General features: G+C 42.4%; 42 protein-coding genes, 2 tRNA genes and 2 pseudogenes (1 of these 46 only partly in view). 23 read left to right on the top strand and 23 right to left on the bottom strand.

The genetic code is table 11. The features are described 5' to 3' along the window. Nucleotides 1-24 precede the first annotated feature (24 nt). Nucleotides 25-765: an SDR family oxidoreductase gene (locus tag DYH63_RS13660; protein WP_116789333.1), complete on the bottom strand. Its 741-nt coding sequence runs from the start codon at nucleotides 763-765 to the stop codon at nucleotides 25-27. Nucleotides 766-1064: 299 nt separating this feature from the next. Here DYH63_RS13660 and lpxD point away from each other — a divergent pair, with 299 nt between their 5' ends. Then, nucleotides 1065-2060, top strand: coding sequence for a UDP-3-O-(3-hydroxymyristoyl)glucosamine N-acyltransferase (gene lpxD / locus DYH63_RS13665; RefSeq protein ID WP_116790838.1), 996 nt, complete (start codon nucleotides 1065-1067; stop codon nucleotides 2058-2060). Nucleotides 2061-2308: 248 nt separating this feature from the next. Here the strand turns inward: lpxD and DYH63_RS13670 are convergent, their stop codons facing one another. The 3 genes from DYH63_RS13670 to DYH63_RS13680 form a co-directional block, all read right to left on the bottom strand. After that, nucleotides 2309-2854 carry an AidA/PixA family protein gene (locus DYH63_RS13670; RefSeq protein ID WP_116789334.1) on the bottom strand — a complete coding sequence of 182 codons (546 nt, stop codon included), beginning with the start codon at nucleotides 2852-2854 and terminating at the stop codon, nucleotides 2309-2311. Between the two features lie 168 nt (nucleotides 2855-3022). After that, nucleotides 3023-4483, bottom strand: coding sequence for a magnesium chelatase (locus DYH63_RS13675; protein ID WP_116789335.1), 1461 nt, complete (start codon nucleotides 4481-4483; stop codon nucleotides 3023-3025). Nucleotides 4484-4704: 221 nt separating this feature from the next. Beyond that, nucleotides 4705-5826, bottom strand: a complete 1122-nt coding sequence (locus tag DYH63_RS13680) for a vWA domain-containing protein (RefSeq protein WP_116790839.1) — start codon at nucleotides 5824-5826, stop codon at nucleotides 4705-4707. 189 nt (nucleotides 5827-6015) lie between these two features. On the opposite strand from DYH63_RS13680, the gene DYH63_RS13685 reads away from it, so the two are divergent. Both DYH63_RS13685 and DYH63_RS13690 read left to right on the top strand, forming a co-directional pair. Then, nucleotides 6016-6396 carry a hypothetical protein gene (locus DYH63_RS13685; RefSeq protein ID WP_162927031.1) on the top strand — a complete coding sequence of 127 codons (381 nt, stop codon included), beginning with the start codon at nucleotides 6016-6018 and terminating at the stop codon, nucleotides 6394-6396. 65 nt (nucleotides 6397-6461) lie between these two features. Continuing rightward, entirely contained in the window at nucleotides 6462-7418 is a 957-nt protein-coding gene (locus DYH63_RS13690; RefSeq protein ID WP_116789337.1) for an alpha/beta hydrolase, read from the top strand. Nucleotides 7419-7500: 82 nt separating this feature from the next. Here the strand turns inward: DYH63_RS13690 and DYH63_RS13695 are convergent, their stop codons facing one another. The 9 genes and pseudogenes from DYH63_RS13695 to proS all read right to left on the bottom strand — a co-directional run bounded on the left by DYH63_RS13695 (nucleotide 7501) and on the right by proS (nucleotide 13428). Further along, nucleotides 7501-8559: a hypothetical protein gene (locus tag DYH63_RS13695; RefSeq protein ID WP_116789338.1), complete on the bottom strand. Its 1059-nt coding sequence runs from the start codon at nucleotides 8557-8559 to the stop codon at nucleotides 7501-7503. Nucleotides 8560-8731: 172 nt separating this feature from the next. Further along, complete coding sequence (locus DYH63_RS13700) at nucleotides 8732-9679, bottom strand: aldo/keto reductase (protein ID WP_116789339.1); 948 nt, start codon at nucleotides 9677-9679, stop codon at nucleotides 8732-8734. A 352-nt stretch (nucleotides 9680-10031) separates the two neighbouring features. Next, nucleotides 10032-10331, bottom strand: coding sequence for a hypothetical protein (locus DYH63_RS13705; protein WP_116789340.1), 300 nt, complete (start codon nucleotides 10329-10331; stop codon nucleotides 10032-10034). After that, nucleotides 10331-10999, bottom strand: coding sequence for a hypothetical protein (locus DYH63_RS13710; RefSeq protein WP_240409000.1), 669 nt, complete (start codon nucleotides 10997-10999; stop codon nucleotides 10331-10333). The genes DYH63_RS13705 and DYH63_RS13710 overlap by 1 nt, the downstream gene beginning before the upstream one ends. A gap of 9 nt (nucleotides 11000-11008) precedes the next feature. After that, a pseudogene (locus DYH63_RS21645) lies at nucleotides 11009-11176 on the bottom strand (RHS repeat-associated core domain-containing protein); the annotation flags it as partial. A 97-nt stretch (nucleotides 11177-11273) separates the two neighbouring features. Next, nucleotides 11274-11528: a 30S ribosomal protein S20 gene (rpsT, locus tag DYH63_RS13715; RefSeq protein WP_116789342.1), complete on the bottom strand. Its 255-nt coding sequence runs from the start codon at nucleotides 11526-11528 to the stop codon at nucleotides 11274-11276. Nucleotides 11529-11678: 150 nt separating this feature from the next. Further along, nucleotides 11679-11750: transfer RNA gene (locus tag DYH63_RS13720), tRNA-Glu, on the bottom strand. A 44-nt stretch (nucleotides 11751-11794) separates the two neighbouring features. Next, a tRNA-Glu gene (locus DYH63_RS13725) sits at nucleotides 11795-11866 on the bottom strand. Between the two features lie 89 nt (nucleotides 11867-11955). Beyond that, entirely contained in the window at nucleotides 11956-13428 is a 1473-nt protein-coding gene (gene proS, locus DYH63_RS13730; protein ID WP_116789343.1) for a proline--tRNA ligase, read from the bottom strand. A 102-nt stretch (nucleotides 13429-13530) separates the two neighbouring features. On the opposite strand from proS, the gene DYH63_RS21495 reads away from it, so the two are divergent. The 4 genes from DYH63_RS21495 to DYH63_RS13750 all read left to right on the top strand — a co-directional run bounded on the left by DYH63_RS21495 (nucleotide 13531) and on the right by DYH63_RS13750 (nucleotide 18198). After that, nucleotides 13531-14673 (top strand): hypothetical protein, encoded by a 1143-nt coding sequence (locus tag DYH63_RS21495; RefSeq protein WP_205528251.1) that lies wholly within the window; start codon nucleotides 13531-13533, stop codon nucleotides 14671-14673. Nucleotides 14674-14748: 75 nt separating this feature from the next. After that, the gene (locus DYH63_RS13740) at nucleotides 14749-16239 is read left to right on the top strand and encodes an OmpP1/FadL family transporter (RefSeq protein ID WP_116789344.1); all 1491 of its coding nucleotides are present in this window, start codon (nucleotides 14749-14751) and stop codon (nucleotides 16237-16239) included. Between the two features lie 161 nt (nucleotides 16240-16400). Beyond that, complete coding sequence (gene rimO / locus DYH63_RS13745) at nucleotides 16401-17729, top strand: 30S ribosomal protein S12 methylthiotransferase RimO (RefSeq protein WP_116789345.1); 1329 nt, start codon at nucleotides 16401-16403, stop codon at nucleotides 17727-17729. A gap of 67 nt (nucleotides 17730-17796) precedes the next feature. Next, nucleotides 17797-18198 (top strand): hypothetical protein, encoded by a 402-nt coding sequence (locus tag DYH63_RS13750; RefSeq protein WP_116789346.1) that lies wholly within the window; start codon nucleotides 17797-17799, stop codon nucleotides 18196-18198. Between the two features lie 9 nt (nucleotides 18199-18207). On the opposite strand, the gene DYH63_RS13755 is transcribed toward DYH63_RS13750, so the two are convergent. After that, a complete protein-coding gene (locus tag DYH63_RS13755; RefSeq protein ID WP_116789347.1) occupies nucleotides 18208-20409 on the bottom strand; it encodes a B12-binding domain-containing radical SAM protein in 2202 nt (733 codons plus the stop codon). 100 nt (nucleotides 20410-20509) lie between these two features. On the opposite strand from DYH63_RS13755, the gene DYH63_RS13760 reads away from it, so the two are divergent. Next, nucleotides 20510-20698, top strand: coding sequence for a hypothetical protein (locus DYH63_RS13760; RefSeq protein WP_116789348.1), 189 nt, complete (start codon nucleotides 20510-20512; stop codon nucleotides 20696-20698). A 614-nt stretch (nucleotides 20699-21312) separates the two neighbouring features. Here the strand turns inward: DYH63_RS13760 and DYH63_RS21650 are convergent. After that, nucleotides 21313-22459: pseudogene (locus DYH63_RS21650) on the bottom strand (IS3 family transposase). 49 nt (nucleotides 22460-22508) lie between these two features. Here DYH63_RS21650 and DYH63_RS13780 point away from each other — a divergent pair. The 3 genes from DYH63_RS13780 (at nucleotide 22509) to DYH63_RS13790 (ending at nucleotide 25091) form a co-directional block, all read left to right on the top strand. Next, a complete protein-coding gene (locus tag DYH63_RS13780) occupies nucleotides 22509-22856 on the top strand; it encodes a hypothetical protein (protein WP_116789351.1) in 348 nt (115 codons plus the stop codon). A gap of 144 nt (nucleotides 22857-23000) precedes the next feature. Further along, entirely contained in the window at nucleotides 23001-24593 is a 1593-nt protein-coding gene (gene bshC, locus DYH63_RS13785; RefSeq protein ID WP_116789352.1) for a bacillithiol biosynthesis cysteine-adding enzyme BshC, read from the top strand. Nucleotides 24594-24671: 78 nt separating this feature from the next. Beyond that, a complete protein-coding gene (locus tag DYH63_RS13790) occupies nucleotides 24672-25091 on the top strand; it encodes a nucleoside-diphosphate kinase (RefSeq protein WP_116789353.1) in 420 nt (139 codons plus the stop codon). 371 nt (nucleotides 25092-25462) lie between these two features. Here DYH63_RS13790 and DYH63_RS13795 read toward each other — a convergent pair whose 3' ends face one another. The 4 genes from DYH63_RS13795 to DYH63_RS13810 form a co-directional block, all read right to left on the bottom strand. Further along, nucleotides 25463-32539: a T9SS type B sorting domain-containing protein gene (locus DYH63_RS13795; RefSeq protein ID WP_116789354.1), complete on the bottom strand. Its 7077-nt coding sequence runs from the start codon at nucleotides 32537-32539 to the stop codon at nucleotides 25463-25465. Nucleotides 32540-32763: 224 nt separating this feature from the next. Then, nucleotides 32764-38511 (bottom strand): RemA C-terminal-like gliding motility protein, encoded by a 5748-nt coding sequence (locus DYH63_RS13800; RefSeq protein WP_116789355.1) that lies wholly within the window; start codon nucleotides 38509-38511, stop codon nucleotides 32764-32766. 361 nt (nucleotides 38512-38872) lie between these two features. After that, nucleotides 38873-39361, bottom strand: a complete 489-nt coding sequence (ribH, locus tag DYH63_RS13805) for a 6,7-dimethyl-8-ribityllumazine synthase (protein WP_116789356.1) — start codon at nucleotides 39359-39361, stop codon at nucleotides 38873-38875. A gap of 4 nt (nucleotides 39362-39365) precedes the next feature. Further along, complete coding sequence (locus DYH63_RS13810; RefSeq protein ID WP_116789357.1) at nucleotides 39366-40154, bottom strand: YfgM family protein; 789 nt, start codon at nucleotides 40152-40154, stop codon at nucleotides 39366-39368. A gap of 142 nt (nucleotides 40155-40296) precedes the next feature. Here DYH63_RS13810 and recF point away from each other — a divergent pair, with 142 nt between their 5' ends. The 6 genes from recF (at nucleotide 40297) to DYH63_RS13840 (ending at nucleotide 46046) form a co-directional block, all read left to right on the top strand. Further along, nucleotides 40297-41376 (top strand): DNA replication/repair protein RecF, encoded by a 1080-nt coding sequence (gene recF, locus DYH63_RS13815; protein WP_116790840.1) that lies wholly within the window; start codon nucleotides 40297-40299, stop codon nucleotides 41374-41376. Nucleotides 41377-41490: 114 nt separating this feature from the next. Continuing rightward, the gene (locus DYH63_RS13820) at nucleotides 41491-42165 is read left to right on the top strand and encodes a DUF2461 domain-containing protein (protein ID WP_116789358.1); all 675 of its coding nucleotides are present in this window, start codon (nucleotides 41491-41493) and stop codon (nucleotides 42163-42165) included. Between the two features lie 39 nt (nucleotides 42166-42204). Then, nucleotides 42205-43218 carry a UDP-N-acetylmuramate dehydrogenase gene (gene murB / locus DYH63_RS13825; protein ID WP_116789359.1) on the top strand — a complete coding sequence of 338 codons (1014 nt, stop codon included), beginning with the start codon at nucleotides 42205-42207 and terminating at the stop codon, nucleotides 43216-43218. A 92-nt stretch (nucleotides 43219-43310) separates the two neighbouring features. Continuing rightward, nucleotides 43311-44417, top strand: a complete 1107-nt coding sequence (locus tag DYH63_RS13830; protein WP_116789360.1) for a glycosyltransferase — start codon at nucleotides 43311-43313, stop codon at nucleotides 44415-44417. Next, nucleotides 44408-44971 (top strand): RNA polymerase sigma factor, encoded by a 564-nt coding sequence (locus DYH63_RS13835; RefSeq protein ID WP_205528252.1) that lies wholly within the window; start codon nucleotides 44408-44410, stop codon nucleotides 44969-44971. Before DYH63_RS13830 ends, DYH63_RS13835 begins: the two co-directional genes overlap by 10 nt. Nucleotides 44972-45191: 220 nt before the next feature. After that, entirely contained in the window at nucleotides 45192-46046 is an 855-nt protein-coding gene (locus tag DYH63_RS13840) for an energy transducer TonB (RefSeq protein ID WP_116789361.1), read from the top strand. 432 nt (nucleotides 46047-46478) lie between these two features. Here DYH63_RS13840 and DYH63_RS13845 read toward each other — a convergent pair whose 3' ends face one another. After that, on the bottom strand, nucleotides 46479-47723 hold the full coding sequence (locus DYH63_RS13845; RefSeq protein WP_162927032.1) for an SGNH/GDSL hydrolase family protein: 1245 nt from the start codon (nucleotides 47721-47723) through the stop codon (nucleotides 46479-46481). A 273-nt stretch (nucleotides 47724-47996) separates the two neighbouring features. Between DYH63_RS13845 and lipA the strand changes: the two genes are divergently transcribed. The 6 genes from lipA (at nucleotide 47997) to DYH63_RS13875 (ending at nucleotide 52389) form a co-directional block, all read left to right on the top strand. Next, on the top strand, nucleotides 47997-48887 hold the full coding sequence (gene lipA / locus DYH63_RS13850) for a lipoyl synthase (protein WP_116789363.1): 891 nt from the start codon (nucleotides 47997-47999) through the stop codon (nucleotides 48885-48887). A 205-nt stretch (nucleotides 48888-49092) separates the two neighbouring features. Then, nucleotides 49093-49632, top strand: a complete 540-nt coding sequence (locus DYH63_RS13855; RefSeq protein ID WP_116789364.1) for a GNAT family N-acetyltransferase — start codon at nucleotides 49093-49095, stop codon at nucleotides 49630-49632. A gap of 24 nt (nucleotides 49633-49656) precedes the next feature. Beyond that, nucleotides 49657-50655, top strand: a complete 999-nt coding sequence (gene gap / locus DYH63_RS13860) for a type I glyceraldehyde-3-phosphate dehydrogenase (protein WP_116789365.1) — start codon at nucleotides 49657-49659, stop codon at nucleotides 50653-50655. A gap of 110 nt (nucleotides 50656-50765) precedes the next feature. Beyond that, entirely contained in the window at nucleotides 50766-51113 is a 348-nt protein-coding gene (locus tag DYH63_RS13865) for a nuclear transport factor 2 family protein (protein ID WP_116789366.1), read from the top strand. Nucleotides 51114-51168: 55 nt separating this feature from the next. Then, nucleotides 51169-51735, top strand: a complete 567-nt coding sequence (locus tag DYH63_RS13870) for a Crp/Fnr family transcriptional regulator (protein ID WP_116789367.1) — start codon at nucleotides 51169-51171, stop codon at nucleotides 51733-51735. A gap of 123 nt (nucleotides 51736-51858) precedes the next feature. Continuing rightward, entirely contained in the window at nucleotides 51859-52389 is a 531-nt protein-coding gene (locus tag DYH63_RS13875; protein WP_116789368.1) for an SRPBCC family protein, read from the top strand. Nucleotides 52390-52503: 114 nt separating this feature from the next. Here the strand turns inward: DYH63_RS13875 and DYH63_RS13880 are convergent, their stop codons facing one another. From DYH63_RS13880 to queA, 3 genes are all read right to left on the bottom strand, one after another. Continuing rightward, nucleotides 52504-55584 (bottom strand): BspA family leucine-rich repeat surface protein, encoded by a 3081-nt coding sequence (locus DYH63_RS13880; RefSeq protein WP_116789369.1) that lies wholly within the window; start codon nucleotides 55582-55584, stop codon nucleotides 52504-52506. 116 nt (nucleotides 55585-55700) lie between these two features. Further along, complete coding sequence (gene kynU, locus DYH63_RS13885; RefSeq protein WP_116789370.1) at nucleotides 55701-56984, bottom strand: kynureninase; 1284 nt, start codon at nucleotides 56982-56984, stop codon at nucleotides 55701-55703. Between the two features lie 238 nt (nucleotides 56985-57222). Continuing rightward, a protein-coding gene (gene queA, locus DYH63_RS13890) for a tRNA preQ1(34) S-adenosylmethionine ribosyltransferase-isomerase QueA (protein WP_116789371.1) crosses the window boundary here: on the bottom strand, nucleotides 57223-57671 show its 3' end. 601 nt of this gene lie beyond the right edge of the window; only the last 449 of its 1050 coding nucleotides appear in the window; the start codon falls outside the window, past its right edge; it ends in the stop codon at nucleotides 57223-57225.

The following is a 57671-nucleotide window of genomic DNA, read 5'->3' on the forward strand; positions in this document are numbered from 1 at the left end:
AAATTTTAAGATAAGTCGATAATATTATGCAGGATTAAGCACTGAAAAAGCTTCATCCGGGGATTTGCGATACAAGTCGTAAATATACTGGGTGTTACCCACACGAATTTCGTAATCATTATTCTCAAAACCGGTTACAAACTCCTGGGCTACCTGTGCCGGAGGGATACCGTTAGACCCGCCTATGGGTGCAGAAAACTCGGTATCTACCAGTGGCGGCATTAATTCAAAAACTTTAACGCCACTGCCTGATTGTGCCAGCGCATGGCGGAAAGACTGTGTATAAGAATGTAATGCAGCCTTACTTGCCGAATATCCTACCAGGCTGCCCGGTACATATGCCACTACCGATGTTACATTTACTATTGCAGCATCTGCCTGTTTTTGAAGTTGCGGTAACAGCAACTCACTCAATCTTATTACCGAAAGATAGTTAGTAACAATTTCGGCCTCTGCTGCTTCGTAGCCATTTTTACCGTTTACATAATCGTGTAGTACAGCATTCGCACCATTATTGATCAACACATTAAGGTCAGGAAAATCTGTAGCCACTTGTTTTGCAAGCGCTTCAGCTCCTTCTTTTGTACTAAAGTCGTTTACAATGCCTGTAGCATTACCCAGTTGGGCTACTGCTTTATCCAGTCTTTGTTTATTACGGCCTGTAATTATTACATGGTTGCCCTTTGCAATTAACAGCTTAGCTATTTCAAGGCCAATACCTGCTGTACCGCCGCTTATTAAAACTGTGTTTCCTGTAGTTTTCATATTTTAAAAATAAATTATAACGATTGGTATTATTTACAAGACAAATGTAATCTTATAAATATAACGAATGGTATTATTTTTAATTTATTTTGTCTATACAAATATCAACAAGATTTATGACCATAAAATATTGCTAAAAAATTTAGACCAGAACTAATGTATTTACTTACTAAAGAAAAAATTAACCTTAAAAGATTAGTTATTAGAGAATATTTTTTTTTCTTTATCGTTTTATTAACATTTGCAAACATAAACAATCGCAGCAATCCGTGAGGTGGCCTGTATCATCTAAAATTATTATGAAAACATTTTCAGCACAACAAATCTGCGACCATCTTCAGGGTGAGTTACTTGGCACCACGAGCCATGAGATAAACTCGCCCGAACAAATAGAACGCGCCAACGATAATCAGATCACATTTATTGGCAACAAGAAATATGAAAAACTCTGGGCCGATTCTAAAGCAGCTGTAGCTGTAGTGAATAGCGACATATCTATAGAACCCGGAGATAACAGGGCTTTTATAAAAGTTAATAACGCTGACCTTGCCATGGCATTAGTCCTGGAACTATTTGCAGAACCGGGCCCTCAGTTTGATGAGGCTATACATCCTACTGCCGTTGTACACCCTACCGCTGTATTAGGCGAAGATGTGCGCATAGGTGCGGGCTGCTATGTAGGCGCACATGTAAAACTAGAAAATAACGTTACATTATATGCAAATGCCACGGTACTGGATAAAGTTACCATAGGCAAATTCAGTACCATTTGGTCAGGTGCTGTAATACGCGAAAACTGCCATCTTGGTGCATACTGCATCATTCACCCAAATGCTACAATAGGTGCCGATGGTTTTGGTTTCAGGCCATGCCCGCAAAAGGGACTGGTAAAAATTCCGCAGATAGGTAATGTTATCCTGGGTAATGGCGTAGAAATAGGTGCCGGCTCTTGTGTAGACCGTGGTAAATTTAGCTCTACCATACTGGGCGATGGCTGTAAAATTGATAACCTTGTACAAATAGGCCACAACAGTGTACTGGGTAAATTCTGCATTATGGCAGGCAGCAGCGGACTTGCAGGTTCTGTTACCCTTGGCGATGGCGTTATCATTGGCGGAAGCGCTTCTATAAAAGATCACTCTACAATAGGTTCAGGTGCTGTTATAGGTGCGGGGTCTGGCGTTATAGGAGATGTACCCGCAGGTAAAACCTACCTTGGCTATCCGGCGCTGGAAGCACGTACCACACTTAAGCAGTGGGCTACCCTGAAAAGGATTACCGAAGGTAAAGCATAAACGCTATAAATACATATAAATCGAAACCCGCTGTAAATGGCGGGTTTTGCTATTAGATATGTAATTGTAATTATATAGTTATGATGAATTTTACCACGGGGCACACAAAGTAAAAATACACAAAGGCCACAAAGGACGCTTCGCCTTAAAGAACACAAAACTTTATGGTAAATGCAGCGAAAAAGCTTTATGAACAGACTGTTATGCACTAACAAACAGTATAAACAGATATGATTGATTATTAGACTTTAGGCTACATCTAAAGCAGGATCCCAATAATAATAACCTACAAGTTCCTGGTTAAGATGTTTGCTATCCCAACGATATAGTGCAAAATAGACTAAAAACTTTTCAAGTCCTTTTTGACGCTCTACAGCATTACAGCTTGTAAAATTTATAAGCCTGTTTCTTGATGCCGCATTAGCATAATCGGGAGTTCCCGGTATAGCGCCCATATTGCCCGGTATAACTCCCGGCAGGAAATTATTATGTAAGTTACCCTCATCTAAATAAGAAACGCCATAAATAACAACATCCTCATTTGCATTACCATAAACAGTACCGGCTTTTAAAGATATACGATTGCCGGCATTACCCGAAAAATTTAAAGTGGGAATAAGCCCGTTTGATATCCCGGCATGGTATCCTGTACAAATCATGAACTGGCTGTTGTGACCTATACCCGTGGGCGCAACAGGATCTTTACTGGGTTGCGGATACATCTCTTTAACATATTCAGTATCAATCATGATTAATATCTCAACATCTGATGCTGTTTGAACCTGCGTATTCATAATCTTACATTTTTAATTGATTGCTTCTTACAAATGTTATCTAAACAGATGCAAAAAAAAAGAGTATAATTACCTGAATTTGTAAAACAGGTATTTATACTCTCAATTATTCGATATTTAATTTTTACATTCTAATAAAAACCAAATATTGCATTAGTTAATCAATATTTATAGCTTACTGATGTAGCTACCAAAAGGATCTTTAAACTGATAGCCCTCGCTAAAGCGGTCTTTACTCAGCTTTTTATATTCTGATAACCCCCAAAGAATGAATTCTTTCATAAAAAACAGGTCTTCTTTAGGCGTATCAGGTTGGTATTTTTGTATCAGCTGCTTTAACGGAATAATCTTATCCAGTTCTTTCTGATATACCCTGTCGGTAGCATCATCCGTTAGTTCGAGTCCACTTTCGTTAAAGAACCAGTCAACAATTTCCTGAAACGGTCCTTGTTCTTTATTTTTCTCCAGTTTTTCGATCTTAGGAAAGTATTCTCCAAACAATGTTTTTACTGCGCTGCCTAATAATATCTCAGCTACAGCAGCAGCACCTTCCTGCTCGCCTTCATATACAAGCTCTACCTTACCGGTAATTGCCGGGATAATCCCCATAAAATCACTCAGGCGAACTGTTGTTTTTTCCTGACCCGCCTTAAGCGCCCTACGCTCTGCAGTACTCAGTAGATTCTCGAAAGCTGTGATACTCATACGTGCACTCACACCACTCTTGTAATCAATAAACTCGCTATCGCGGGCTTCAAATCCTATTTGTTCTAACAGGTCTTTTGCTAACGATGGTACATGTATCTCCTCGCTTTGGCGGCCGTCAAGGCGTGCTTCCTGCTCTGTAATGGTACGGGCTATTTTTATAGTTTCCGGATAGTGCGTAAGGATCTGGCTGCCTATCCTGTCTTTTAGCGGCGTAACAATGCTGCCACGGTTGGTATAGTCTTCGGGGTTTGCGGTAAACACAAACTGAAGATCAAGATTCATACGCACTTTAAAGCCACGTATCTGTATGTCGCCTTCCTGCAATATATTAAACAGTGCTACCTGTATGCGTGCCTGTAAATCGGGCAACTCATTAATTACAAAGATACAGCGGTTAGCACGCGGAATCATCCCGAAGTGTATAACGCGGTCATCGGCATAAGACAGTTTAAGATTTGCGGCCTTTATCGGGTCGATATCGCCTATCAGGTCAGCCACGGTAACATCGGGCGTAGCCAGTTTTTCGTAAAAACGTTCGTCGCGGTGCAACCAGCTAATTGGCGTGTCATCACCCTTTTCGGCAAGTAACTCTTTTGCATAGCGCGAAATCGGGTTAAAAGGGTCGTCATTAATTTCAGACCCTTCCACTACGGGTATCCACTCATCCAGCAGGTTTACCATAAGGCGTGCAAGACGTGTCTTGGCCTGTCCGCGAAGCCCAAGCAGGTTAATATTGTGGCGGCTAAGTATCGCCCTTTCAAGTTCTGGTATTACGGTATTTTCAAACCCCCAGACACCTTCAAAAACGTTTTGCCCTTTGGCTATTTTTTTACGCAGGTTTTTGCGCAGTTCATCTTTTATTCCCTGGCTTACATAGCCCGAGGCTTTTAATTCGCCAAATGTTTTTATATTATTTGTCATAAAGTTTTTAAAGTCTTAATGTTTATAAAGTACAAGGTCGGAAGCTACTTAGGCGTTTCCATTTCGAGCGCAGTGAAACGAAGTCGAGAAATCTCAATCTACGTTATATTTAATTTTTATCAATCGAGATTTCTCCATTCCGCTGCGCTCCAGTCGAAATGGAAGAAAGGTCACGTCTATTATCTCTCATCTTAAGTCGAACAATCCAAAAATTCAATAATCTATTTCACCCTCTTCTTCCTGTTCGTTTCATAATCCTCAAAAATCATTTCACCCAGCCCTCTCAAACCGGTATAGAAAGCCTTGCCCTGGTTAGCCTCAGTAAATTCTTTTACAAAACGTTGCAGATAACTATCCTGCGCTATCATAAAAGTAGTTATGGGTATATGTAGCTTGCGTGCCTGTGCCGCCATAGTATAGCATTTCTCAGTAATATAATCATCCAGGCCGTTGCTGTTCATATAATAGGAACCATCGTTTTCGCGAATGCAGCTTGGCTTACCATCAGTAATCATAAAGATCTGCTTGTTGGTATTACGCTTGCGGCGCAGTAAATCCATAGCCAGCTGCAGGCCCGCAACTGTATTGGTATGGTAGGGCCCTACCTGAAGATACGGCAGGTCTTTAATCTCGATAGGCCAGGCATCGTTGCCAAACACCAGTATATCCAGCGTATCTTTAGGATAGCGCGTAGTAATAAGTTCTGCCAGTGCCATGGCGACCTTTTTAGCAGGTGTAATGCGGTCTTCGCCATAAAGTATCATGCTGTGGCTGATGTCTATCATTAACACCGTGCTCATTTGTGCCTTAAAATGGCTATCTTCTACCACCAGGTCGTTCTCGGTAAGGCTAAAAGTGTCTACACCATTATTAACCTGTGCATTTTTCAGGCTTTCGGTAAGCGATATCTTTTCCAGTCCGTCGCCAAAACGATATTCACGGTACTCCCCCGTATGCTCATCGCCAAGGCCGGAATGTTTGCTCCTGTGATTACCCGAGCCGCTTTTTTTAAGGTTGCCAAAAATTTGCTTAAGCGCCTGCTGACGGATGTTCTGCTCCAGTTTAGAACTAAGCGTAACGCCATTGCCGGAACCATCGGGTTTTATTTCCTCCCGGATGTAGCCTTTCTTTTTAAGGTCTTCGATAAAATCGTCTATGCTATATTCAGGAGTGGTAAGTTCGTACTCTTTATCCAGTTGGCGCAGCCAGTCGATGGCTTCGTCAAAATCGCCGGAAGTGTGGGTTATAAGCTCAGTAAATATCTCAAAAAGCTTATCAAACGGCGACACATTAGGGGCTTCGTATGTTTTAAATACAAACCCTTTTCTTCTGCTTGTTTCCATACCCATAAAATTACTACATAAACAAATGCACCCGAAACATGATAAGATTAATTTTCGTTAAAATTTTATCTGTCATGATTAACTAAAATTGTAAACTTGCAAGCCAGCCTTATTATCATAAAAATGGAACGAAAAGATTTTTTAAAGCAATTATGGGCGCGTATTTTTAGGGCCTTAATAGTTATCGCCATGGTTGCTATATTTTACATTGTTATAATACGCGATTATGACAGCAAGACCTTTTTAGAGGAAACTCTTCAAACAGCTTTTACAATAGGTACAATTGCAGGCCTACTTATTTTACTCGGGGCTTTATACCTGCTACGAAATTATATTGAAAAAATTGCCATGCGAATGTACTTACGCTTGCCCCATGCTACCCGACTTAGATTACGTGTAATAAAGCGCACTCTTGCTACAATATACACCCTTGCTACCGGTGCCTGTTTTTATATGCTGTTTACTAAAGAACCTATTATTGCTACTATATTTTTGATTATTGCGCTGATACAGATATCAATGGATATTTATACAGAAGAAAAACTGAAAGATAAAAACGGGCGCGCTTAATTTCCGGCAACGTCCTTCAGAATCAAGACCCAGCCCCTTTATACTTACAATTAAAAATTACAGTAATGAAACATACTACAAACCGCCGGTTCCTGAAACGTATATTATGGATAGGTGCCTTTATATTCATCCTTATGAACATCATTGCCATTTTTCACGGCTATAAGTTTACACATTTTGATACTACCGTAGGCGAACGCGTAAATGCTGATAAGCTAAATGCTTTGCAAAAAACAAAGATGCTGTTGTTCGGCACTTCGCTCCCACGCCCTAAAAACACAGATTTACCTGCCCAACCTTATGAAACCGTTACCATTCAAAGCAATGTAAAGCTGGAAGCATGGTATATTAAAGTAGCTAATCCAAAAGGAACGGTATTGCTGTTTCACGGTTATCAGGGAAATAAATCGGTACTTATCCAGGCATCAGATGAATTTTTGAAAATGGGCTACAACACCCTACTTGCCGATTTTATGGGATCGGGCGGCAGCGAAGGTAACAGCACTACCATAGGTGCTATTGAAGGTACAGAGGTTAAAGACTGTTTTGAATTTATAAAGAATAAAAGGGAGAAAAATATTGTACTTTATGGCAGCAGCATGGGATCTGCGGCAGTGATGAAAGCCATTGACGAATATAAAATAAGCCCAAAGGCGATTATTATAGGCTGCCCGTTTGGCACAATGTATGCAACCGTTTGCAGGCGTTTTGAGATACTTGGTGTACCAAGCTTTCCACTGGCAGGCATGCTTACGTTTTGGGGTGGTATAGAAAACGGCTTTTGGGCGTTTAGCCACAACCCGCAGGAGTATGCAAAATCAATAACCTGCCCTACCCTTTTGCTTTATGGCGAAAAGGACAATCGTGTAAGCCGTGCAGAAATTGATGCGATTTACACCAACCTTGCCGGGCATAAAACCCTACAAACATTTCCGGATACCGGACACGGACAATATGTAGATACCGACCATGATACCTGGGTAAATAATGTAAAAGGGTTTCTAAAAAGCACTGACCATTAGCTGCATTTTGGCTAAGAAGGTACACGCTTTGAAAATTCAGAATAATAAGATTCGTGAAAATTTGTGAAATTAATGGCAAATATTAAACAGGCCTGCGATAATTCTTCACTACAAAATTCACTCCTTCTTCTACAATCTCGCCCATGGTTTCGCAATACCTGAAACGGGAGTTATAAGTAAGCTTTTGCAACGCTGTGCGCAACGATTCTACATGAGATTTAGGGGCAATTTTATCAGATTTTAATATTGTTACCAAATCAAGATAGCGCTCGTGGCTGTTGAGCACGCGCTTTACCATAACAGAGCGTACCTCTTTGCGGTACTGCTCCACAGAACTGATTTGCAGCTTATCGATTACCAGCTGCACCATGCGGTAGTTCTCTTTAAAATATTGCGGCAGGTAAATTTTAATATTGCCTTCATAACACTGCTGGTCAAAGTCGATTGCACGGATACGGTACACCACCTGGTCATAATCGTGTACGGGTATAACCACATAGTTATAAGAACGCATATCGCCCAGCAAACCTACAAGACAACGCTCATTAAACTTTACAAACTCTTTAGCTATTTGTGCTTTTTCGGGTTCAGAACATGTATCAAGGTGCTGCTTTATAAACACATCGCCGGGTATACCCAGTATGTGTTCTTCGATAAGGGTATCCTTATACACCAGGTAATTTACACGATTGGGAGACAGGAGGTCCTCCATTTCCAGCCCGTAGATACGCGAGGCATCGGCTGTTTTAATATAGAAGTTGGTATAGTTGTCGTTCAGGATATTACGTACCCTAATACGGAAAGGGCGTGAATTACCAAAGGTGCAAAACTCAATAGAATCTACTGCCAGATATAGCAACGTAGCCTCATCGCCATCAGAATGTAATAGCGTATAGATCTTGCACAAACTTGCTTCTATCTCTGTTTGTTCCCATTCGCTGTAAAACACACGAAGCCAAAGCGTATCAGTACCCTGCTTGTCAAAAACCGAAATACTACCCGAAAACCGAAGCAGGTCATCATACAGCAACGGCGATCGTGTAGTACGGTTGTATTGCTCCAGATAGCCCATAAGCTCTGGCGTTACCGGATAGGCGGGTTTTCTAAAGGCAATCTTTACATCTTTTTTGGCTTCTTTCATTTATATGAAATCTTTGTCTTAAAGGTAAACAAATCTTTTAGTACTCCCGCTAAGACAAATCTTCTACAGTAAGTATCTCTCGCAAAGTCGCGAAGCCGCAAAGTTTTCTGTAATCTAAAAAACACAAAAGCAGGAACTTCCGTTCCTGCTTTTGTCTATAATTAAAACAAACTTATTTACTTACTTCGTCCAGCAATTGCAGGTCCTCAGCATCAAGTTGCAATTTCGGGGCAGCAAACAGCGTATCAAGCTGACTCTGACTGGTAGCACTTACTATAGGTGCAGCAACAAGCGGCTGGGCCAGTAGCCACGCAAGCGATACTGTTGCCGGCTTTGTATTGTGTTTTTGTGCAACAGTATCTAATGCATTAAGCACACCAAGACCTTTATCATTAAGGTACTGTTTTACACCGCCACCGCGTACACTCTTGCTCAGGTCGGCATCGGTACGGTATTTACCGGTAAGAAAACCCGCTGCAAGCGACCAGTACGGCAACACAGCCAAGCCATATTTATCGGCAATTGGAGCATAGTCGTTCTCAAATGTAGTACGCTCTACCAGGTTGTAATGTGGCTGCAGCACTTTGTATGCAGGAATACCGTTAGCTTCAGAAAATTCTAAAGATTCGGTTAAGCGTTCCGGCGATACGTTACTGGCGCCTATGTAGCGCACCTTACCTGCCTTTACAATATCTTCGTAAGCACGCAATGTTTCTTCTATCGGGGTTTTATTATCGTCAAAATGGGTATAGTACAGGTCGATATGGTCTGTACCCAGGCGTTGCAGCGACTCATCAACTGACTTTAGTATATGTGCCCGGCTTATGTCTTCCTTATGCTCATTGGTTTGCGAACCCACTTTTGTTGCAACAACTATATCTGCACGGTTACTACGCGCTTTAAGCCATTTGCCAATGATAGCTTCGCTCTCGCCACCTTTATGACCCGGCACCCACCAGCTGTAGGTATCAGCCGTATCTATAAAATTAAAGCCTTCGCCCGCAAAAGCATCGAGTATATCAAAAGATTCTTTTTCACTGAGTGTCCATCCAAATACATTTCCGCCAAAATTAAGTGGTGCGATTTGCAGGTCGGTCTGTCCAAGATTTATTTTTTTCATGATAATAGTTTTTATTGAACTATAAAATTACGGACAAACAAACAGCTCATCTTGTAAAAAAGACACAGATAGTTGTAAAAAAGCGATAACAGGCTTATTATATAATGATTGTAAACATATTCAAGGGATAAAAAATCAGAAGCCATATTGAGATAAGTGGTGAAATATATCGGAGGTCAAATAAAGCAATAACAGTATAACGATTATGAAAATGTTGCAATCACTCCTGAGCATATAGCAGCTTTAAAAGCTATGATAAAACCATAAGTTTATAAACCAACAATGTCCCCGTGCCGGGGACATTGTCGGTTATTACCAGAATAAAATGTTCACAGCGAGTAATTGAGTTAACTTACTTGCATTTGTTTTTTTCTAACCATTTTTTCCATAATGCCATATCTTCTTTATAATCTTTTCTGTTTTTATAACCCAGTGTTGAACTATAGTCTGCATGAGTCATAATGTTAGTTTTATTTACAAGATATAAAAGTGCATGACGATAAGAATCTGATATAATAGGTTTGCCTTGTTGAAAAGCTTCAACTATTTTTAAATTATCATTGAACTCATTCACTAATTCGTTATTAATACTTGCACATTTCTCTGCTCTGCATGAACTTAAGAACAATAGAATCAAAACTATTTTTTTCATTAGTTTATAGTCATTTTAGTTACTTGCATATTTTTTGTAAATGATGTCGCTGTTTCACTTGTAACCGAACCATTAGCTTCTTTAAAGAATTTTGTATACGAATTACCACTATTAATATCTCTCCCTTTTAACCTTTCGTTTCCATTTACCGCATTTTCCACACCTATCGCGTGTTCATGCGAGGTATCCCATGTATTCATTTTTTGTATTTTGTTCATGGACTGATAGCCCTCCACTTTAGTGAATTGATGTTGTTCATCTGTTTCATGCGCTAGAAGTCCTTGTGCTGTAGAACCAGTGTGGCCTTTATCACTAATACTATTAAACTTGCTCATATCTCCTACATCTATTTTATTGCTAGCATAAGAACCCCAATCAACTGTATCATCATTTAATACTACATCCTGAGCAACTATACTACTATGGTCATTAGCAATATCATTGAAACTATCATAAAAACTTTTTTGTTCAGCAGATAGTTTTGATAAATCACCTCCACCTTCAGTCGCGCCGAGTGTAACTAAATATTTGCCATTTGCTGTCTGTTCAAATTTTGCTTCAAATTGTCCCGCCAATCCACTATTAATAATATTTGTATACTCGGCCTTCCCAACATCATTACCTTTATTATCTGTTTGAAAAGAAGCTACTATGTCATCTGCTTTCATTCCGTCAGGGTCAACAAACCTTAAAGGATTATTGTAACAATAACTATAAGGCGACCATCGTCTACTAACCTCAGCTTTCGGGTCAATATTCATCCACCTCCCCAGTGCAGGGTCATAATTACGTGCGCCGTAGTCGTAAACCCCAAGCCCCAACTCGTCTTGCAGTTCCTTGCCGTTGTACTTATAGCTATACTACACAACCCAAATATAAAACAAAAAAGCCCCCAATAATGGGAGCTTTTTGTATTCTTATAATCCGGTAACGTATCTAAGACTAGTTAAGAGCAGCTACGTGCCTTGTTAGTTTAGATTTAAGGTTTGAAGCCTTATTGTTGTGGATGATGTTTTTCTTAGCAAGTTTGTCGATCATAGAGATAACACCAGCAAGTTTTTCTGCAGCTTCACTCTTCACAGTAGCTAAACGTATAGCTTTAATAGCGTTACGTGTAGTTTTGTGCTGATACCTGTTCAACACCCTTTTCTTTTCGTTAGTTCTAATTCTCTTTAAAGCTGACTTATGATTTGCCATTGTAATTCTTTCTTAAAAATCCTTAATATTTTAATTGTTGTCCGTAGGGGAGGGAACCCCTGCTACCAGTAAAACCTGATATACTAACCCCTAAACGAACGAACCGTTTTTTAAGATGCTCTCTTTAAATCCGGAACCGTTTCAATTTTGTAGCCCGTGGGGGAATCGAACCCCCCTTACTAGAATGAAAATCTAGCGTCCTAACCGATAGACGAACGGGCCATTAAATGCATTAGAAGCTATAAACCGGCGAGCCGTTTTATTTGTAGCCCGTGGGGGAATCGAACCCCCCTTACTAGAATGAAAATCTAGCGTCCTAACCGATAGACGAACGGGCCATTAATTTTGTTCCTCTAATGCGGATGCAAAAGTACAACTAATTTTGACTTCTGCAATAGTGGAACAAAAAAAATTGAAAAAAATTTCATTAATATGCCTTAGCAAAAAGCACCCTGCCTATACTTGGGGCACCTGTAAGCACACAAACGCCTGCCTCTTCTACCCTATCAAGCGGAATACAGCGTATGGTAGCTTTTGTAAGCTCTTTTATCTTTTCTTCGGTCTCAGAGGTACCATCCCAATGTGCAGATATAAAGCCGGTCTTATTTTGAAGCACGTCTTTAAACTCTTCAAAAGAGTTAACCTCAGTAATATGCGTATTCCTGAACTCAAAAGCTTTATCAAAAAGGTTCTTCTGTATCTCCTCAAGCATATCGCTTATGTAGCTAACAATATCAGCACTTATTACTGTTTCTTTAGTAAGCGTATCGCGCCTTGCTACCTCAAAGGTACCGTTAGCAAGATCATTAGGACCTATAGCCACACGAAGCGGCACACCTTTAAGTTCGTACTCTGCAAATTTAAAGCCCGGCTTGTGCGTATCCCTGTCATCATACTTAACAGATATGCCCAGCTTGCGCAGGCGCGCCATAAGCTGTTTTGCCTCTGCACTAATAGCCTCAAACTGTTCATCGCCTTTATATATTGGCACAATAACCACCTGTATTGGCGCCAGGTTTGGCGGCAGCACAAGGCCGTTATCATCACTATGCGTCATTACCAGCGCACCCATAAGGCGTGTACTTACACCCCATGATGTAGCCCAAACGTGCTCCTGCTTACCTTCTTTGCTCGTAAATTTCACATCAAATGCCTTAGCAAAGTTCTGGCCTAAAAAGTGCGATGTACCTGCCTGCAGCGCTTTACCATCCTGCATAAGCGCTTCTATACAATAAGTCTCTATAGCACCCGCAAAACGCTCGTTTGCTGTCTTTGTGCCCCTTACAACCGGTATAGCCATAAAGTTTTGGGCAAAATCAGCATACACATTCATCATCTGTTCTGCTTCTGTTACAGCCTCAGCTTGTGTGGCGTGGGCGGTATGCCCTTCCTGCCATAAAAACTCAGCAGTCCTTAAGAACAGGCGTGTACGCATTTCCCAGCGCACTACGTTAGCCCACTGGTTTACCAGTATAGGCAGGTCGCGGTAGCTTTGTATCCAGCCGCGGTAGGTATCCCATATAATGGTTTCAGAGGTTGGCCTTACAATAAGCTCTTCTTCGAGCTTAGCATCAGGGTCTACCTCTATTTTTCCGTCTTCTCCGGTTCTAAGCCTGTAGTGGGTTACTACAGCACACTCTTTTGCAAACCCGTCTACGTGGCTGGCCTCTTTACTAAAGTAAGACTTGGGTATAAACAGCGGGAAGTACGCATTTTGGTGGCCGGTTTCTTTAAACATCCTGTCTAATTCTGCCTGCATCTTTTCCCATATTGCATAGCCGTATGGCTTGATAACCATACACCCTCTAACCGCCGAATTTTCAGCCAGGTCAGCTTTTACAACCAGTTCATTATACCATTTGGAATAATCTTCTGACCGCTTTGTTAAATTCTTACTCATCGTATTTAATTTGGCACAAATATTGTTTAACTTTATATGATAAAAATAGTTTAGCAAAACTAACTATTTTTGTAAGTTCAACAATGAAAAAAATGCACAGATATGAAAAGTGAATACTTTAATATGCACCGGATTTCCCTCTTTGCCTTAGTGGGTTTCCTGGGCTGGGCTGTATCCTCATGCAGCTCTTACCAAAATACCTCGAGTTATGACTCAGACGGTATTTATGGCTCGGTTCCCCGCGACGAGAACAATCAGCCGGTTTATAAATATAACGACGGCAATGTAAGCAATTACAGAAACGGCGAGGTTAGCGGACAAAATGCTAACGGGTATTCTACTTATTTCAACTCACTACAGGATGAATATGTGCCCGTAACTGATGCAGATAACTACACTTCTTACGACACCATACAAAACCCTAATGTACAGCGCACCTATGCCACCGGCTACAGCGGCTGGGGCGAAAGCACCGATAACGTAAATGTAAATATTTATGGTGGCGGTGGCTATGGCGGTTATGGCTGGGGCGGCTACCCATACTACGGAGGTGGTTATGGCGGCTGGGGTGGCTGGGGCTACCCTTACTACGGCGGCTGGGGCGGTTTTTACTCGCCTTACTACTCTGGCTGGGGCTGGGGTAGCGGTTGGGGCTTAGGCCTCGGATTTGGCTGGGGCTACGGCGGAGGCTGGGGTTATGGTGGTTACGGAGGATATGGAGGTTATTATGGCGGAGGCTACTACGGCAATTACCACCATTACAACAACTATAACCAGTACGGCAGGAGAAGCAACTATACCAACCCGGGGCCAGGTCGTAGCGCATACTATAACAACAACGGCAGATACGCACAAGGCAATAGCAGGCGCAACGCTTATAGCACAAACGGTGGCCGAGGCACAACAAACTTTAGCAACGGCAGGAGCAACTCTAATGTTTACAGCACCAGGGGCGGCTACTACAACAATACAAACGGCACACAATCTCGCAGTAACAGTTACAATAACGGCAGTAGCAGAGGCTATAACAACGCAACAGCACCATCAAGAAGCTACTCACCTTCTGCTCCATCAAGAAGTTACACCCCTTCATCAGTACCTTCACGCAGCAGTTCAAGCCCAAGCTATAGCGCACCATCACGCAGCAGTGGTGGAGGTGGCGGCTTTGGCGGCGGATCCCGCGGTGGCGGTGGTGGAGGTGGCTCTCGCGGCGGTGGCGGTGGTGGCGGTGGCCGAAGAGGTTAACACAATATACGGCCCCGTGTTTTTTGAAAGAGAAAAAACGCGGGGCTTCTTTTTACCACATCATTAAACATCAGCATGAAAAAAATATTATTTTCAGCAGCCATGATCATGGCCGCAGTGACAAGCTATGCACAGCAGGATCTTAATACAGCCGCAGATGCCGTGCGATACTCCTTAGACAACCTTACGGGCACCGCACGGTTTAGAGCCATGGGTGGCGCATTTGGCGCTGTAGGTGGCGACCCTTCTGCCATTAACGTTAACCCGGCCGGATCTGCAATATTTATGTACAATACCGGTACTGCTACTCTAAGCAGCTACAATATGAACAACCAGGCTAATTACTTTGGCACCAACCGCAAACAAAACGACAATACTTTTGACCTGAACCAGATAGGCGGATTTTTTGTTTTTAACAATGCCAAAGAAGATGCCTTTATGAATAAATTTACTTTAGGTTTCAATTACGAAAATACCCAGACGTTTGAAAATATCGTAGGCATATCTGGTGTAAACCCTACCGGTAGTATAGTTGATTACTTTCTTAACTACGCTAACAACAGCGGTGTTACACTTGGCACGCTGCAAAATGAATATTTTGAGAACCTGAGTTTTGCAGAGCAGCAGGCCTATCTGGGCTACAATGCTTATGCCATTAACCCTGTAAACAACAACGCCGGCAATACAGCCTACACCACTAACGACCCTGATAATGGCAACCGCTACCAGGACAGCTACATAGCTACTACCGGTTTTAACGGTAAAGTGGCACTTAACTTTGCAGCGCAGCTTGCTAAAAGATTTTATCTTGGCGCTAACCTAAATGTTCATTTCAGCGATTATATTAATAACACCAGTTTTTATGAAGACACAAATAACGGCACAAATGCAGGTCTACAGGAACTACAATTCAACACAAGGCGTTATACCTATGGTGGAGGTTTTTCTCTAAACGTAGGTGCCATTGCAAAAATCACCGAATCGTTCAGGTTAGGAGCAGCATATGAATCGCCTACCTGGATGAGGCTTCAGGATGAAATAAACCAAAACATTACAGGTGTTAGTAGCGGGGTTAGGTACTATACCAACCCTGGCGTTACCATGGTTGGTGATGATTACACTATAAAAACACCTGCAAAATATACCGGAAGCGCGGCTTTTATTATTGGCAAAAAAGGACTTATCAGCGTAGATTATGCCATGCGTAATTATGCCAACACAAAATACACAGGTAACCGCTACAGTGTACTTAACGACCAGTTGAGCCAAACCCTAGACTGGGCAGGCGAACTACGCGTGGGTACTGAGTGGCGCGTAAAACAACTAAGCCTGCGTGCAGGATACCGCTTTCAACAGAGTCCGTACAAAAACGGCACTACCGTGGGCGACCTTAGCAACATTAACGGCGGCCTTGGCTACAGCTTTGGCGGATCAAGAATTGACCTAACCTACTCCTGGGCACAACGCAAAAGTGATGTTTCTACCTTTACACCGGGCTTTACCGATGCTGCAAGGGTAAAAACCACTTACAACAACGTAGTATTATCTTACACTATCGACCTTTAATTTCATCTTGCTATATTTTTATTTAGTGAAAAAGCCATCTGTAATTACTCAGATGGCTTTTTTTAATCCATACCAGCAGCCTCATCAAAATTTTTAACTCCCACACTTCTTTGAGAACCAATAAAAAGCGTACTTTTGCACCCTATTTTTTTAAGTGATATATGAGAACGAGGTCTATAAAAAAGAACAAGATAAATGTAATAACGCTGGGATGTTCTAAGAACGTGTACGACAGCGAAGTGCTTATGGGTCAGCTGCGTGCCAGCGGTAAAGACGTTGCCCACGAAGCGCCGGCGCACGAAGAAGGCAACATTATCGTGATAAACACCTGTGGCTTTATAGACAATGCCAAAGAGGAATCGGTTAACATGATCATTAATTATGTAGACAAAAAAGAACAGGGCCTTGTAGACAAGGTGTTTGTAACAGGCTGCCTTAGCGAGCGCTACAAACCGGATCTTCAAAAAGAAATTCCTGATGTAGACCAGTACTTTGGTACAACAGAGCTGCCACAACTGCTTAAGGCACTAGGTGCTGATTATAAGCACGAACTGCTTGGTGAGCGTATTACTACTACCCCAAAAAACTACGCTTACCTTAAAATAGCCGAGGGCTGCGACCGCCCGTGCAGCTTCTGTGCCATTCCGCTAATGCGTGGCAAACACGTAAGCCAGCCTATAGAAAAACTGGTTAAAGAAACGGAAGGCCTTGCTAAAAACGGCGTTAAAGAACTAATACTTATTGCCCAGGATCTTACATATTACGGCCTGGATCTTTATAAAAAACGTAACCTGGCAGAACTGCTTGAAAACCTTGTAAAGGTAGAAGGTATAGAATGGATACGCCTGCACTACGCATTCCCTTCAGGCTTTCCTATGGATGTGCTTGAACTTATGAACCGTGAGCCTAAAATTTGTAATTACCTTGATATACCTCTACAGCACATTTCTGACAGCGTACTGAAATCTATGCGTCGTGGTACCACACAGGAAAAAACGACACGTTTGCTTAACGAATTCCGCAAGGCAGTACCGGACATGACCATACGCACCACGCTTATCGTGGGCTATCCGGGCGAAACAGAAGAGGATTTCCAGATACTGAAAGACTGGGTTAAAGAAATGCGTTTTGAGCGCCTTGGCTGTTTTACCTATAGTCATGAAGAAAACACCCATGCTTACCTGCTTGAAGACGACGTACCTGCCGATGTAAAACAACAACGCGCTAACGAGATCATGGAAATACAGTCGCAAATATCGTGGGAGCAAAACCAGGAAAAGATAGGCAAGACATTCCGTTGCATTATCGACCGTAAAGAAGGTGCCCACTTTATAGGCCGTACCGAATTTGATAGCCCTGATGTAGATAACGAGGTACTTATTGATGCCAGCATTGCTTACCTTAAAACAGGTGAGTTTGTAAACATTACTATTACCGATGCTACTGAATTTGACCTTTATGGCATACCGGCCACTACAGGACTAAACTAAAAATACCGAAAGCTAAAGCGCCTTGTTTTAGCTTTTTTTATTATGTTTGAATAAGATTTAAAGATTTATGAAAACGAAGACCAGTTATATACTTATACTTTTTGCTTTCTTATTTACAGCATCTGCCTTTGCTCAGGTAAACCGTAGTGTAGCACCGGGTCAATACAGGCGCACCACAGCAAAAGCAAAAGTTGAAAAAGGTAAAAAAATCGACTATATAGACCAGACAACAGAATTCTATGTAACAGAATTTACACTTGATGATTTTCAGGCCGCTGCAGTAAAACAGGTACTTGAAGCAGAACGCAGTAATCTTGATATGCTAAGATATTCTCAGGATATTACTACTGATGAGAAACGCGAGAAAGCAGTTGAAATAACAACACGCATAGACAACAAGATCATGCCGATGCTTAACCCTGATCAGTTAGAAAAATACAAGAAGTTTATAGAAAAACGCAAACAGTAAGTTTCTATATCACAATACTAAAAGCCCGTATTCGCGTAACGTGTTTACGGGTTTACTATACCAGAGCAACTCAAAATCTTCAAGATTTTCTGCACTTTCATAATCCTGCTTTACCTGCGCAAAAGTCATTGGCTTTTCAGAAGCCGCAATTTTAACCAGTAAACCGGCAAGCCACTCCCCCTGCTCTTTTGATGTTTGTATGCTAAAGCTTTCTTTTTTATCATGAAAAGTAAGCGAAGCCGTTTCAAACGTGCGTCCCTTTTTACTTTTGGTAAAATATTCAGCTATTGGCACACTTCCCGTCCATACAATCTTAGCGGTAGGCTTTACATTAAAGCTTTCATCTTCGTGCAATACGTTAGAAATATAGTCGTGCGGAATCTTAGTCCTTGGCACTTTAAACTCAAACCAGTCCTGTAACTGAAAATCAAAGCAAACACCATGCATAAAATTAAACAGCGACTTTTTTAAGCCAAAGCTAAATTTATCATGGTTGGTTCCGGTTTTATCGGTAAACATAATATCGTTATTGGCAAAGCTGCCTACAATATCACTATCCTTAACTACGCTAAATTTTTCGGGTTCAATACCCACGGGGCTGTGCGCCGTCATGGCAAACTGGTGCCAAAAACCGCTTTGCAGTATCCCGGTTTCAAACATCTGGCGCACCATTTCGAGAGAGTCAATTGTTTCCTGAGCTGTTTGTGTCGGGAAACCATACATCAGGTATGCGTGCACCATAATACCCGCCTGGGTAAAGTTACGTGTTACCCGAGCTACCTGTGCTACTGTAACACCTTTCTGGATCAGGTCTAAAAGCCTGTCGCTCGCCACTTCCAGCCCGCCTGAAACAGCAATACAACCCGAAAGTTTAAACAGGCGGCAAAGATCTGCCGTAAAGCTCTTTTCAAACCTGATGTTCGTCCACCAGGTTACAGCCAGGTTGCGACGCAAAATTTCGAGAGCCACTTCGCGCATAAGCGCAGGTGGGGCAGCTTCATCTACAAAGTGGAAACCATTTTGGCCTGTTTGCAAAATAAGGTCTTCCATACGGTCTACCAGCATTTTTGCAGCCACAGGTTCATATACCTTAATATAATCGAGTGATATATCGCAAAACGTACATTTACCCCAGTAGCAACCATGTGCCATGGTAAGCTTATTCCAGCGCCCATCGCTCCACATACGGTGCATTGGGTTTACAACTTCTATAACCGAAATATATTTATCGAGCAATAGTCCACCATAATCGGGCGTACCTACTTCACTTTGTTTATAATCACGGCAGGTGGCAGTATTTATGTACTGCACCTTATCGTCTAACAATACAAAAGTGCGCTTAAGCTGCCGAATATCTCGAATACCATCAATATGTTCAATAATGCACTCTAATGGCGCTTCACCATCATCAAGCATAATGTAATCAAAAAACTCCATTACCCGTACATCGCTAAGCGAGCGTAGTTCGGTGTTCGGGAAGCCCCCACCCATAGCCGTTTTAATCTCAGGAAAATTTTTCTTGATGTACTGCGCACTACGAAACGCTGCATACAAATTACCAGGAAAGGGCACCGAAAAGCCTGCAAGTTGCGGATTGGTTTCCCAAACGCGCTCGTGCAGCAGTTCTATTAATATCTTATCAATATACGTGTAAGGCTGCTGCAGTGCATCGTACAATTCATCAAATGAGTTTGCCGAACGCCCAAGCCTTTCTGCATAGCGGCTAAAGCCAAAGTGCGGGTCAATACACTCCACGATAAGATCTGATATATCTTCCAAATATAGAGTTGCCAAATGCTTCGCTTTATCCTGCGTACCCATGGTGCCGAATGCCCAGTCCAGTTCTTCAAGCTGTGCAAATCGCGAAGCCTCGGGAAGGAAATCTTCACTACATATCAGGTGGCTTAGCGTAGGGTTTTTACCCTGTAGGAACAGGATAACAGGGTCGATGGTTTTAAGGTAATCAGATTTAAGGGCAAGAATACGCTGGCAATTAGTTGACAGTTGCCGGTTGCCGGTTGCCTCAATATGGGTAAACATTTCGGTTAGCCCCTGTTTAGAAAACAGCCTCAATATCACTTCAATACCAAGGTCAGCCTGTACAGATGTGATGCCTTTAGTATTCAAAAAACCTTTAATATAAGCCGTTGCCGGATAGGGTGTATTCAGCTGGGTAAAAGGTGGCATTATCAAGAGGGCTTTGGTACTCAAAACTATAGGGGTTTAAGGGTGCAAAAGTAGTTATAATTTAGAAATTGTGGGTATTAATGTTGTGAGAGGGTTTTTGGTATATTTGGGGAAACCAACAATTATGAAACATTTATTCTCGCTATTTCTATTTACAACAATAAGTTGTTTTGCTCAAAAACCAATTAAAGATACTATTTATGGCCCGGTTAAAACGGTGTATGAAAAAATGATAATTACAGATACTGCCCCTAAAAATCCTGATGATATATACTATGATGATTATGGCGAATTTGGATTTATGGGTAGGTAGATTACACTCCGCTTAAAGAGCAAGGATTGGAACGAAACACGTTTTGCTTCGTATGTAAATTTTTATCAGGAGTATGACACCTTAAAAAGGGTTACACATGAAACCTGGTACTATAAAGATGGCAATATTGCAACAGATTATGAACTTAAATATGACAATTCGAATCATCTTATCGAACAAAGAGAAAAAGACTCTGAACATAATTTAAAAGGCATTAAAATATGGACATATGACAACAAAAATCGCCTTATCTCTAAAACAAATTTACACATAGGTGATTACAGTGGTTTTAAAAATGAAGGATTTCGATATGATGATAATGACAATCTTATAGAGGAAACTCATTTGACAGATGATGGAAGAAAATCAGTGCTTACACATGATTATAAAAACAAAAAACGAATATCCAGCTATTATTGCACTGATGATTTAATTCAAAACCAAAACAGATACAGTCCAAAGTTGCGTTACGTATATAAATATGATTTGAATGGAAATAAGATTGAAATTATAGATTTTTTTGACTATTCTACCCAACAAACACAAGAACTTTTGTGTAGGCTTCCCTTTTTTAGTACGATTTAAAAGTATAAAAAATACTGTTATTTCCAATCTTATGTTTCTAACAGTTGATGGGCTGAGTGTAGTGAAGGCGTAGCCGTAGCGGAACGAAGCCCATCAACTGTATTGTTTTTTATTCTATAGGCGCTCGGGCTGATTCCCCCCAGGGCATCATGAGGCCGGTGGTTGTTATAGTCCTCCACCCATTGGTGGCTGATATCCCTTACCTCATCGATACTCTCAAAAAGATGTGCATCCAGCACATGCTCCCTGTAGGTTTATTGAAGCGTTCTATAAGGGCGTTCTGTGTAGGTTTCCCAGGCTGGGTATACTTAAACTCAATATCCATTATAGCACTCCATTCCTGAGCCAATTTAGCAACAAATTCCGGCCCGTTGTCCATTCGTATCCGTTTTGGCTTGCCATGCCGGTTTGTGAGGTGTTTTAAAACCCATATTATGCGGCTGCTCTTCAAAGAATAATCTGTCTCAATAAACAAAACTTCCCTGTTATAGTCATCAATTACATTAAAGCTGCGGAACTTCCTGCCGCCCATCAGGCTGTCGCTCATAAAGTCGATGCTCCAGGTGTGGGTAAAGCTCTCAGGTATAACTATAGCTTCCTTAACCCTTGCAGGCAGGCGTTTCTTTACCTTCCTGCGTAACGGAAGCCCAAGTTGCTTATACACCCTGTGCAGGCGTTTATGGTTTACCTTATCACCACCATTGCGCAGGCGGTAATAGCACTTCCAAAAGCCTTCGCGGGGATGGTCTTTTGCAAAGCCTTCAAGGCGTTCAATAAGACCTGTATCATTTTTTACCGAGAGGTACGATAAACTGCTCCGGCTGGTCTGTAAGAGACGGCAAGCCTTGCTTTTGCCGTTAGGGTAAACACAAGCCAGGTCGGTTACAATGGTTCTTTTATGGCAAGGCTTTAAAGCTTTTTTTCGATGATATATTTTGCCATGTCCAGTTCAAGGGCAAGGTCGGCATACATACGCTTAAGCTTGGCATTTTCCTCTTCAAGGGCTTTTAACCGCTTAAGTTCGCTGGCTTCCATACCGCCATAACGCTGCCGCCATTTATAAAAAGTAGCTTTGCTGACTCCATGCTCACGGCTTATGGTATCAACATCTTTGCCCGATTCAAACTCTTTGAGGATCTTGGCGATCTGGGTGGGATTAAATTTACTAGTCTTCATAATTACAGTTTAAAGTTAATAAAAATTCTACTTTTAAACTGTACTATTTTTGGGGGAGCTTACAACACTTTCATTTAGTACGCTGCTAAAATATGATGAAAGGAATAATCTTACAAACAGTCACGCTGTTGGCGGGATGAACTTTGAAAGAGAATATGCCTACAACAAGTCAAATCAACTTATTTTATCTGTCCATAAAGCACAAGGTCAAATCACCGAAAGAACTGAGTATTTTTATGAGAACGACCATTTATCAAGACTAATCTCTAACGATAATGGAAAAAAACACAAGGTCACTTTTCTTTATAAATTTGACCATTATAATAATTGGGTAGAACAAGAAAAAATTATAAATGGTAAAATATTTATTAGGCGGAGAATAATAACTTATTATTAAGCCCTATTTAGCTTCATCAAACGGTAAATATTCACAACCAAGGTATAATACATCTTAACTTTAGATATATAACAACTGCACTTCTTTCCATAGAAAACCATCAATACATCAATTTTCCCTACCTTTGCACAAAACAAATAAACAATGCCGTCAGACTGCATCAGTTACCAAAACTCAGGATATTTCACACCGTTAATGGTCGATTACCTTAACCAAAAGGACACCCTGAAACCGCTGTATAACCGCTTCCCTACCCTTGAGAATTTTAAAAATCAGATAGCAGAGAAACAGCAAAACTATCCTGAACAGTCGCGTGCAATACTCGCTGATGCCTTAGTTGCGCAGTACAAGAACGTTGAAAAGTTTTACATAAGCACAGAGCATAACATAAACCTGTTACGGCAAAACAATACCTTTACCGTAACCACAGGCCACCAGCTCAACCTGTTTACAGGCCCGCTATATTTCCTCTATAAAATAGTATCGGCCATTAACCTGGCAAAGCAGCTTAAAGAAACGTATCCGGACTATAACTTTGTACCCATCTACTGGATGGCAACCGAAGACCACGATTTTGATGAGATTAATTACTTTAACTTCCGTGACAAAAAAATAAAGTGGAACCGTGAGAGCACCGGTCCCGTAGGCAGGCTATCTACCGATGGACTTGATGCCGTACTAAAAGCCTTTGCTGTAGAACTCGGCCCCGGCGATAATGCAAAATGGCTTACATCCCTTTTTGAAGATGCTTATCTTAAACACGACAACCTTACATCTGCTACCCGATTTTTAGCCAATAGGTTCTTTGGTAAACACGGCCTCGTAATTGTAGATGGTGATGATGCGGAACTAAAAAGCCTTTTCAAACCCTATGTTAAAGAAGAGCTGCTAAAGCAAACCAGCCATCATAAAGTGGCAGAGACTACTCCCCTGCTTTCTGACTATAACGTGCAGGTAAACCCACGCGAAATCAACCTGTTTTATATTGAAGACAACTTACGTGAACGTATTATCCTACAAGATAAAACCTACTTTGTAAACAATACAGATATTACCTTTAGCGAAAGCGAAATATTATCTGAACTTGAAAACCATCCCGAAAAGTTTAGCCCTAACGTTATCATGCGTCCGCTTTATGAGGAGGTAATATTGCCCAACCTTTGCTATATAGGTGGTGGTGGCGAACTGGCGTATTGGCTGGAACTAAAAAGCTTCTTCGAGTCGCAAAACGTTACATTCCCTATGCTGCTGTTGCGTAACTCAGCCTTGATTGCTACTCAGAAACAAGCCGATAAACTCGACAGGCTGCAACTTACCTGGGCAGATGCCTTTAGTAAACAACACGACCTGCTCAATAAAAAAGTGCAGGGCTTCTCTAAATTCCAACTTGATTTTACCGAACAGAAGGAATTCCTGAAGCAACAATTTGAAAAGCTTTCTGCCATAGCCCAAAAAACGGACATTACCTTTACAGGTGCCGTAAAAGCACAGGAGCTAAAACAAATCAAGGGCCTTGAAAATTTAGAAAAAAAACTACTTCGTGCAGAAAAGCGCCAACATCATGATGCACTGGAACGTATAGCTGCCGTGCAGAACGAACTGTTTCCGCACCACAGCCTGCAGGAACGCCGCAATAACTTCTCAGAATTTTATCTTGCTTACGACGGGAGGCTTGTCGACGAACTATTCAGGCAACTAAAGCCACTTGAGCAGGAGTTTAATGTAATTATTCTCTGATTAGTCTTAAAATCATCGATATAAAATCAAAAATAATAAATAGAAAACCGCTACTTTTGCGTAAAATTTAAAAACACTATGGCAACAAACAGAACCTTTACCATGATTAAGCCGGACGCCGTTGAAAAAGGGCACATCGGTGGTATCCTTAACATGATAACCGAAGCTGGTTTCAAAATCGTTTCTCTTAAACTTACACAACTTACTGTAGCAGATGCACAGGCGTTTTATGCTGTACACAGCGAAAGGCCTTTCTACGGCGAACTTGTAAGCTTTATGTCTCGCGGCCCTATCGTTGCAGCCATTCTTGAAAAAGAAAATGCTGTGGCTGATTTCCGTACGCTTATTGGCGCTACAAACCCTGCTGATGCTGCCGAAGGTACTATCCGTAAAAAATATGCTACATCAATGGGCGAAAATGCCGTTCACGGTTCAGACAGCGATGAGAATGCAGCTATCGAAGGCGCTTTCCATTTTTCAGGACGCGAGCAGTTTTAATTGCTTACCACATATACATTATAAACCACGTTTCGGCGTGGTTTTTTTATGCCCTAAATTATGATGAACCCAAAAAACATATACTTCAGATTTTAATTTACAGCCCATCGTTAGCGCATTGCATGCGTCCATGTTCCCGCCATTGCCTTTATCTTTCCGCTACGCTACAAGGATACCGGCGCTGTCAGGGCTAAGAACAATCTAAGCGCACCGCAGCAGCTTTTAGCAATAGTGTCCAGTTGTTCTAATAGAAACTTACCTATAAAAACAACCCGGGCAGCCATATGGCTGCCCGGGTTTTCTTTTTGTGGTTTGTATTCAGTTTAGTGAAGCTACTGCTTACTGCTACTGAACACTGCGCTAATTGTTGTTTATCGCTTCATCGCAAAGTGCGCCTTAAAGGTCCTTGCATGGCCGTTCTCGTTGAACTCAACCGTAAACCAGTAGTCGTCTGACGGTAACGGGTTACCGTTGTAGGTACCGTCCCACCCCTGGCCTTTGTCGGTCCTGCTGTCAGGGCTCAGCTGTTTGATCAGCTTGCCGTAACGGTCAAAGATAAAGATCCTTGCACCCGTGCCCTGAAGACCGATGATGTTCCAGTAGTCGTTGATGCCATCGCCGTTTGGTGTGAAGTATTTAGGGTAGTCCACTACGCTTACACCCGGGATCCTTAGCATGTCACATGGGTTGATCTCAAGGGTGTTCGCATCACGAACGTATACCGTAAAGAAGCCCAGCGGTACATTAGTAAATACATTCGAGTTCTGCCATGGGCCCAGTGGCGTGGCATTGCCGTCTGCATCTTCAGGGGCAAGGCTGTACTGGTAGTCGCCATAGCCCTGTACAAGTACCGTTACCGTCTGGTTGTCCCCAAAGGCGTTGCTTACCACATAACCTGTATTAATGATTTCCGCCGGCCCTGAAAGGAATACTTCAAACGGTGCCACTGCATCTGAGATACAGCTGTCTGCATTCCATACTTCTACCGTGTAAAGGCCTTCTTCGGTTGCTGTGTACCTTTCTGAGGTGCCGTTCGTGGTTACTGCCGTACCGTTAAGGTACCACTGGTAGGTGTTGCCTGCCGTGGTGTCGCCTGCATGCAGGTACACCGGTTTGTTTACGTTGCCACTGCTGTATTCCACACACAAGGTATCATCGTTGTCTTCACTGGTAATGTTTGGTGTTGGCAGCAAGCTTACCCTGATGTTAAAGCTTGTTACTGCATAGCATGGTGAGAACGTGCTGGTGTTGGTTACCCTTACCCAGATCGTCTGCCCAAGGTATACCGTATTGGTAAACGCTGCAGGCGTTGCTATATACTCCGCTGCCGTGATATCGCCTGCCTCGGCTGCTGCCTGGCTGGTGTAGTAGCCCAGTGTATATTGTGCAGGGTTCTGGGTGCCCAGTACTTCTGCTCCTGCTGGGGTAAGGTCAAAGGCCGTAAAGCCGTCGTTTGTACCGTCATAGTCACATTCCACCATTGGGCTGTTAGCCGGGCTTGTAACAGGGTTGGCTACAGCTGCCTGCTCTGCATAAAGCTCAAGTGTTGTCAGTATCTCACAACGGGTTGTGTTGTCTGTTACATGTACCAGGATCTGCTGGTGCCCTGCCGTTACGTTGGTATAGTTGTGCGGCAATGCCGTACCTGCCGTATAGGCAGCCATGTCTTTATAGAACCTGATTGCATAATCGGTAGGGTTTACACCTGCAGTGGTTAGCAGGTCGGTTATATGACCGATTAGGTTGAACGTCTCAAAGCCGGTCGTCGGGTCGTTACAGATCGCATACAATGGTACTACGCCGGTGCTGTCATATACCGGTGGCAGTGGGTTTACGATAAGCGGTAAGGCTACAACTTCTGCACAGCCCGGTGCGCCCGGCTGGGTATCGGTACGCGTTACACGTACATATACCGTATCGTTCCATGGGGTTACACTCGTATACGCTGTTGGGGTACCGATGTATTCTGCAGCGGTAATGTCGCCTGCTTCGGCGGCGGCTTCTGTGGTATAGTAGGCCACCTGGCTCTGGGTATCCCCGCCCAGTATGTTGCGTTTGGCAAGGTCAAGGTTAAACACCTCGATACCGTCGCCAAGGTTGGCATCATTCGTATCGCAAAGCTCCAGTGGTGTTGGCGCTATGTTTGGCGTTGGCCTTGGCACTACCCTTAGCGTTACGCTGCTGTAGCTCTCACAACCCTGTGGCGTGGTAACACGTACAAACACCGTTTGCGGGTTTGAGGTATTGGTATAAGCGCTTGCAGGGCTGATCAGGCTGGTATAGGCACTGTCTTCAAAGTATTCTACGATGTTACTTTCCCCGATGCCGGTTGGCGTCAGGATGTAGTCGTTCATTGCCGTAAGGTCAAAGGCGGTCTTGCCGTCGTTTGGAAGGGCCTCGTCACACAGCATCAGCACCGTTGGGGTGGCAAGCTCTTGTGGCGCATTGACATGCAGCTCAAAGCTGCTTACCTGGTAGCAGTCCGTGCCCGGTACACTTACCCTTACCCATACCTGCTCGCCGTCGGTGCCGCGGTAGCTCTGTGGTGTGGTGATGCGTGGTGCTCCGGCCTGGGCATTCACCTCACTGGTAAAATACTCGATCGTGTAGCTGCCCGGGGCAACTCCGGTCTGGGTGTATACTTCAGCATCTTTTTGAGTCAGGTCAAATACCCTCCTGTGGTCGGTATTGTCGCTGTCTTCATCATCACAGTCCGTCAGGTCGGTTAGCGTTACTGCTATCGGCGCACGGGTAATGATGATCGTGATCGGGTAGACTATAGAGCGGCATCCTGTTACCGTATTGGTAGCAACCACATAAAGTACCTGGCTGCCCGGTGTTACGTTCTCATAGTCGGATGTGTTCAATATAGGGTTGTTGCCCCTTTCTGCATCATCCTGTGTGCGGTAGAAGGCTACTGTTAAGCCTACACCATTGTTGACCATGTTCGCTACAAGCGCGTCCAGGTCAATATTACCATAGCCTGAGCCGTTGGTATCGCATATGGTCAGTTCATCCAGCGTTGGGCTTACCAGTACCGGAAGTGGCTCTACACGGATGTCCAATAGTACGATACGGTAGCAGCCCGTTACATTATCGGTTACCCTTACAAAGATGGGCTGTACCGCAGGGGAGCCGGTATTTTCATACGTCTCAGGGTTAGGGATTGCTCCGGTACCTGATTCTGCATCCGCAAGGTTCGTGTGGAACGTGGTGGTTAAACCGTTTACGCCTCCTGTGATCTCGTCTGTCTTAGCGGTAAGGTCAAATTCCTCGACCTCATCGCCGGAGTTATGCTCGTCACAAAGTACCAGCGGTGTTGGGTTCGTTACTACCGGTAGTGGGTTTACTACAAGGTTTAGTGGTACAATGTCGTAACAGCCCGTAGCGTTGTTCGTTACCCTGATGTATACTGTAGCTGTGGCTGACGTATGTGTGCCCGGGGTAGCGATAGCAGGCGTGCCTAGCTGTGCGCTGCTAAGGCCGGTATGGTACGTTACTGTAAACTGGGCAGGGTTCATCGTGTTCAGCACGATAGCCTGGTAGCTGGTAAGGTCAAAGATCGCCTGCCCGTCGGTATCGCTGGCACCGTTGTCGCAAAGCGCATAGTCCTCAAGTGGGTCTGTCGCTTCCGGTACGGGGTGCACCACAAGGCGTAGCGGTACTACGTCAAAACATGAGGTAGTGGCTGAGTTTACACGGATGTAAAGCGTCTGGATGCCTCCCGTGGTCTGTGCCTCGATGTTTGTATAGTCATTCAGGTGCGTAGTGATCGGGTTGGTCCCGTTCTGGTAGTTTGCATCCGCTGACGTCTCATGGATCGTAAGGGTTACCGTACCTCCCATTGCCGCCTGGATCTCATCCAGTGCATCCTGAAGGTTGAACGTAGTTACATTATCGTTGTTGAAGTCACATTCTTCAAGGTCGGTTGGGTTTGGTGCGATAGGCGCCGGTTGTACTTCCAGTTGGGCCGGTGCAACAACGCTACAGCCCGTAGCCGTATTGGTTACCAAGGCATAGATCGTTTTGTTTACCGAAAGGTACGGGTTGACCGTAATGAAGTTCGCATTGCCAGGTACCGCATCGGCCTGGTTTTCATAGTACAGTGCCGTATAACCGGCCTGCCCGCCCATCATTACAGGGTCTAACCTGTCAAAATAGAACAAGCCTTCACCCGGGGTTTCTTCACACGCGTAGAAAATTGGGCTGCTTAAATCCGCTAATGGTAGCGGGTTAACGATCAGGGTAAAACTCCCTACATCATAACAGCCGTGTATTGTTTCTACTCTAACCCATACCTGTTGCCTGTCACGGGTTTCATTCTGGTAGCTCGCAGGTGAGATGATCGCATTCTGGTCAAGCTGCGCATCGCTGTTGCTCCTGTAGTAGGTTACAACGTCCGTAGGGTCGCTCGTAGCCTGCGTATTACGGCTCGTAAGGTCAAACACTTCCTTGCCGTCTAATGCAGGGGCAGTGTCGTCGCAAAGTACTATATCCTGGATTGGGTTGATCACCGGGCGTGGGTTTACCGTCAGGATTACCTGCCCTACCGAATAACAGTTGCCTGTCACTCCTGTGGCTACTACCCTGATGTACACCGTGCCACCTGTGCTGCTGTAGGTACCCGGGCTGCTGATCTGGCCTGCTGTACCGCCTGCATCGGCGAAGGCCTGGCTAGTGTAAAAGGTAGCTGTATAGCCTGCCTGGTTGTTGACAACCGCGGCACCCGCAGGAATAAGGTTGAACGTGCCGGAGCCTGTCCTGCCGTCTTCGCAGACATCTAGGCCTGCAACGGGGCTTAGCGTTGGGCTTGACAGTGCCTGCAATTGTAATGGTGTTACAACATAACAGTTTGTGGTAGCATCCTGCACACGGGCATAGATTGTTGTGGTAGCGCTATAGTAGCTGTTGGAAAGCTCGGTACCTGTAGCTCCGCCCTCTGCAAGCAGTTGCGTGGCGTAGTAGCGTACTGTGTAGCCTGTATTATTATTGGTTATCTCGTTGTTTTTTACAGATAGCGTAAAGGTAGCCTTACCCGTGCCGTCATCACATAATGAATACGGCGTAATCGCCGGGTTGACCACCGGAAGCGGGTTGACGATAAGGCTGAAAGAGCCTGTACTGTAGCAGCCTTGTGCATTTTGCACGCGCACCCATACTATCTGTGGTGAACTTGTATTGTTATAGGTAGCAGTACCCACAAGTGGTGTGGTGCCGGCTTCAGCATCCGGTTGGCTCGCGTAGTAGCTTACCGTGAGCCCGCTTACACCTGCCGTGGCTTCCGCGTCTTTCGTGGTCAGGTCAAACGTGGCTACATTGCCCGTTGTTGCCGGGTCATCGCACAATATATAGTTTTGTACGACAGGGATCGCAGGCCTTGGGTTTACCGTTAGCTGTACCTGCGTTACCCCGTAGCAGTTGGTACTGTTCGCCGCGTCTATAACACGGATGTAAACCGTCTGGGTGGCCGATGGGTAGGCTCCCGGGGCTGATGGCGTAATTACATCGGTATTGGTTTGTGCGCCGTTAAGGCTGCTGTGGTAGCTTACCGTATAGCCTGTCTGACCGTTTAGTGCCTGGGTAGCTGCCGTGGTTAAATTGAAGACCGCAATGCCATCATAATCGTCATCGCAAAGCGTTTGTGCTGTTGGTGCTGTTAATACAGGGGCTGCATCGATGGTGATCGTTGCCGAATCTGTACCTCCTATAATACAGTTACCAGGGTCAGGGGCTATCGTATAGGTTACCGTATAGCTGCCCGGCGTGCTTGTTGACGGGGTAATCGCGCCTGTTGTGGCATTAATCGTAAGGCCTGTGCCTGCCGTGAAGGTTCCGCCTGTTGTAAAGCCCGTAGCAGGTGTTGGTAACACATCTGCAGTGGCCGAAACACACGCATTAGATGGCAATGTGAAACTCGTAACAGGTGCCTGGCCTGTACCCACGGTGACAGTAAGAGCGGTCGGTACACCCTCACAGCCTGCTGCATTTATCTGTGCCACATAATATGTAAATATGCCTGCCAAACTCGTATCCGGAGTAATACTTGGATAACTGTTGCCTCCTCCATCATACCAAACCAGTGTATTACCAGTGTCTACACTAGCCGTCAAAGGAACAGCCGTCTGGTGCTGGCAATAGGAAACGTTTGGCGCTACAGGCGAAGCAGGTTCTTCTCCTGTATAGTAAATCTCCGTAGTATCTGAACACCCAGGGGTACCCCAATCAAAATAATATGTACCCTGAACTGTAAAGCCAGATACTGTAGTACGCTGTGCACTGGCATTTGCAATAGTTACAGGGCCGGGATTAGTAGAATGTGCTGTCCATGAACCAAATCCGTCTGCTGCTATAGTAGCTATAGACTGTCCGCAGTTTAGATAAACATCTGAACTAACAATCCTGTTTGTTGCCGTGAATTTTACGTCATCAAGAAAGTTACCTACAGTAGGATTATTATTAGCCGTAGAAACCGCCTCAAACAAAAACCTTGTTATCGGCTGGTTTGCCGGTACTGTATAAACAATTTCGCCTGCTTCTCCATACCTTATCCAGTTTACATTTCCTGTCTGAGCAGTCGCAATGATTACAAAAGGCCCTTCTGGCGGACCTGCCTTAAGTACGCATTTATCAACCCCACTCCTGCCGCGGTGAGCAAATGAACATCGGAATGTAACCGGCTGAGGAGTATTAAATTCCTGATAAAGTGTAGAAAAGCTTTCAGCATTTAATTCTGCAAACCAGTTTCCTTCGGCAGAATTCCCTTCATTACCTCCGGTAGGCCATAATTCAATAAGGTTATCTCCAGCGGTTGTTTTCCAACCCTGCACAACATACTGAGAAAGAGTTGTATTATTACGTCCTCCAAGATTTAGATTAGGACTTTCAAAACCTGAATTTATTGTATTCATTACACACCCAGATGGTTGCACTGGTGTATTTACACAAATTGAAAATGATGTATTAAGGTTTGGATTAGCATTGTTTAATGTTAGCCTCACATAATATTCATTACCTACCGTAAGACCCTGACCGGTTATAATGTTATTTACGCTACAATACAGCGGTGTACCTAAACTACCACAAGTACCGCTATATAAAGTAATAACTACATTTTGAGCAAGAGTACATGTAGGACAACCATACCAACCCTGAGGAGCAAATCCTGACAAAGAAACAGTATGATGATCAGCTGTTGCGGTAAATTTATACCATACGTCGGGTCCGTTAATTCCTGTACATGCCGCAACGGTAGAAGCCGTAGCTGTACTAAAAGATACTGAAGTAGTATTATTACAGGCCGCTGAATTATTAACCGGTAAATTTATAGCACCACTACAATTATCATTAACCGGTGCGTAAGCAGATGCTTTGGCTGGCGGATTTTTAGCAAATACCGTAAAGCACTGCGAAAGTGCAATCAAAGCAAACAATAAGGTAATCTTTTTCATTCAATTGGCAAATTAAGGCTCTAAAATTATGTTAATTCATGTGAATAAACAAACTGATAACGTTCTCAAAACAATTAATTGCTATTATACCCCACCTAAATCCTGAAAATTAATTAAATATCACATAATACTTTTTACAACATTTTTTTAACACAAAAAATCCCCCACTGCTTAAATGCAATGGAGGGATCTGTTTTTTGGGTATTTAAATTATTTGCAACCGTTTAAAAGACAACCCTCTTAGATACTTTACCTTTTACAGTATTTACCTCTACGATAATTACCTGCTGTGCAATGTTAAGGTTGTTTACCGCTGCTTTGGTATCGTTGATACCATTTGCGCTGTAAAGCTGCCTCCCACGAATATCAAATATGGTAACACCGTTTATAAGGGTACTGCCTGTATTGATGCTTATGGTATTGCCCTGCTTGTAAACGATCACTGTATCAGGGTCAACTGTTGGGTTGTCTGTGCCCAGTGCCGATGTACGGTATACTACTTCGAAACGGCCCTCAAAAGTACCTGCTTCTGATGTAAAGGTATAATCGCGGTCTGAGATATTACGGATAATACCTTCAGCATTGTCTTTAAGGTAAATTACCTGACCTTGTTCAAACACACCTTCGGTATGGTCAAGGCCTACGGTAAATTCTCCTGCCGCCGGTACTGTAAAGCCCATTGGTACAACATCTGTAGCATCAAACTCCGGCCTTGCCTGGATTGCAAGCTGTGCGTTTTCTGCCAGCGAGTATAGCGATACCGTATTAGCATCAGTAAGCTTAAGGCCGTCATAACCATAGTCAAGGCCGGTAGTACCTTCTTCCATGTATGCGATAAGTGCCTGGCTTGCCGTACCGTTTTGTGCCTTCATATTCAGCCACAGTTTAGAAGCTGTGCTTTGCGCTGTCCTGAAGAAGCCTTGTGTGGCTCCCGGTGCTGCACGCCTCATGCTGTTTGTAAAGTTAAGCTGCGGGTTAGTTTGTCCTGTAGCTGTTTTTACAATAAAGCCCTGCCCCTGGCTAATAACCCAGTTGCCTGCGGTGGCATTTGCACCCTGGTAGAAGTTACCAAGGCTTACCGTTGTAGCATCGCCTGGGTTAGCAGTATAACCTGCCTGTGTAAGGGTAGCATATGATGAAGATGCTGCGCTGTTGCGTTTCCTCCACAGGTAAAGGCCTGTAGACGTGTGCAGTTTTCCGCTGTTCGCGGTAAAGAAGTCGGCTACGCTTATTGGCGATGGGTAAGGGTTACCCACAGCGGTAAAGCGGTTGTTATCTGTAGAAAGCGCGATGCTTACATTACCATTGTTTGGCGTACCTGTAAAGGTACCGTCAAAGGCAAAAGAAGTGGTGCCTTCATTAAATCCTGTATGGGTATCTGCATTTGGCATACGGATAAGGTATCCTTTTGCAGCCTCAAAGCTGTGGTCGCCCGGTGTTACTGACCAGTAACCTTCTATCATGGCAGTACCATTGCTGGCATACTTGTACTCATAGAAACGCGTTGCCGACGTTGCAGGAGAGAAGGTAAGCAGGTTTTGTGCTGCCACAGGAGATGACCACATGGTGTAATCTAGCCTGTATAGCGGGTTACTGCTTTTGTGGATGGTAATTTTACCCGCATTGTCGTTAGTAGCTGTAGCGGCACCTTGTAGAAGTGCACCGTTGTTAGCTATGGTAAGGGTACCAGCCGGGTTAACAGAAAGTATGTTGTCTACACTTAGTGTTGCGCCTGTAGCTACGGTTAGCGTTGCACCTGCACCTACAGTAAGGTTATGGGCAAGAGCAGTACCAGTAATTACAGGGTTATTGGCTGTTGAAGGTATTACCACATCGCTGGTAGCTGTTGGTACTACACCTCCACACCAGTTGGCTGTGTTTGTCCATGAGCTGTCTATACCTACCCAGTTAAAGCAAGCCGGAGCAGCCAGGGACCATGCCAGTATAAATTGTCCGTAATCTCCTTCATAACCGTCCTGCACCCAGTATACAACCTGAGATGATCCGGTTGTATTCGTCCAAACCACATTTGCCACATCAGGCTCATCTGCACAGTCAATACTTACCGGTGCATCACAACTTCCGTAGAAAACGGCATATACAGAGTCGTAATCATTAGCGGTCTGTCCTATTGTAAGTGTATATCCCGCAGGTACCGTTATGGTATAAAACGCATCTGGCGAACCATCAAAAGCGTCATCGCAGGCAGGTGTATAATCGTCGTTAAGACCTATCGTTGTACTATAAAGCGGAGACGTAAGTGCATCAAGAGATGTCGCTCCATCACACACATCATTCGCCGGAAGGCCAGCTGTAGTAAAACTATATTCTGCACAACCTGTAGTAGTACCACTATTACTTATTGACATAACCTGCCAGTAATATGTACTGTTATAATCAAAACCAACAATTTCTATTGAAGTACCTGTAACCGTTGCAATCAAATCAAGATCGCCCGGATCTACACCTATGTACACGCCATAAGATGTAGGAGTTCCCCCTGTGGCAGGTACATCCCAATCAAGGGTTACAATACCGTTGACAATGGTTACTGCAGGATCTGTATCCAGCGGATATACAATTGCAGGACATTGTGGAAGCGAGAAGCTATATGGCCCCACCCAAGGGCTGTACAACACTCCCTCCTCACAAATACCTCTTACATAATATTCATAAGAAATACCTGCTGTAGTGGTCGCTGCATAGGTAGTACTTGTAACCACAGTGCCAGAACCTGAAGGAGCACCTGTACCCACTGGCTGTACTACTATTTCCCACGAAGATTCAGCACATCCCTGTGTCCAGGTAAGGTTTGCCGCAGTTTCAGTAACTGTATTTGCAGTAAGCGTATGTGGAGCCGGGCAAGGATCTGCAGCGGTAATTGTTATTACATAATCTTCTGTTTCACCATAACTGTTGCTACCACATGGCGTAACTAACGATCCGGCGGTATCAAACATTGCCCTTACACGAAGCCTGTGCTGCCCAAGTGACGGATTACAGGAAAGTACTATAGGAAAAGAAGCCGATGATCCCACAACGCCAACCTGATTACTACCCAATACCAAGCCGTTAGAATAACCTATACGCTCTGTAGCATTATCAAAAATACCATCATCGTTATAATCAATCCAGGCCGCATAACCCTCGCTATACTGTCCGGCATAAACCGTACATGAATATGACGACCCAGCCTGTAATGTGGTTGTAAGCGCAGGGTTTGTAGTATAATTTGAATAACCCGCTGTACCGGAAGGACAACCTGTACCAGAATTATTATCAAGGGTATTAAGCACAACGCGCGCTATAACATCGCCATCATTACAACCATAAGTAGTAACAGGCCTGCAATATCCTAAAGAAGCTGATGTTGTTGCCCAGGCACTATAGGTATCTTCTCCGCAAAATGCCCTTACGTGCAGATAGTTTGTAGTATCTGTAGTACCTGCAACATTACTAATAGATGTTGCGGTAACCGATGTTCCTGAAGCAGGCGGTGTAGCCGTAGTTGTAAAGGCATACTCAAAAGATATTGGTGTACCTGTAGATACTCCCCAGCTAAGGTTAGCTTCTGTTAAAGAAGTGGGTGTAATAGTAAGGCTAATAGGGGCCGGGCAAGGCGGCGGCGGGGTAAGCGTCCAGGCCAATGTAAACTGTCCCGAAGTACCATTATAGCCATCCTGTACCCAATATACGCTTTGTACACTACCTGTATTGTTTTGCCAGACTACATTGCGGATATCCGGTTCGTCAAAACACGTAATCGCAGTCTGTGTATCGCAATTTCCGTAAAAAACTGACATAACAGAATCGTAATAATTTACTGTTTGCCCAATGGTTAGCGTATACCCTGGTTCTACCGTAATCATATAAAAAGAATCAGGCGCCGTGCCACCACTACATGATGGTGTATAATTATTTGAAAGGCCGGCAGTTGTAGATGATATAGGCGAAGTAAGCCCATCTAAAGATGTTGCTCCAGAGCATATGTCATTAGCCGGTATTAACTGGGTTTTAAACAGCCATTCTGTACAACCTGTAGCCGTTATACCCGATGCAACAGGCACTATACGCCAGTAATACAATGTATCGTACAGAAAACCTGTAAGCTGGATATTTGTTGTGGTAACATTAGAAATAAGGCCAAGCGCTCCACTCGTGGTGCCTGCATACACATTATATGATGTAGGTGCTGTACCTGTAGAGGGAGCCTGCCACTGAAGGTTGATAATACCCCCTTCTACCGCTACCGCACCTTCCTGATCTAACGGGAATATTGGCGCAGGCGAACAATCCGGCGGAATTATTGTAGTAGTAAAAGTATATGGACCTGACCAGTTACTGTACACGGTGCCCGGTGTACAGGCCGCACGCACATAATACTCATAAGCTGTTTGAGGTGTTAAATCTGTAACACTATAACTATGAGCCGTAAGCGGTGTACCCGCCCCAACAGGCGCACCTGTACCGGCTGCCTGAAACACGATTTCCCAATTTGTTTCGGCGCAACCGGTTTGCCAGGAAAGCTGGGCAGCCTGGTAGGTAACCCCTGTAGCAGTAAGTAAAGCCGGAGCCGGGCAGGCATCTGCCGCAGATATAGTAATAACATAATCTTCTATTTCTCCGTACAGGTTATTAGCACACGGTGTAACATTTACACCATCTGTATCAAACATAGCCCTAACCCTAAGTGCATGCGGACCTATGGCAGGATTACAGGAAAGAACTATAGGAAAAGTAGCAGAACTACCCAGTACTCCTACAGCCCCACTACCGTTTACACGCCCATTTGAATATCCTATTCGCTCAGTAGCATTATCAAAAACGCCATCGTCATTATAGTCAATCCACGCAGCATATCCCTCATTATACTGTCCGGCATAAACCGTACAGCCATAAGAAGCTCCTGCCTGTAATGTTGTTGTAAGTGCTGTATTTGTTGTATAATTTGAATAACCTGACGTACCGGAAGGACATCCTGTACCCGAATTATTATCGAGCGTATTAAGCACCACCCGTGCTATCACATCGCCATCTGTACAACCGTATGTTGTTGTAGGGCGGCAGTAACCTAAAAATACCTCGCGGGTAGCCCACGTACTGTTAGACCCATCGCATACACTTCTAACATGCAAATAATTTGTAGCATTAAACTGTGGTAGCGGCACTCCGCTAACTGAAGTTGCAGTTGTAGATGTTCCGGTTGCCGGAGGTGTAGCCGAATTTGTTAGTGCATATTCGTAACTTAACGGAGTTCCACCAGCGGCTGTCCAGCTTATATTAACAGTTGTTATAGAAGAGGCGATTGCACTTGCCGCTAATCCGGTAGGTACAGAACAACTTGGTGGAGGACCCTGACTTAAAGCAATATTATCAAAGACTATATTATAATCACCGGCTGACCATCCAACTAAAAAACGCACATAAGTGACACCGGGAGGTGCTGCAAAAGTAACCGTTTTTGTAGCACAGGCAGTAGCCGGTACGTGTGCAATACCCGTACCCCCTACTGTTTGTACGGTTGTCCATGGACCGGCAACGGCATTTGCATACTGCACGGCAAAACTCCCAAAGTTTGCAGGGGTTCCGGTGGTAGTACCATAATCTAATATTCTGTAGCTATAACTAAATGTAACATCACCTCCATTTGAATTGCCCACAGATGGGGAAGTAAATGTTGCCTGTGGCGCCTGGTTATACAAATTAGTTTTTAACGCTCCCCCAGAACAGGAAAGGCTTGCTGATGCAGATCGTCCCGGTTGATAGCCTCCTACAACAGCCCAGCTTCCTGCATTTGTATCAAATGCCTGCGTATAAGCAATCTGTGCGTACCCATTGATATTTGCTAAAAAGAAAAATATCAACAACAAGCAAGATGTTCCGGCTTTGTTTAATGCCGACCAGTCTTTTGTGTAACCCGTTCGCAACAAGGCATAACGATTTACCGAAGATTTCGTGTAATTTTTTTTCATTCGTTAACTAATTTTGATTATTTGTATTAAAATTAGATATAATTAATACTAATTTAACAAACTAGTTGATTTTTATGATATTACAAATTACACCATGCTGAAAAACATCAAAATTCAATTTACGAGTATTTAGCATATGTTAAAATAACAATTTAACATAAAATTGTTATTTTAAATCAAATTGAAAATATGCTGAAAAAGAAAGAACTACACGTAAAAACCTCAAAAAGATATGTTTACAAACAAAATAAAAATAAAAAGCAGGCTTTGTAATAATAACAAAGCCTGCTTACTTTATAATACGATATTTAATTTAGTACTTTTTACTACATGCCATTCTTGACATGGCCTGCATAAAAGCTTAAAACTGGTTTTTAAGCGCTGCCATCCTAATGGCTACAATTGCTGCTTCTGTACCTTTATTACCATGTTTACCACCGCTGCGGTCTATTGCCTGTTGCAGATTATTATCTGTCAGTACACAAAACACCACCGGCACATCTGTTATTACATTAAGGTCTTTTATGCCCTGCGCCACTGCTTCGCATACAAAGTCAAAATGTTTGGTTTCGCCCTGTATAACACTGCCAATAGCTATTACTGCATCTACCTCCTGGGTCTGGATCATTTTCTTGGAACCGTAGATCAGCTCAAAGCTGCCTGGCACATTCCAGGTTACAATGTTAGCCTCAGCCACACCGTTATCTGTTAAACCTTCGATAGCGCCTTTATAAAGCCCTCCTGTAATGTTTTCGTTCCATTCTGAAACAACAATCCCAAACCGAAGTCCATTCGTGTTTGGGATTGTGTTTTTATCGTAATGTGATAAATTTTTATTTTCTGTTGCCATAGAATTATTCTGCTTCTGCTATATAGGCATCAATAGTGTTGCCCTCTTGCGAAGTACTGTATTTTTCTTTGATTTCGTTGTAATACTTAAGAGCATCCTCTTTCTTTTTAAGGCTTGCGGCAAGCTGGCCTGCTTTAAAAAGGAAACGTGGTGTAAACACATCGTTATCGCTTACCCTTGCAGCATCTACATAAAACTTAAGACCATCTTCAAGTTTGCCTAACTGTACAAACGCATCGCCTGTAGCACCAAGAGCCGAAGCTTTAAGTACTTCATCATCTGTTTTAAAATCTTCAAAGTGCTGTACAGCCTCTTTGTATTTACCGGTATTAAGGTAAGCCGTTGCAGCAAAATAATGTGCAAGGTTGCCAGATTTAGTACCGCTGTATTTATCTATAATAGCAAGAAAACCATATTTACCTTCACCACCGTTAAGGGCAAGGTTGTATAGAGAATCCTGAGATTGTTGTGCATTTACAGCCTGTGTAAGGTAAGACTCTGCCTGAAACATTTCGCTGGCAGCTTCTTCTTCCTGAGGCGCTTCATAAAACTTGCTGTATGCTAAATAGCCTATTACTACAAGAGCAACAGCTGCTAATCCTCCAAAAATAATTTTTTGGTTCTTAGCTACCCACTCTTCTGTCTTAGAGGCACCCTGATCAAGCGTGTTAAATACATCTGCAGTAGTACTGTGCCCTTCAAAGGTTTCTTCAACCGGCTGTTGCAATTCTACCTCGTTTTCTTCAACTTCAGGCTTAGGAGCTTTGTATCCTCTTTTATTGTATGTTGCCATTTATTTTATTTTAGTGAGCGCAAAAATAAAATTTTTATTCAAATACAAAATATCTTTTTGTCGATATTTTTGAATAATTTGCAGCTTGCTCAAAAAAACACGCTTTCAGGCAGAAAGTTTTCATATTCAGCCCTCTCAAAAAATGCATTTACAAAGTTTATCGCTCCTTAATTATAAAAACATCGACGAGGCCAATTATGAGTTTGACCCCAAGATAAATTGCTTAACCGGAAAGAACGGTGTAGGAAAAACAAATGTGCTTGATGCCATTTATCATTTAGCCTATGGCAAAAGCTATTTTAACCCGCTGGCAGTACAAAACATTAAGCATGGCGAAGAGTTTTTTGTAATAGCCGGCGCTTTTGAAAAAGACGACAGGCGCGAACAAGTAGTATGCAGCCTTAAAAAAGGCATGAAAAAGGTATTAAAACGAAATGGTAAGGCTTATGATAAGTTTAGCGAACATGTAGGGTTTATTCCTCTTGTAATTATTACCCCTTATGACAGCGACCTGATTACTGAAGGCAGCGAAACACGCCGCAAATTTCTGGATAGTGTTATTTCGCAGCTTGACCCGGAATATTTGCAGGAACTCATTAATTACCAAAAAGTACTTTCGCAGCGCAATGCCCTGCTAAAATACTTTGCACTGAACCATACTTTTGACCGCGACACCTTATATATATACAATGAACAGCTAAGCGGCATGGCACAGCATATTTTTGAAAAGCGCAAAAAATTTCTGGAAGATTTTATCCCTATATTCAATAAACACCACCAGGCTATAACCAGTAATAGCGAAACCGTAAGCCTGGTTTACGACAGCCACCTGCATAAAAACAACCTGTTTACCCTGCTGGAAGAAAACCTGCAACGCGACCGCGTACTGCAATATACCAGCGTGGGCATACATAAAGACGACCTGTTGTTTGAGATAGACGGGCATCCTATAAAAAAATTCGGATCGCAGGGGCAGCAAAAGAGTTACCTCATAGCCCTGAAACTGGCACAGTTTGAATTTATGAAAAAGCAGGGCGGCGTACTGCCCATACTTTTATTTGACGATATTTTTGACAAGCTCGATGAAACCCGTGTGGCTAAAATTGTGCAGATGATAGATGATAAAGTTTTTGGACAGATATTTATAAGCGACACCCATCCTGAACGCACTGAAGCCATTGTGAAACAAACACACCAGAGTTACAGTATTTTTAATATGTAATTTTAGATTATTCTACTTTCATACAAAACTTTATGGGTATTCCAAAACAGCTATCTTTATATAGACGCGATAATTTGAAATTCGTAATTTAAAATTAATATTTACCTTTAAGGTATGATAACAAAAGACACCCTTCAGTTTCTTGAAGATTTAAAAAACAACAATTACCGCGACTGGTTTCAGGCAAACCAGGATCGCTATGAATTATATAAAACTGATTACCGCAATACAGTAGATGAATTCCTGGAGGTAATGAAGCCGCTGGATGACACACTGGAGCAACTGGAGTTTAAAGATTGTTCTTACCGCATAAACCGCGACATACGCTTTAGTAAAGACAAAACACCTTATAAAACCCACATGGGCATATGGATGTGCGAGGGCAAAAAAAACACTAACCTTGCCGGCTATTATGTGCATATAGAAAACGGAAGCGCCTTTGCCGGTGGCGGGCTTTACTTTCCTGATGCTGCCGACCTTAAAAAGGCACGTCGCGAAATAGACGGTTTTTATGATGAACTGGAAGACATACTGAACAATCCTGAATTTGTAAAACTATACGGTAGCCTTGAAAAAGGTGAAAACAACGTTTTAAAATCGGCACCAAAGGATTTTGACAAAACCCATCCTGCCATTGAGCTGCTTAAATTCAAGTCATACCTGGCAACTACAAAAATTTCGCAGAAAGAATTGCTAAGCAAAAACTTTGTGCAGGACACTGCCGAAAAACTTATTGTACTTAAGCCTCTTGTAGAATTTTTTAACCGTGCCCTTACTACCGAAGGTTAAAACCCTATTTTTGCAACTGCAATAAACACGTATCCCTCCATGGAAATCCAGACAAACTACCCGTTAAAAAGCCTTAACACCTTTGGCATTGCCGCTAATGCAAAAGAATTTGTATCGGTTAACAGCGTTGAAGAGTTAGCCGAAGTTTTAAAAGAAAACACAGGCAAAAAGCTTTTTATACTGGGCGGCGGCAGCAATATGCTGCTTACGCAGGATATAGACGCACTGGTAATACACGTTAACCTTAAGGGTATTGATGTGGTTTGGCAGGATGATGAAACGGCACACGTTAAAGCCATGGCAGGAGAAAACTGGCATGAGTTTGTACAGCACTGCACAGGCCTTAATTATGGCGGTATAGAAAACCTCTCGCTCATACCAGGCAATGTAGGCACTACTCCCATACAAAACATCGGCGCTTATGGTACCGAGATAAAAGACACCATGATAAGCTGCGAAGCTATGCAAATAACCACGCAACAAATCAGGACTTTTACAAATGCTGAATGCGAATTTGGTTATCGCGAAAGCATATTTAAAGGATTGCTAAAAGGACAATATATTATCACATCGGTCACTTTTGGGCTTACAAAAGTAAACCATAAGATAAACACATCATATGGCGATATTGCGGCAGAGCTGACTAAAAAAGGCATTGTTACCCCTACCATTAAAGATGCGGGTGAAGCAGTAACCGCTATCCGCCAGAGTAAATTGCCCGATCCTAAAGAACTGGGCAACAGCGGAAGCTTCTTTAAAAACCCCATCATCACTATTGAGCAGTTTGAAAAGCTTTACATATTACACCCTACCATGCCACATTATACGCTTGACGACACCTATGTAAAAGTGCCCGCGGGCTGGCTTATAGAACAAAGTGGATTTAAAGGCAGCCGCTATGGCGATGCCGGTGTGCATGCCCGTCAGGCTTTAGTACTGGTAAATTATGGCAACGCCACCGGGCAGGAGCTATTAGACCTTTCTAAAAAAATACAGGACACGGTTTTCGAAAAATTTGGTATTGCCATAGAAGCAGAGGTTAATGTGGTTTAATTAGTGGTCAGTGGTCATTAAATAAATCTGAAAACTAAACACTAAATACTGAACACTTTTAACTAATTTTGCGCAAAAATTAAAGCACCTGTATGCCAACCATTATTTTTTATATTTTTATCGGGATCATAATAGTGCAACTTGCTTATTATCTGGGCATTTTCGGTAAATTTATTTTTGCCGGGCCACAACAGGTAGTCCAAAAAAAGCTGCCGGTTTCGGTTATAGTACTTATAAAAAACAATGAGGAACAGGTAAAAAAGCTGATTCCGCTACTCGTATCGCAAAATTATCCTGACTTTGAACTGGTGCTCATCGACAACGCTTCAAGCGATGACACATTGGACATACTGGAACAATTTGAACTACAATACCCTAACATAAAACTGGTTAAGGTAGAAAATAACGAAGCTTTTTGGGGCAATAAAAAATATGCGCTTACACTGGGCATTAAAGCAGCACGCAAAGAGTACCTGCTTTTTACCGATGCCGATTTTACCCCTGCCTCTGCCGACTGGATCATGCACATGGCATCGCAGTTTACCATGAGCAAAACTATAATACTGGGCTACAGCAAATACAGCCTTGTTAAGAACTCAGTACTAAACAAGCTTATTCGTTTTGATGCGCTTATTAACGCTACACAGCGTTTTGCATGGGCTAAGGCCGGTTTTCCTTTTAGCGGTGATGGGCGCAACCTTGCCTACAAAAAAGAAGAGTTCTTTAAACGAAACGGTTACATTAACCACATGAACATCCGCACCGGCGAAGATGCCCTTTTTATAAATGAAGTGGCCGACGGAAAGAACACAGCCATTTGTTTTACTCCCGAAAGTTTTACCGAAGGACAGGCTCCTGCTACTTTTAAAAGCTGGGTATTAGAGAAACGTAAAGCAGCTTACACCATGTCGTTCTTTAAATCGGCAGACCAGGCCAAGCTTAAGATATTTGTATGGCTACAGGCGCTGTTCTTTATAATCATGGGAGTATTAATAGCAGTACAGTTTAACTGGATGATACTGGTACCGGTTATTGTATTCCGCTACCTGGCGTGTTGGGTACTTTTAGCCCAAAGCGCCGCAAAGCTTAACGAAAAAGATACCGTATACTGGTTTCCTTTTATGGAATTAATGCTTATCTTCACACAGCTGTATGTATTTGCAGTTAACCTCTTTTCACGCAAGGAATATTGGCAATAAATTCAGAACGCATACAGGAAAATATCGAAAAAGCAAAAACGGGCGACCAGGTGGCCTTTACGTTTTTGCTCGATTTTTACTGGAATGAAGTGTACGGCTTTATGCTGAAACGTACCCAAAACGAAACGGATACCGAAGATATTGTAATTGAAACCTTCTCAAAAGCTTTTGACCGTATTGCCCGTTACAATCCTGAGTATGGCTTTAATACCTGGCTTATTGCTATTGCCAAGAATGTACATATCGACCTTTTGCGTAAAAAGAAATCCTCTTTTTTTGTAGAAATTACGGATGAGGATGACCGCCTGGCGCAAAACGTAGCAGACAGCTCTCCCACTGCCGAAGATAAAATTATTAAAGAGCAAAACCTCTCGCGCCTGCTCGACTGTATTAAACACCTGAAACCACAATATCAGGAAGTAATACAATTGCGCTATTTTCAGGAAATGACTTATCAGGAAATAGCCGATGAACTTGGCGAGCCTTTAAACAATGTAAAGGTCAAAATTTTACGCGCTAAAAAGCTTTTACTTGAAATTTTAAAGAAAAAATAATCGTGCATTTTTGTCAGGTTTATCACCTCTAAAATTACCTTCTTTGAACATTGTGATAGATTTTTGTCGCAACACGTTAATTTCTGTAAAAATTAGACCAAACACAATAATTTTCAGCACTTTGCACATCTAAAATATATGCCTTTATGCATACTATGCACGCATTCTACATCGTTATAGTTGATATAAATGATTTACAAACCTAAAATCACCATTATTTATGTCAAAAGTAGATGTTTTTAACCAAGACTGGATTGACCTTGTTTTTGAAGGCCGCAACCAAAAGTATGGCGCATACCAACTGCGTCGTCAGGATAACCGTACAACAGCTATAGCTCTTTTTAGCGGCATTGCCCTTATGGGCTTAGCAGCAGGCATTCCTGCCGCAATAAACCATTTCTCTACAGGAGAGCAGGCCATAGTTACAGAATCTCCCGATATGCCAACAATAGTAGAGATAAAGCCGGACAAAGTATTTGAACAGCCAATAACTGAATTACCAAAACCTGAACCCGAAGTAGCAGCAGCACAACCCTCTGCCCCTGCTCCGTCACTAAATAACACCGTACAATACCGCAACGACCTGGCAGCAACCAGCGAGCCTGTGCCCGACCCTCCGCATACCTCAGATTTTGACAATGCAGATCCCGGCCAGCAAACAGCAGCAGGCAACCCCGGTGGCGACCCAATGAGCACAGCGGGCACTGGCGTATCCGCCGGAACAGGACACGACAATACTGCAACTGAAACTGGGCCGGAAACAACTGCCAGTGTAGATGTAATGCCATTATTTCCGGGAGGTATGTCTAAATTTTATGAGCAGGTAGGCCGCAAATACCGTATACCTGAAACCGACAGGGAAATGACTGCTAAAGTATATGTTTCCTTTATTATAGAAAAAGACGGTACCATGACCCATGTACAAGTACTGCGCGATCCTATACCGGGGCTTGGTCTTGGCAAAGAAGCGTTAAGGGTACTTGAGAGCATGAAGACGAAATGGACTCCCGGCAAGAAAAAAGGCCAGGATGTAAGAACAGCTTATACACTGCCCATTATTGTAAATATAAAATAAAACAAAGCCCCATAAGCCATGTGCCTTAATGGGGCTTTTTAATTAACGTGAGTTCGATTTATGCGAATCATAAGATATTTAACCTCTAAATTTTATACCTACAAGGTCTTGAAGGCACAGGTGTTCGAAAGAGTTTAAAGAGTTGGCTGACTATCCAAATAATACTATTCAGCTTCGGAGAAGCGGCATATCTATAGAAAATGGATAGGGTATGGTAGGAGTTCCGGAGAAACGTAACACAATTACAAAAATATGCCGCTCCTCCGCTATCTAACCGGCAAAACTAGTTGTCCTAACATCTAAGTCCTGAAGACCTTGCAGGAACCATAAATAATCCAATCTGTGCTAACCTGCAAGGCTTTTTTAACCTTGTAGGTCTTGTAGGTTTGGTTTTGAAAAGAAAAATAACACCTTAACTCGAACTCACGTTAATTAATAACCCAAAGCTATAAACTTCTTCTCAAGCCTATTTTCTATAATTTCATATCCATAGTTATTGAGATGTATGACATCTGACCGCATACCTTCAGGAAATACACCTTGAGATATATCTTCAAGATCGGCTTGTGTGGGCTTATAACCTATTGCTGCCATTTCGGCGGTAGTGGGCGGTGTGGCATCCACATAGTTATCCGGAAAATGGCTTTTCAAGCTGTTGTTAAAAACCTTGATTGCGCTAAATCTATCAGTACCCGGCTCATTAAGACCCAGTAATATACCTATAACAATAAAACGCTTAGGGCTTTCCGGCATACTCAATGCCTGATCATATCTTGAAAGCAACAACTCATAGTCAGTATCATTTCTGCCAATCCAGTAAATATTTACAGCTTCTTTATAATTTGTTGCGGCAAATGGTATAAATAAACTGCCTGGGTTTATAGCATCTGTAACAGAAACATTTGATGACTGCAAAAAATAGTCTCCACCAGTATAAGACAATATAGCAGGTTTATTATTTACCATTCCGCTAATACTCCTATTGTCAGAATCTGCAGGTGTAAAAAGCAAATTTTGACTGCTTGTAGCTCTTTTAAGCGTAGTACCACTAAAAGCGTTTCCTTCTACAGAAATCGTTACAGGTATAGCTCCTGACCTCGACAGGATGCCACTGCTGCCCTGCCCGTTTATGGCATCGTTAACTACAATGTAGTTTGAAAAATCTGCCTGAAAAAGGTTAGGTACTGATCCCGTATTTGTTAGTTCACCTCCTACTGTAAGACTATCTCCGTTAAATTTTACAATTTTTAAATTATCATGATATTTTATATGCACGATAATTGTTTCACCTGCAGCATCAATTTGAGGAATTTGTCTTACACGGCAAAACTTCATCGACATTTCATCTATCGCATATGACCTCGTAACAGTAGAGCCCACAGAGGTAGTATTGTTGCTATTGGGCTCTAAAACATAGAGCGTCTCCCAATCTTTAAGGTTATTGCTACCTTCTATTACATATTCGATTTGAGGATTACCCTCAAAATCAATCGTCACATCGTCTACACTGGACAGAGGAAAAACAAATGCTGAAGAAGGATTTCCGGTACCAGAGACGTTAATTAAATCCACTTCTTTAAGAGGCGGGTTCACGGGTAATTGATCAGCCTGACTATCGTCATTATTGCATGAAAACAGTATAAGCGCTAACATTGTAAAAATAGTAAATCTTGACATAGCAATCAGTATTTTAAATTATATATATTAAATTTAGCACACAAAACTCCTTTATAATACACACAATAACAATCCTTTAAGACACATATATCACATTAAACATTTTAATTCTGAAAAATTAAATAATCAAGAAAATTTGCACATAATAATACATATTATAAATGTTTTATATAAGTAGACGTTAATTGTAACAACCATAAATGCCATTACCGTTTATGTAGCCGTATTATATTTAACCGTATCTTTGTAGCCTAAAGTTTTGCTGTTTATTATATGGAAACTGTATTAGATACTGCCAGGCCTGTTGCTCAAAACGGCCTTTTGACACAAAAACCAAAATGGCTTAGGGTAAAACTCCCTACGGGCCAAAAATATACCGAACTCCGTGGGCTTGTAGACAAATACAAGCTTAATACTATATGTACATCCGGCAGCTGCCCTAATATGGGCGAATGCTGGGGCGAAGGGACTGCTACCTTTATGATACTGGGCAATACCTGTACGCGTTCATGCGGCTTTTGTGGTGTAAAAACCGGAAGGCCTGAAACCGTAGAATGGGATGAGCCTGAAAAAGTAGCGCGTTCTATTAAGATAATGAACATTAAGCATGCTGTTATTACCAGTGTAGACCGTGACGATCTTAAAGATGGTGGATCTATTATTTGGGGAGAAACCGTAAAGGCCATCCGCAGGATGAACCCTACCACTACGCTTGAAACCCTTATACCCGATTTTCAGGGTATGACACGTAATATAGACCGTATTGTAGACGTACATCCAGAGGTGGTTTCGCACAACATGGAAACCGTAAAGCGCCTTACCCGCGAAGTGCGTATACAGGCAAAATACGAGCGTAGCCTTGAGGTTTTACGCTACCTGAAAGCCAGCGGTATTAACCGTACAAAATCGGGCATTATGCTTGGACTTGGCGAAACCGAGGCCGAAGTACTTCAAACCATGGAAGACCTGCGCAATGTAAATCTTGACGTACTTACCATAGGGCAGTACCTGCAACCGAGCAAAAGGCACCTTCCTGTAAAAGAGTTTATAACTCCTGACCAGTTCAAAAAATATGAGACGATAGGCCTGGAGATGGGCTTCCGCCATGTAGAGAGTGGTGCGTTAGTACGTTCATCTTACAAAGCGCAGAAGCATATACTTTAAGTTTGTTTAAGTTTTAAAGTTTAAAGTTTTTTTGAAAATTGTGAGGAGCGCTCTGTCATTCTGAGCGCAGCGGAGTTGAAGAATCTCACTTACAAGACAGATAATCTTATTGTAATCACGGTACAAGTACGCCCTGTCATTGCTAGCGCAGGAGCGGATCGTAGCAATCTTATCTTATTTCTAACGCATTAAATTAGAATAAACCTTGCAATTCACTAAACTCCACACCACAAGGCTTGTACTAACATTAGTAACCCAGAAAGTACTGGATTACGTTTATGCGCAGTATACTGATGCCCAGCTTATGGAGTTTTTTGGACTTGCCTCAGAAGCTTTGGAACAGGAACGCTATAAGCATACAAACGGGCTGTGTACATTCAACAAAACAATTTTATACTTTACACTGACAGATAAAAACACCGGCAAGGTTATAGGCTACTGCGGCTACCACACCTGGTATACAGACCATAATCGTGCTGAAATTTTTTACGGACTTCATAATGATGCATACAAACAACAGGGCATTATAACCGAAGCACTCAATACCATCATCCCATATGGGTTTAATGAAATGAAACTACATCGTATTGAAGCCATGACGGCTACGTATAACATTGCCAGCAATAAGACACTGACAAAATTCGGGTTTATTCAGGAAGGTGTACTACGTGAACACTATCTTGTTGATGGCGTTATGGAAGACTCACTTATGTTTTCGCTTTTAAAACATGAATATACTTTGTAAATTTGCTTGACTATCTTTTCAAAAATGAAAAAAACAAAAATAGCCATTAACGGTTTTGGTCGCATAGGCCGTAACCTTTTCAGGCTCCTGCTTAACCACCCTTTAATAGAAGTGGTTGCTGTAAATGATATTGCTGATGCCCGCACCATGGCGCATCTCATAAAATATGATAGTATTCATGGTGTGCTGCCCTTTGAAGTATCTCACACAGAAGAAAGTATCATTATCAACGGCACCCCCTACCCTTTCATCCGACAAAAGAATGTAGCCGATATTAACTGGGCAACTTATGATGTAGATATTGCTATTGAATCTACCGGAAGGTTTAAAACCCTTGAAGATGCACAGCAGCATATTGACTCTGGTGCAAAGCGTGTAATACTTTCTGCCCCGCCCGAAGATGACCGTATTAAAACGGTAGTGCTGGGTGTGAATGAGCACATACTGGATGGTACAGAAACCATTATTAGCAATGCCAGCTGTACTACAAATAATGCCGCCCCAATGATGCAGATTATTAACGACCTGTGCGGCATAGAACAGGCATATATTACAACCGTACACTCATACACCACCGACCAAAGCCTGCACGACCAGCCCCATAAAGACCTGCGCCGTGCCCGTGCCGCATCGCAAAGTATTGTACCCACTACTACAGGTGCTGCAAAGGCGCTTACCAAGATTTTTCCTGAATTTGTGGGCAAAATTGGCGGCGGTGGTATTCGGGTTCCGGTGCCTGATGGTTCGCTAACCGATATTACATGCTATGTGCGCACAGAAGCCAGTATAGAAGAAATAAACACAGCTTTTAAAACCGCAGCTGAAGGTTCGCTTAAGGGGATTTTGGCATATACCGAAGACCCCATAGTATCGGTAGATGTTTTGGGTAACCGCAACTCATGCCTGTTTGATGCACAACTAACATCTGTAATAGGTAAAATGGTAAAAGTGGTGGGCTGGTATGATAATGAGATAGGGTATTCTTCAAGGATTATTGATTTGATAGGTTATATAAGCAGGTAAAATATCTGTTTCAGAAACCAGATATAATTTTTAGTCTAAAAAAATTAAACTACTTTAATTTTTCCCAAAACTGTTGGGCGTTATTTTGCTGTAAATAAATTTTACACTCTATGAAACCATCAGTTAAAGAAATTGTACTGCAGTATGTAAATGCCTGGAATAATGAAGGCATTGAAACCTTTAAAACCGAATTTGCAAAATGCCTTGCGCCCGAAGCAAGGTACACCGACCCAAACATTGAGGCAAATGGCCCGGATGGCGTAGCGGCACTGGCGCAGGAATCATTAGAAAAAGCTCCCGGCAGGACATTCAGGTTAGTTACAGAGCCTGAACACCACCACAATGTAACGCGCTATACCTGGCAAGGTGTAGGCATACCTACAGGCACGGTTGAAGGTCAGGATATTTTAGAGTTTAACGAGGCAGGGCTTATAACCCGCATCATTACGTTTTTTTAGAACACATTAATCCGTGTATTGCTTGCGTATACTTACTTTTGTAAAAAACAGGTAAATGTACGCACGCATACTTTTAAACTTTGCCATGCATATACAGCTTAATGAAGCCGAAACACAAACTGTTGTAAGCAGGCTGCAATATAAGGCCGTAAAAAAGAATACTTTTTTATTGCATGCCGGTGAGGTGTGCCGCAATATTTACTTTACCAATAGTGGTTGTCTTCGCGTTTTTAACCCCGATAAAAACGGACAGGAACACAATGTACTTTTTTGCCCCGAAAACTGGTGGACATCGGATATGGCAGGCTTTTCATTGCAAAAGCCCGGGCAGTATTCTATCAGCGCATTAGAAGATTCTGAAGTAATGTACCTTAGCCATACCGACCTTGAACAGCTATACATTGACGTGCCTAAACTGGAACGCTTTTTCAGGATACTGACACAAAATGGCTTTTACCTGTTTCAAAATCGCCTTATGGCCAACCTTTCTAAAACCGCCGAAGAGCGCTACAGGCTTTTTTCAAAGCAATATCCGGGACTTGAAAGCCGCATTGCCCAAAAACATATTGCTTCTTATTTAGGTATTACTCCTGTGTTTTTAAGTATGCTGCGCAGTAAATAAGTTTGTTTTATACTCATCAAAACAGCTAAATTTTACAACAATACGTTTCAGTAATCAGATATACATAGAGTTAAGTATACTTGCATATCATGTTGAAAAAATTATTATCTTCATAATAAAAATATGGCAATAACAATCATTATTATAATCGCAGTAATAGCATTACCCCTTGTAATAGCTTTATTTATACCTAAAGAATACAACCTGGAACGCATTGCCATTATAAATGCACCCAAGCACAAAGTGTTTGATTACATTAAATATGTAAGAAACCAGGAGCAATATAGCAAATGGGCTATGGCAGACCCGGACCAAAAGATAACAACTACAGGAACAGATGGTACAGTAGGGTTTATAAACGCATGGGACAGTGCCAAAAAAGCCGGTGCAGGCGAACAGGAAATCACAGGCCTTATTGACGGCGAGCGCATTACTACCGAACTGCGCTTTACCCGTCCGTTTAAAAACACAGGCCACAGCTATATGGCGACTGAAACCCATAACCAAAGCAGTACAAAAGTAACCTGGGGATTATCGGGAAAAATGCCCTATCCGCTAAACCTTATGACAGCCCTTTTAAAAGGCGGGCTTGCTAAAGATATAGATTTGAGCCTAAACAACCTTAAGCAAATATTAGAGGAAAATAGCAAATAGCGATGGCAATTGCTTGCTGCTATCAAATATGCCCAGAAATACATTCAGAACAGAGCTTAACTTTTGGCATCTGAAATAGCAACATAATATTAGCTACAGGTAAGCACAGTTTTATCATTTTTTTATAACCTGGTGGTTTGTTATACCTGAATTTGTTTTAACCTGCACTAAATAAATTCCGGCGCTAAAATCTTTCAGGTTTATAGTGTTAACATCCTGAGCTACTAAAAGTAATTTTCTCCCTTGTAGGTTAAAGATAGTAACACTTTCAATAGAAATATTAGCCACTGGTGTTATATGCAATACATCCGTAACAGGGTTTGGATAAAATGTCACATTCTGGCTTACCTTGTCCGTTACAGCTACAGCTTCCTGCAACAGGGTAGTAACTGAATTTGTAATAACTGGTTCGTTATAATCAAAATAAATTCCCGCACTACCCACAATAACATCACCTAAAGCAATATCCTGTTTTGGCTTAATTTTAAAGGCTATAAAACCGTGGCTACCCGGTTCATCTTCCGCTTCATAAGGCAGGTTAATATTATCAAATATAAATTCGACATGATTACCGTTTGCTACTCTGGTACGATAGCTATGGCTGGCGGCAACAGGCAGCAGTGTATTCCAGTCTAATTTCTCATCAAGCACATCTTCTATACGCACGGTTATTGCATTTGCAGTACCTGTGTTTTGAAAACGAACCATATAGTCAAGGTAATTGTTTATTTGAGAAGTTGTAATAATTTCCCCTTGTAAAACCTGCTTATCATTAGGGTCAAAAGAATTTACTACTTCCTGGTCAAAACTAAAACGGTTATCATCTGGCGTGTTGTCATCTACTGTTGTTACTATTGTAGCCCCCAGTTCTAAAAATGGTGTACCAACTAATGGAGGCATCGCGGTGCGTAGCGTAATGTCTATCGTTTTAGTCTCAAAGGGCTGGATAGAAGCTATATCAAATTTAAGCAAGGCTGGGTTAGGCTGTATAGCAACCGGTACCTGGCTGGCCGTTACGTATACCTGCTTAAGCGTATCGTAACCAAAATTAGCTGTAGCATTAGTTACTGTTGTTGTACCTACGTTTTGCACCACCAGGCGATACTGTGCTTCAAAACCTGGACGTGCCTGTGTAAGAGGGAGTATCGTAACCCTTAAATCCTGTACAGACTGGTTAGCTGTAAGGCAAAAATCGAGCGGTTGCGTGGCACCTGTACCTGTAAAGCTAAAACTTGAAATTGCAGGTGTAACGGTGTAATAAGATGGCACGTTAACCAGATTCAATGTGTAGCTTCCTTCAGGCAGTTCTAAATTATATTGCGCTTGTGCATCAGAAAAAACTCTGTAGCTAAACTGCCCATTGTTTGCACTAACCATAATATTTGTAGCATTGATATCTGCATTATCACATCCATTAGCATTTTCATCAAAACGGATGTTGCCTGAAATAGTGTTGCCCATGCAACTTTCATCAAGGCTATCCCCGGAAATAACCCAACCAAGCTGGCTTATTAAATACTGCCTTACTCCATAGTCGCAATAATGCAGATTATTTGACCGCAATACTTTATTCTCCAGCCTTAATTCTGCAAATCGGCCAAGTAATAGGTCATAGTTGTTAGTATCCATTGCTGTTCTTCCTACAAAATACATGGGTCCCGGAAATATTGGCGCCGCAAAAGAAACCCCGGGGTTAAAGTTCCATGAAGAAATATCCTGATTAAATGATGAACCGAACATTCCCCTCATATTTAAAACATTAGACACATCCCAGTTATTAAGGGGCTGATTAAATAAGGGACTAAACATACTCTCCATTGTAGTTACCGCAGAAACATTCCAGTTGTTTAACGGCTGGTTAAATGCTAAAGCACTATTAAACATACTACTCATATCTACAACGTGAGACACATCCCAACTTTCTATAGGCTGGTTAAACATTGCCGCACCAGTAAACATGCGTTGCATACTGGTAACAGACGATACATTCCAATTACTTAAAGGCTGATTAAAAAGTGAAGTTTGGCAAAACATCTCAAACATACTAAGTACGTTTGAAACATTCCAGTTGTTTAATGACTGGTTAAACACTGTATTTCTAAACATACTTTGCATATTTGTTACAGCAGAGACATTCCAGTTGTCAAGAGGCTGATCATACGCCCCGTTTTCTGCAAACATTTCCTGCATCGTTGTAACATGAGATACGTTCCAGTTATTTAAAGGATGGTTAAAATGTGAATTTTTAAACATTCCCTGCAGATTCTCTACAGATGAAACATCCCAGTTATTTAATGGCTGATTAAATGCAGATGCATCAAACATTTGCTGCATATTTACAACACCAGAAACATTCCAGTTGTTAAGCTGCTGATTAAAATCATAGGTGTTACTAAACATTTCCTGCATATTAGTAACTCCAGACACATTCCAGTTATCTAACGGCTGGTTAAAAGCTTCTGCATTACTAAACATACTTTTCATATTAATCGCTGCAGAAACATTCCAGTTATTGAGTGGAAAGTTATAGGGTGTTGCCATGAATAATCCTTCCATATTGACCACCATAGAAACATCCCAGCTAATTAAGTCCTGATTAAATGCCTGTGCGGCATAAAACATGTTTTTCATGTTGTTTACATTAGACACGTCCCAATCATTCAGCGGCTGGTTAAATACAGTTGCCATATTAAAAAGCCCCTCCATATCTGTTACATTAGAAACATCCCAATTATTAATGGGTTGATTAAACATCGCCGCCCCTTTAAACATGTTTTTCATACTTGTAACTGCACTTAAGTCAGGCGTATCAGTTGCATTAACGGTTAAGTTAGTACAACCTAAAAAAGCCTCTTCCATAGTGCTCCAGTGTGCAGTACCCCATTGTTCTATTGTTTTTAATTTCTCGGGGTATACATTTCCAAAAAATGAAATCCTGCTATAGTTTCCTGATAATGTTACAGTATAAATACCCGGGGCAGCATAAGTATGGTAAGACTCACCACTCTGGTTGGTTAAGACACTACCATCTCCAAAATTTACAGTATAATTATTTGATGGAGAATAAACTACCGGCACACTAATATCCAGGTTTTCACCGCCAACTTCATAAGTCATTATAAAATCAGCAGGATTTTGAGCATTAGCAAAAGGTACAACAAGCGTAAAGACGAGCAGTAAGTAAAGCTTTTTCATAAGTGGTTGGTTTTGATGCTGAAAAATACTAATTTTTAGCACGCAACGAACCAACGCGATAAAAAAATTAAGCCGGAAACAAAACTGCTTCCGGCTTAATAAATCTAAAGGACAACTTATTTTTTATGCGATAAGATACCCGCTTTTAATACCTGCCCAAACTCATACATATCTTCATAAGAACAGTACAAAGGCACAGGAGCAAGGCGTATAACATTTGGCTCACGCCAGTCGGTTATTACCCCGGCTTTCATAAGGTATTCAAACAACGAGCGGCCTTCACCATGCAGGAATACTGACAACTGACTGGCACGTTCGGCAGGTTCAGATGGCGTAAGTATCTCAAAATGCCCGTTAACCTCGCGGTTTATTTCATGCAGTATAAATTCAAGGTATGACGTAATGTGATCGCGCTTTTGAATCAGTGCCGGCATACCCACCTCATCAAACATTTCTACCGATGCCAGGTAAGGCGCCAGTGATAGTATAGGCAGGTTACTTATTTGCCAGCCCTCTGCCCCACGCACGGGGTCAAACTGCGGCTCCATTAAAAAGCGGCGTTCTTTATTGTGGCCCCACCATCCGGAAAAACGTGGCAGGTCGAAGTCGTTATGGTGCATTTCGTGCACAAAAGCACCAGATGCGTTGCCCGGGCCGCTGTTCATGTATTTATAACTGCACCAGGCAGCAAAGTCTACATTCCAGTTGTGTAGTTCCAGCGCTATGTTACCGGCAGCATGGGCAAGATCCCAGCCTACATAGGCACCGGCATCCTGGCCTGCTTTAGTAATGGTTTTCATATCAAACACCTGGCCTGTGTAGTAGTTAACACCGCCCATAAGCACAAGTGCAAGCTCGTCGCCCACTTCGGCTATCTTAGCCAGCACATCTTCCAGGCGGATGTTGTGTTCGCCCTCACGGCGCTTTATCTCAACAATAGTATCTTTTGGGTCGTAGCCATGAAACTTAACCTGGCTTTGTATCATGTACTGGTCGCTGGGAAATGCTTTTTCTTCGCAAATTATTTTAAAACGCTTTGCTGTAGGCTGGTAAAAAGTAACCATAAGCAAATGCAGGTTTACTGTAAGAGTGTTCATTACCGTAACTTCTTTAGGTAGTGCACCTACAATTTTACTTAACGGAGCTGCAAAGCGCTCCTGGTAATCCCACCATGGCTTATCGGCATAGAAGTGGCCTTCTACAGCAAGTTTAGCCCAGTCGTCCATAACCTCATCTACATAGGCTTTAGTGCGCTTAGGCTGCAAGCCAAGTGAATTTCCTGTAAAGTAAATAACCTGTTTGCCATTAACGTGCGGGAAATGAAATTCATCCCTGTATTTGGCCAGCTTGTCTTTGGCATCAAGCTGTTGTGCAAATTCTCGTGTATTTTTAAAGTCCATTTGTTGTGTTTGTGTACTAAGCAAAAATACAGAAATAGATTTAAAATGTTAGAAGTATGGCGTCTGAAGTTTAAATAACGACCAGTCACAAAATAAAGCAATCTGTTTTTACGATATATCGTAAAAAAATGGGAGTTAAAGTCTACAACAAGCAGCAAGATCTACTTAGGTTATGGCAATAAAAAAAGCAGCCCTCTTAAAGGGCTGCTTATATGTTTTTTTTACGATATATCGTAAATTATAGTATCAGCATGGCATCACCATAAGTATAAAAACGGTACCCTTCTTTAATAGCCTCGTCATACGCTTTGCGCATAAGGTCGTGGCCCATAAAGGCAGAGATCATCATTAACAGTGTAGACTTAGGTGTATGGAAGTTAGTAACCATACAGTCTGCCACGCTAAAATCATACGGAGGGAAGATAAACTTGTTTGTCCAGCCTACATAAGGGTTAAGTGTCCTTGCTGATGAAACAGAACTTTCCATAGCACGCATAGATGTAGTACCTATAGCACATATTTTATGCTTCTTGGCTTTAGCCTTATTTACAACATCACAGGCCTCCTGAGTAATGATAAGCTCTTCAGAGTCCATCTTATGCTTACTAAGATCTTCAACCTCTACAGGATTAAAAGTACCAAGGCCTACGTGCAGGGTTATTTCTGCAAAGTCGATACCTTTTATCT

Source organism: Flavobacterium psychrotrophum, assembly GCF_003403075.1.
GTDB lineage: Bacteria > Bacteroidota > Bacteroidia > Flavobacteriales > Flavobacteriaceae > Flavobacterium > Flavobacterium psychrotrophum.

Bases quoted from the DNA above. Each gene is read 5' to 3' on its own strand.
- DYH63_RS13660 (WP_116789333.1), bottom strand. From the start codon at position 765: ATGAAAACTACAGGAAACACAGTTTTAATAAGCGGCGGTACAGCAGGT.
- lpxD (WP_116790838.1), top strand. From the start codon at position 1,065: ATGAAAACATTTTCAGCACAACAAATCTGCGACCATCTTCAGGGTGAG.
- DYH63_RS13670 (WP_116789334.1), bottom strand. From the start codon at position 2,854: ATGAATACGCAGGTTCAAACAGCATCAGATGTTGAGATATTAATCATG.
- DYH63_RS13675 (WP_116789335.1), bottom strand. From the start codon at position 4,483: ATGACAAATAATATAAAAACATTTGGCGAATTAAAAGCCTCGGGCTAT.
- DYH63_RS13680 (WP_116790839.1), bottom strand. From the start codon at position 5,826: ATGGAAACAAGCAGAAGAAAAGGGTTTGTATTTAAAACATACGAAGCC.
- DYH63_RS13685 (WP_162927031.1), top strand. From the start codon at position 6,016: ATGGTTGCTATATTTTACATTGTTATAATACGCGATTATGACAGCAAG.
- DYH63_RS13690 (WP_116789337.1), top strand. From the start codon at position 6,462: ATGAAACATACTACAAACCGCCGGTTCCTGAAACGTATATTATGGATA.
- DYH63_RS13695 (WP_116789338.1), bottom strand. From the start codon at position 8,559: ATGAAAGAAGCCAAAAAAGATGTAAAGATTGCCTTTAGAAAACCCGCC.
- DYH63_RS13700 (WP_116789339.1), bottom strand. From the start codon at position 9,679: ATGAAAAAAATAAATCTTGGACAGACCGACCTGCAAATCGCACCACTT.
- DYH63_RS13705 (WP_116789340.1), bottom strand. From the start codon at position 10,331: ATGAAAAAAATAGTTTTGATTCTATTGTTCTTAAGTTCATGCAGAGCA.
- DYH63_RS13710 (WP_240409000.1), bottom strand. From the start codon at position 10,999: ATGAAAGCAGATGACATAGTAGCTTCTTTTCAAACAGATAATAAAGGT.
- rpsT (WP_116789342.1), bottom strand. From the start codon at position 11,528: ATGGCAAATCATAAGTCAGCTTTAAAGAGAATTAGAACTAACGAAAAG.
- proS (WP_116789343.1), bottom strand. From the start codon at position 13,428: ATGAGTAAGAATTTAACAAAGCGGTCAGAAGATTATTCCAAATGGTAT.
- DYH63_RS21495 (WP_205528251.1), top strand. From the start codon at position 13,531: ATGAAAAGTGAATACTTTAATATGCACCGGATTTCCCTCTTTGCCTTA.
- DYH63_RS13740 (WP_116789344.1), top strand. From the start codon at position 14,749: ATGAAAAAAATATTATTTTCAGCAGCCATGATCATGGCCGCAGTGACA.
- rimO (WP_116789345.1), top strand. From the start codon at position 16,401: ATGAGAACGAGGTCTATAAAAAAGAACAAGATAAATGTAATAACGCTG.
- DYH63_RS13750 (WP_116789346.1), top strand. From the start codon at position 17,797: ATGAAAACGAAGACCAGTTATATACTTATACTTTTTGCTTTCTTATTT.
- DYH63_RS13760 (WP_116789348.1), top strand. From the start codon at position 20,510: ATGAAACATTTATTCTCGCTATTTCTATTTACAACAATAAGTTGTTTT.
- bshC (WP_116789352.1), top strand. From the start codon at position 23,001: ATGCCGTCAGACTGCATCAGTTACCAAAACTCAGGATATTTCACACCG.
- DYH63_RS13790 (WP_116789353.1), top strand. From the start codon at position 24,672: ATGGCAACAAACAGAACCTTTACCATGATTAAGCCGGACGCCGTTGAA.
- DYH63_RS13795 (WP_116789354.1), bottom strand. From the start codon at position 32,539: ATGAAAAAGATTACCTTATTGTTTGCTTTGATTGCACTTTCGCAGTGC.
- DYH63_RS13800 (WP_116789355.1), bottom strand. From the start codon at position 38,511: ATGAAAAAAAATTACACGAAATCTTCGGTAAATCGTTATGCCTTGTTG.
- ribH (WP_116789356.1), bottom strand. From the start codon at position 39,361: ATGGCAACAGAAAATAAAAATTTATCACATTACGATAAAAACACAATC.
- DYH63_RS13810 (WP_116789357.1), bottom strand. From the start codon at position 40,154: ATGGCAACATACAATAAAAGAGGATACAAAGCTCCTAAGCCTGAAGTT.
- recF (WP_116790840.1), top strand. From the start codon at position 40,297: ATGCATTTACAAAGTTTATCGCTCCTTAATTATAAAAACATCGACGAG.
- DYH63_RS13820 (WP_116789358.1), top strand. From the start codon at position 41,491: ATGATAACAAAAGACACCCTTCAGTTTCTTGAAGATTTAAAAAACAAC.
- murB (WP_116789359.1), top strand. From the start codon at position 42,205: ATGGAAATCCAGACAAACTACCCGTTAAAAAGCCTTAACACCTTTGGC.
- DYH63_RS13830 (WP_116789360.1), top strand. From the start codon at position 43,311: ATGCCAACCATTATTTTTTATATTTTTATCGGGATCATAATAGTGCAA.
- DYH63_RS13840 (WP_116789361.1), top strand. From the start codon at position 45,192: ATGTCAAAAGTAGATGTTTTTAACCAAGACTGGATTGACCTTGTTTTT.
- DYH63_RS13845 (WP_162927032.1), bottom strand. From the start codon at position 47,723: ATGTCAAGATTTACTATTTTTACAATGTTAGCGCTTATACTGTTTTCA.
- lipA (WP_116789363.1), top strand. From the start codon at position 47,997: ATGGAAACTGTATTAGATACTGCCAGGCCTGTTGCTCAAAACGGCCTT.
- gap (WP_116789365.1), top strand. From the start codon at position 49,657: ATGAAAAAAACAAAAATAGCCATTAACGGTTTTGGTCGCATAGGCCGT.
- DYH63_RS13865 (WP_116789366.1), top strand. From the start codon at position 50,766: ATGAAACCATCAGTTAAAGAAATTGTACTGCAGTATGTAAATGCCTGG.
- DYH63_RS13870 (WP_116789367.1), top strand. From the start codon at position 51,169: ATGTACGCACGCATACTTTTAAACTTTGCCATGCATATACAGCTTAAT.
- DYH63_RS13875 (WP_116789368.1), top strand. From the start codon at position 51,859: ATGGCAATAACAATCATTATTATAATCGCAGTAATAGCATTACCCCTT.
- DYH63_RS13880 (WP_116789369.1), bottom strand. From the start codon at position 55,584: ATGAAAAAGCTTTACTTACTGCTCGTCTTTACGCTTGTTGTACCTTTT.
- kynU (WP_116789370.1), bottom strand. From the start codon at position 56,984: ATGGACTTTAAAAATACACGAGAATTTGCACAACAGCTTGATGCCAAA.